49 protein-coding genes (1 of these 49 running past the window's edge) are annotated in these 56,798 nt (G+C 70.6%); 13 read left to right on the top strand and 36 right to left on the bottom strand.

The annotated features are described in order from the left end of the window. The 6 genes from Aut01nite_RS06995 to Aut01nite_RS07020 all read right to left on the bottom strand — a co-directional run. Window positions 1–695: NUDIX hydrolase (locus Aut01nite_RS06995; protein WP_152628885.1), on the bottom strand; the 695-nt coding region annotated here is incomplete at its 3' end. A gap of 165 nt (window positions 696–860) precedes the next feature. Further along, window positions 861–1,508 (bottom strand): adenylate kinase family protein, encoded by a 648-nt coding sequence (locus Aut01nite_RS07000; RefSeq protein WP_043528206.1) that lies wholly within the window; start codon window positions 1,506–1,508, stop codon window positions 861–863. A 14-nt stretch (window positions 1,509–1,522) separates the two neighbouring features. Next, a complete protein-coding gene (locus Aut01nite_RS07005) occupies window positions 1,523–2,095 on the bottom strand; it encodes a hypothetical protein (protein ID WP_043528207.1) in 573 nt (190 codons plus the stop codon). Window positions 2,096–2,198: 103 nt separating this feature from the next. After that, entirely contained in the window at window positions 2,199–2,741 is a 543-nt protein-coding gene (locus Aut01nite_RS07010; protein ID WP_043528209.1) for a type II toxin-antitoxin system PemK/MazF family toxin, read from the bottom strand. A gap of 82 nt (window positions 2,742–2,823) precedes the next feature. Then, entirely contained in the window at window positions 2,824–3,027 is a 204-nt protein-coding gene (locus Aut01nite_RS07015; RefSeq protein ID WP_043528210.1) for a DUF397 domain-containing protein, read from the bottom strand. Continuing rightward, the gene (locus tag Aut01nite_RS07020; protein WP_043528212.1) at window positions 3,020–3,895 is read right to left on the bottom strand and encodes a helix-turn-helix domain-containing protein; all 876 of its coding nucleotides are present in this window, start codon (window positions 3,893–3,895) and stop codon (window positions 3,020–3,022) included. Before Aut01nite_RS07020 ends, Aut01nite_RS07015 begins: the two co-directional genes overlap by 8 nt. Window positions 3,896–4,072: 177 nt before the next feature. Here Aut01nite_RS07020 and Aut01nite_RS07025 point away from each other — a divergent pair, with 177 nt between their 5' ends. Next, window positions 4,073–4,318, top strand: coding sequence for a hypothetical protein (locus tag Aut01nite_RS07025; RefSeq protein ID WP_052164086.1), 246 nt, complete (start codon window positions 4,073–4,075; stop codon window positions 4,316–4,318). A 4-nt stretch (window positions 4,319–4,322) separates the two neighbouring features. Here Aut01nite_RS07025 and Aut01nite_RS07030 read toward each other — a convergent pair whose 3' ends face one another. Then, window positions 4,323–5,138, bottom strand: coding sequence for a hypothetical protein (locus Aut01nite_RS07030; protein WP_152628886.1), 816 nt, complete (start codon window positions 5,136–5,138; stop codon window positions 4,323–4,325). 137 nt (window positions 5,139–5,275) lie between these two features. On the opposite strand from Aut01nite_RS07030, the gene Aut01nite_RS07035 reads away from it, so the two are divergent. After that, window positions 5,276–5,866 (top strand): DNA-3-methyladenine glycosylase, encoded by a 591-nt coding sequence (locus tag Aut01nite_RS07035; RefSeq protein WP_083999433.1) that lies wholly within the window; start codon window positions 5,276–5,278, stop codon window positions 5,864–5,866. Window positions 5,867–5,875: 9 nt separating this feature from the next. On the opposite strand, the gene Aut01nite_RS07040 is transcribed toward Aut01nite_RS07035, so the two are convergent. The 4 genes from Aut01nite_RS07040 to Aut01nite_RS07055 form a co-directional block, all read right to left on the bottom strand. Next, window positions 5,876–8,113: a HelD family protein gene (locus Aut01nite_RS07040; protein WP_043528326.1), complete on the bottom strand. Its 2,238-nt coding sequence runs from the start codon at window positions 8,111–8,113 to the stop codon at window positions 5,876–5,878. Window positions 8,114–8,361: 248 nt separating this feature from the next. Beyond that, the gene (locus Aut01nite_RS07045; RefSeq protein WP_052164092.1) at window positions 8,362–8,772 is read right to left on the bottom strand and encodes an HIT family protein; all 411 of its coding nucleotides are present in this window, start codon (window positions 8,770–8,772) and stop codon (window positions 8,362–8,364) included. A gap of 81 nt (window positions 8,773–8,853) precedes the next feature. Then, entirely contained in the window at window positions 8,854–9,438 is a 585-nt protein-coding gene (locus Aut01nite_RS07050) for a ricin-type beta-trefoil lectin domain protein (RefSeq protein ID WP_083999436.1), read from the bottom strand. A gap of 45 nt (window positions 9,439–9,483) precedes the next feature. Next, on the bottom strand, window positions 9,484–10,653 hold the full coding sequence (locus Aut01nite_RS07055) for an SMI1/KNR4 family protein (RefSeq protein ID WP_043528219.1): 1,170 nt from the start codon (window positions 10,651–10,653) through the stop codon (window positions 9,484–9,486). An 80-nt stretch (window positions 10,654–10,733) separates the two neighbouring features. Here Aut01nite_RS07055 and Aut01nite_RS07060 point away from each other — a divergent pair, with 80 nt between their 5' ends. Then, a complete protein-coding gene (locus Aut01nite_RS07060) occupies window positions 10,734–11,504 on the top strand; it encodes an MBL fold metallo-hydrolase (RefSeq protein ID WP_236642893.1) in 771 nt (256 codons plus the stop codon). A gap of 43 nt (window positions 11,505–11,547) precedes the next feature. Then, window positions 11,548–12,063 (top strand): hypothetical protein, encoded by a 516-nt coding sequence (locus Aut01nite_RS07065; RefSeq protein ID WP_043528222.1) that lies wholly within the window; start codon window positions 11,548–11,550, stop codon window positions 12,061–12,063. 10 nt (window positions 12,064–12,073) lie between these two features. Here Aut01nite_RS07065 and Aut01nite_RS07070 read toward each other — a convergent pair whose 3' ends face one another. Then, window positions 12,074–13,681: an alkaline phosphatase D family protein gene (locus Aut01nite_RS07070; RefSeq protein WP_043528224.1), complete on the bottom strand. Its 1,608-nt coding sequence runs from the start codon at window positions 13,679–13,681 to the stop codon at window positions 12,074–12,076. Window positions 13,682–13,816: 135 nt separating this feature from the next. Here Aut01nite_RS07070 and Aut01nite_RS07075 point away from each other — a divergent pair, with 135 nt between their 5' ends. Next, window positions 13,817–14,839: a hypothetical protein gene (locus Aut01nite_RS07075; RefSeq protein WP_043528226.1), complete on the top strand. Its 1,023-nt coding sequence runs from the start codon at window positions 13,817–13,819 to the stop codon at window positions 14,837–14,839. An 18-nt stretch (window positions 14,840–14,857) separates the two neighbouring features. Then, window positions 14,858–16,246 carry a GGDEF domain-containing protein gene (locus Aut01nite_RS07080; RefSeq protein WP_083999438.1) on the top strand — a complete coding sequence of 463 codons (1,389 nt, stop codon included), beginning with the start codon at window positions 14,858–14,860 and terminating at the stop codon, window positions 16,244–16,246. 62 nt (window positions 16,247–16,308) lie between these two features. Here the strand turns inward: Aut01nite_RS07080 and Aut01nite_RS07085 are convergent, their stop codons facing one another. From Aut01nite_RS07085 to Aut01nite_RS07100, 4 genes are all read right to left on the bottom strand, one after another. Then, the gene (locus Aut01nite_RS07085; RefSeq protein WP_043528227.1) at window positions 16,309–16,722 is read right to left on the bottom strand and encodes a CBS domain-containing protein; all 414 of its coding nucleotides are present in this window, start codon (window positions 16,720–16,722) and stop codon (window positions 16,309–16,311) included. 54 nt (window positions 16,723–16,776) lie between these two features. Then, entirely contained in the window at window positions 16,777–17,622 is an 846-nt protein-coding gene (locus Aut01nite_RS07090) for an NAD(P)H-hydrate dehydratase (protein ID WP_043528229.1), read from the bottom strand. Next, a complete protein-coding gene (locus Aut01nite_RS07095) occupies window positions 17,606–18,310 on the bottom strand; it encodes a histidine phosphatase family protein (RefSeq protein ID WP_043528231.1) in 705 nt (234 codons plus the stop codon). The genes Aut01nite_RS07090 and Aut01nite_RS07095 overlap by 17 nt, the downstream gene beginning before the upstream one ends. A 101-nt stretch (window positions 18,311–18,411) precedes the next feature. Then, window positions 18,412–18,633: a hypothetical protein gene (locus tag Aut01nite_RS07100; protein WP_043528233.1), complete on the bottom strand. Its 222-nt coding sequence runs from the start codon at window positions 18,631–18,633 to the stop codon at window positions 18,412–18,414. Window positions 18,634–18,772: 139 nt separating this feature from the next. Here Aut01nite_RS07100 and Aut01nite_RS07105 point away from each other — a divergent pair, with 139 nt between their 5' ends. Both Aut01nite_RS07105 and Aut01nite_RS07110 read left to right on the top strand, forming a co-directional pair. Beyond that, entirely contained in the window at window positions 18,773–21,082 is a 2,310-nt protein-coding gene (locus tag Aut01nite_RS07105) for a putative bifunctional diguanylate cyclase/phosphodiesterase (protein WP_052164095.1), read from the top strand. Between the two features lie 37 nt (window positions 21,083–21,119). Then, window positions 21,120–23,519 (top strand): EAL domain-containing protein, encoded by a 2,400-nt coding sequence (locus Aut01nite_RS07110; RefSeq protein WP_043528334.1) that lies wholly within the window; start codon window positions 21,120–21,122, stop codon window positions 23,517–23,519. A gap of 313 nt (window positions 23,520–23,832) precedes the next feature. On the opposite strand, the gene pulA is transcribed toward Aut01nite_RS07110, so the two are convergent. Next, the gene (pulA, locus tag Aut01nite_RS07120; RefSeq protein ID WP_043528234.1) at window positions 23,833–29,274 is read right to left on the bottom strand and encodes a pullulanase-type alpha-1,6-glucosidase; all 5,442 of its coding nucleotides are present in this window, start codon (window positions 29,272–29,274) and stop codon (window positions 23,833–23,835) included. A 340-nt stretch (window positions 29,275–29,614) separates the two neighbouring features. Here pulA and Aut01nite_RS07125 point away from each other — a divergent pair, with 340 nt between their 5' ends. Then, the gene (locus tag Aut01nite_RS07125; protein WP_204037465.1) at window positions 29,615–30,649 is read left to right on the top strand and encodes a LacI family DNA-binding transcriptional regulator; all 1,035 of its coding nucleotides are present in this window, start codon (window positions 29,615–29,617) and stop codon (window positions 30,647–30,649) included. Window positions 30,650–30,774: 125 nt separating this feature from the next. On the opposite strand, the gene Aut01nite_RS07130 is transcribed toward Aut01nite_RS07125, so the two are convergent. The 5 genes from Aut01nite_RS07130 to argH all read right to left on the bottom strand — a co-directional run bounded on the left by Aut01nite_RS07130 (window position 30,775) and on the right by argH (window position 38,176). After that, on the bottom strand, window positions 30,775–31,680 hold the full coding sequence (locus Aut01nite_RS07130; protein ID WP_043528236.1) for a sugar ABC transporter permease: 906 nt from the start codon (window positions 31,678–31,680) through the stop codon (window positions 30,775–30,777). Between the two features lies 1 nt (window position 31,681). Continuing rightward, entirely contained in the window at window positions 31,682–32,683 is a 1,002-nt protein-coding gene (locus Aut01nite_RS07135; protein WP_043528238.1) for a carbohydrate ABC transporter permease, read from the bottom strand. Window positions 32,684–32,746: 63 nt separating this feature from the next. Beyond that, window positions 32,747–34,057: an extracellular solute-binding protein gene (locus Aut01nite_RS07140; protein WP_043528239.1), complete on the bottom strand. Its 1,311-nt coding sequence runs from the start codon at window positions 34,055–34,057 to the stop codon at window positions 32,747–32,749. 402 nt (window positions 34,058–34,459) lie between these two features. Next, window positions 34,460–36,649, bottom strand: a complete 2,190-nt coding sequence (locus Aut01nite_RS07145; RefSeq protein ID WP_052164097.1) for a DUF4132 domain-containing protein — start codon at window positions 36,647–36,649, stop codon at window positions 34,460–34,462. A gap of 75 nt (window positions 36,650–36,724) precedes the next feature. Then, window positions 36,725–38,176 carry an argininosuccinate lyase gene (gene argH / locus Aut01nite_RS07150; RefSeq protein ID WP_052164099.1) on the bottom strand — a complete coding sequence of 484 codons (1,452 nt, stop codon included), beginning with the start codon at window positions 38,174–38,176 and terminating at the stop codon, window positions 36,725–36,727. Between the two features lie 153 nt (window positions 38,177–38,329). On the opposite strand from argH, the gene dapE reads away from it, so the two are divergent. Continuing rightward, entirely contained in the window at window positions 38,330–39,388 is a 1,059-nt protein-coding gene (gene dapE / locus Aut01nite_RS07155) for a succinyl-diaminopimelate desuccinylase (protein ID WP_043528242.1), read from the top strand. A gap of 72 nt (window positions 39,389–39,460) precedes the next feature. Here the strand turns inward: dapE and argG are convergent, their stop codons facing one another. The 8 genes from argG to argC are packed head-to-tail and all read right to left on the bottom strand — an operon-like array spanning window position 39,461 to window position 47,271. After that, complete coding sequence (gene argG, locus Aut01nite_RS07160; RefSeq protein WP_043528245.1) at window positions 39,461–40,693, bottom strand: argininosuccinate synthase; 1,233 nt, start codon at window positions 40,691–40,693, stop codon at window positions 39,461–39,463. Continuing rightward, a complete protein-coding gene (locus Aut01nite_RS07165; protein ID WP_043528246.1) occupies window positions 40,690–41,583 on the bottom strand; it encodes a hypothetical protein in 894 nt (297 codons plus the stop codon). Before Aut01nite_RS07165 ends, argG begins: the two co-directional genes overlap by 4 nt. Further along, a complete protein-coding gene (locus tag Aut01nite_RS07170) occupies window positions 41,583–42,080 on the bottom strand; it encodes an arginine repressor (protein WP_043528249.1) in 498 nt (165 codons plus the stop codon). The genes Aut01nite_RS07165 and Aut01nite_RS07170 overlap by 1 nt, the downstream gene beginning before the upstream one ends. Then, on the bottom strand, window positions 42,077–43,012 hold the full coding sequence (argF, locus tag Aut01nite_RS07175) for an ornithine carbamoyltransferase (protein ID WP_043528251.1): 936 nt from the start codon (window positions 43,010–43,012) through the stop codon (window positions 42,077–42,079). Before argF ends, Aut01nite_RS07170 begins: the two co-directional genes overlap by 4 nt. Beyond that, window positions 43,009–44,163, bottom strand: a complete 1,155-nt coding sequence (locus tag Aut01nite_RS07180) for an acetylornithine transaminase (RefSeq protein ID WP_043528252.1) — start codon at window positions 44,161–44,163, stop codon at window positions 43,009–43,011. Before Aut01nite_RS07180 ends, argF begins: the two co-directional genes overlap by 4 nt. After that, on the bottom strand, window positions 44,160–45,104 hold the full coding sequence (argB, locus tag Aut01nite_RS07185; protein ID WP_052164101.1) for an acetylglutamate kinase: 945 nt from the start codon (window positions 45,102–45,104) through the stop codon (window positions 44,160–44,162). Before argB ends, Aut01nite_RS07180 begins: the two co-directional genes overlap by 4 nt. Next, window positions 45,101–46,273 (bottom strand): bifunctional glutamate N-acetyltransferase/amino-acid acetyltransferase ArgJ, encoded by a 1,173-nt coding sequence (gene argJ / locus Aut01nite_RS07190; RefSeq protein WP_043528254.1) that lies wholly within the window; start codon window positions 46,271–46,273, stop codon window positions 45,101–45,103. The genes argB and argJ overlap by 4 nt, the downstream gene beginning before the upstream one ends. Beyond that, window positions 46,270–47,271 carry an N-acetyl-gamma-glutamyl-phosphate reductase gene (gene argC, locus Aut01nite_RS07195; RefSeq protein ID WP_043528255.1) on the bottom strand — a complete coding sequence of 334 codons (1,002 nt, stop codon included), beginning with the start codon at window positions 47,269–47,271 and terminating at the stop codon, window positions 46,270–46,272. Before argC ends, argJ begins: the two co-directional genes overlap by 4 nt. Window positions 47,272–47,916: 645 nt before the next feature. On the opposite strand from argC, the gene Aut01nite_RS07200 reads away from it, so the two are divergent. Next, window positions 47,917–48,393, top strand: a complete 477-nt coding sequence (locus tag Aut01nite_RS07200; RefSeq protein ID WP_043528259.1) for a hypothetical protein — start codon at window positions 47,917–47,919, stop codon at window positions 48,391–48,393. A 339-nt stretch (window positions 48,394–48,732) separates the two neighbouring features. After that, window positions 48,733–49,461, top strand: a complete 729-nt coding sequence (locus Aut01nite_RS07205; protein WP_052164103.1) for a DUF4253 domain-containing protein — start codon at window positions 48,733–48,735, stop codon at window positions 49,459–49,461. 133 nt (window positions 49,462–49,594) lie between these two features. Here the strand turns inward: Aut01nite_RS07205 and Aut01nite_RS07210 are convergent, their stop codons facing one another. From Aut01nite_RS07210 to Aut01nite_RS07220, 3 genes are all read right to left on the bottom strand, one after another. Next, window positions 49,595–51,481, bottom strand: coding sequence for a hypothetical protein (locus tag Aut01nite_RS07210; RefSeq protein WP_152628887.1), 1,887 nt, complete (start codon window positions 51,479–51,481; stop codon window positions 49,595–49,597). Between the two features lie 156 nt (window positions 51,482–51,637). Continuing rightward, on the bottom strand, window positions 51,638–52,141 hold the full coding sequence (locus tag Aut01nite_RS07215) for a hypothetical protein (protein ID WP_043528262.1): 504 nt from the start codon (window positions 52,139–52,141) through the stop codon (window positions 51,638–51,640). 135 nt (window positions 52,142–52,276) lie between these two features. After that, window positions 52,277–52,465, bottom strand: a complete 189-nt coding sequence (locus Aut01nite_RS07220; RefSeq protein ID WP_043528263.1) for a hypothetical protein — start codon at window positions 52,463–52,465, stop codon at window positions 52,277–52,279. Window positions 52,466–52,478: 13 nt separating this feature from the next. Here Aut01nite_RS07220 and Aut01nite_RS07225 point away from each other — a divergent pair, with 13 nt between their 5' ends. Next, window positions 52,479–53,270 (top strand): class I SAM-dependent methyltransferase, encoded by a 792-nt coding sequence (locus tag Aut01nite_RS07225; protein WP_043528343.1) that lies wholly within the window; start codon window positions 52,479–52,481, stop codon window positions 53,268–53,270. Between the two features lie 112 nt (window positions 53,271–53,382). Here Aut01nite_RS07225 and Aut01nite_RS07230 read toward each other — a convergent pair whose 3' ends face one another. The 3 genes from Aut01nite_RS07230 to egtD form a co-directional block, all read right to left on the bottom strand. Beyond that, window positions 53,383–54,930 carry an amidohydrolase family protein gene (locus Aut01nite_RS07230; protein WP_043528265.1) on the bottom strand — a complete coding sequence of 516 codons (1,548 nt, stop codon included), beginning with the start codon at window positions 54,928–54,930 and terminating at the stop codon, window positions 53,383–53,385. Between the two features lie 658 nt (window positions 54,931–55,588). Then, window positions 55,589–56,059 (bottom strand): hypothetical protein, encoded by a 471-nt coding sequence (locus Aut01nite_RS07235; protein ID WP_043528267.1) that lies wholly within the window; start codon window positions 56,057–56,059, stop codon window positions 55,589–55,591. 96 nt (window positions 56,060–56,155) lie between these two features. Next, window positions 56,156–56,798, bottom strand: the 3' portion of a protein-coding gene (gene egtD / locus Aut01nite_RS07240) for an L-histidine N(alpha)-methyltransferase (protein ID WP_043528269.1). It continues 317 nt past the right edge of the window; 643 of the gene's 960 nt are visible here — the last part of the coding sequence; its start codon lies off the right edge, out of view; it ends in the stop codon at window positions 56,156–56,158.

The raw sequence follows: 56,798 nt of genomic DNA on the forward strand, positions 1-56,798 counted from the left end.
CAGGCGACGTGGCGTTCGACGGCCACGATGCGGTCCGCAGTGCCGTGCAGGACGAGCAGACCGCCGTCCGGGATCGTCGACTCCACCCGGGCCGGCACCAGCCGGCGAAACAATTCCGCAATGGCCCGGCGTTCCGCGCAGAAGGCGGCCGGCCGGCCTGTGGCGAACGATTCCCCGGCGACCCGCAGCGCACCGTCCACATCGTCGCCGCAACTCGGATCGCCGGCGCCGTATGCGGAGAGAATCGACTCCGCCGGATACGGTGTCCGGCACATCAGGACGACACAACTGGTGCTGGCCCGGACCCGGCATTCGAATTCCGCGAGAATACGCACGTCGTCGGGACGGCTCAGCGCGTCGGCGGCCCGCCGCGGCGGCAACCAGAGCAGGTCGGCGGACTCATCGACGGCCGGCGCCTCGGCCGCGAAATAGTCGACGTGCTCCGGCCAGCCCGCATGCACATAATTCGTGTCACCGAGCCACCGGCCGAGGCGTACCGATGTCCCGGTCTCCTCGGAAACGGCACGGACCGCGGCCGCCGTCATATGTTCGCCCGGCGCGATCCGCCCTTTCGGAAAGCACCAGCCGCCGTGCCGATGATGCACGACGACGACCTCGCGCGCGTTTTCCGCACCACGCCACAGAACCGCACCGGCGGCCGTGACGGGCGCGGAGAACGACGGCCCGAGAAGCACCGCCCCACGATAGGCCGATGCCCGACTTGATCAGATTGCCCTGTTCGGGGGATCAGTCCTTCAGGTAGGTGAGCAGACCGGCCTCGGGGCGAGCGCGTGGATGCCCGCCTCCACCTCGGCCGGCTCCCGCGCGGATCGTCGAGGGAGAGAGTCAGCCGGGGGATGTCAGCCGCGGTACGGCGGCAGGCCGAGAGTCTTGCGGATGGCCTGCTGCACCTCCTCGACCGGAGGACGGCCGTCCACGTCGTGCACGACCTCCTTGCGCCGGAACAGCTCCAGCACCGGCCGGGTCTTCTCGTGATAGTCGGTCAGCCGGGCCTCGAGCGCCTCCGGGGTGTCGTCAGCCCGGGTGATCAGCTCGTGCCCGCAGATGTCGCAGCGGCCCTCCACCTCGGGACGGTCGGCGATCAGGTTGTAGTCCATGCCGCAGTTCGGGCAGAGACGGCGGCTGAGCACCCGGCGGCGCACCTCGTCGTCCGGCAGCTCCAGGTGGATCACGGCGTCGATGTCGTAGCTCTCCATGAAGAACTCGGCCTGCCGCCCGTTGCGCGGGAAGCCGTCGATGACGAAGCCGTAGTTCCAGTCGTGGATGCCGAGCCGGCGGCGCACCACCTCCTCGACCAGGTCGTCGCCGACCAGATCGCCGGCCGCCATGATCCGCTTGACCTGGGCGCCGATCTTGGTGTGCTGGCGCACGTGCCAGCGGAAGATGTCACCGACGCTGATGTGCGCCAGGTCCAGGTCCTCACGCAGCATCTTGGCCTGGGTGCCCTTGCCGCTGCCCTGCACGCCCATGATCACGTACTTACGCATGTGGCATCTCCTCCTCAGTCGCTCGCGCCCAGGCGCAGCGGGCCGGTGGCCTTGCCGGACAACGTGGTCGGATCGATGCTCCAGGCGCCGGCCACCCGGAACACGTCCCCCTCGGCGACCAGCACGGACGCCTCGGGGTCGAGCTCGGCGGGCAGACCGGCGTCCCGCTCGGCCGGGCCGGGCTCGCCGAACCACGACGTGACCTCACCGGTCTGGCCCACATAGCCGAACGCGCGCAGCAGCTCGCCCCCGGCCGCGCGCCGCCACCGGTGCAGCTCGGTGACCCGGTGGGTGGCGAAGAACTGCACCTCGGTCGCCAGCTCGGCGGAGAGCGCCACCAGATCGGGATCATGGCGCATGAGCCGCTGCCCGGCCGCGAGCACCCAGTCGACGCCGCGGGCGCCGGGCAACGGCGGGGTGATCGCGATCCGGTCGTCGGTGAGATGCGCCAGGTCCAGCCCGTCGCGCCACGGCACGGTGCCGAGATCACGCAGGCCCAGCGCCTTCAGCACGGCGGCGGGGTCGCCGCCCGCGACGGCCAGCCAGGCCTGCTTGCCACCGAAACCGGTCATCACGTCGAGATCCATGGCAACAACGCTAAACCTCCGGTCCCGGTGATTCCCGGGCGGCCGTCAGTGCTGTCGCGACCGCGCCGGCGCGCCGGTCACCACCGGCCGGGGCCACCGGTGCTCACGGCCACCCGTAATCGCGGCGCAGGATCGCGGCGATCCGGTCGAAACGCGGCCGGTCCAGGACCGCGCCCTCGCGGCGGATGCCGTCCTCGTCGATCTCCAGAATCCGGTCCAGGCGGACCCAGCTCGGACGGGCGGCCCGGTCCCAGTCGCCGGGCCCGAGCGCCATCCAGTGGCGCTGCCCGTCGCGGTCGTCCTGGCTGGACAGCATCAGGCCCAGCAGGGTACGGGCGTCGCGCCCGACCACCAGGACGGGCCGGTCCTTGCCCTGGGACGGATCGTCCTCATAGGGCACCCAGGTCCAGACGATCTCGCCGGGGTCGGCGTCACCGTCCAGGCTGGGCGCGTAGGCGAGGTGGCGGCCCTGCCGCGGCACCGTCCGTGTGACAGCGGGCCTCCGGGCGGACGACTCGGGGGCCGCCGGTCTCGGGGTGGCCGGCCCGGGGACGGTCCGGGGGCGGGCCGGGGCCTCGACGGCGACCGGTTGCCGCTCCGGCGCACCGGCGAGCCGCCGGAGGAAGGCTTTCAGCTTTTCGAGCACGGCGTCACCCTACGGCTGTCCCCGCCCACCCGCACAGGTCGAAGATCGCCTGCCGGTCGTGCGGGGCCGCCGCCCGGGTCTCCTAACGGTCGAAGTCACCGCCCCGCACGCCGGCCAGGAACGCGGCCCACTCGGCGCGGCTGAAGACGAGCGTGCCGCCGCCGGGGTCCTTGCTGTCCCGCAGTGCCACGATGCCGGGAAGGTTGCCGGCCACCTCGACACAGTCGCCCCCGTTGCCGCCGCTTCGAGTGCTCTTGTGCCAGACGGCACCGGTCAGGTCAGCCATCGCTCTCCTCGATGATCATGCGGATGAGATCGTCGGATTCGGACTGATTCAGTGCGCTCGCGTCGATTTCAGCCCAGATCGACTCGTACGTCTCCACCTCCGCGAGCTTATCGAGGTAGAGGGCGCCGGTGAGGTTCTCGCAATAGATGGTGGTGGGTTCCGGCGAGGCGGTGCCGACGGCCGGGAACTCCAGGATGGTGAACTGCCCGGAACTGGCCGCCTTGTGCGGGCCGGCGGCGAACGGCAGGACCCGGACGCTGACGTTCGGGCGGGTCGACATGTTCACCAGGTGGGCGAGTTGTTTCTGCATGCCGTAGCCGTCCGGGATCCAGCGGCGCAGCACCCCCTCGTCGATGGCGACGTCCAGGCGGGGCGCCTCGGGCAGGCGGCGGCTCAGCAGCGACTGCCGCTCCAGGCGCACGGCCACCGCGTTGGCGACGGCCTCCTCGTCGTCGCCGTGCCATTTGCGGAACACCGCCTCGGCGTACTCCCTGGTCTGGAGCAGTCCGGGGATCACGCTCGGCGCGAAGGACCGCAGGTGGGAGGCGGCCTGCTCCATGCCGACGTAGAGCTCGAACCAGGCGGGTACGACGTCCCCGTACGCATGCCACCAGCCTTTCGCCTTGGATTCGGCCGCCAGGCCGATGAGCACCTCGGTGATGTGGCCGGGCGCCGAGTAGACGCCGCACATGGCGATCACGTCGTGTTTGCGGACCGGGACCTCGCCGTTCTCGATCCGGTACATCCGGGCGCGGGAGAACTCCAGCTCCTGCGCCGCCGCCATCAGCGATATCCCCGCCTGCTCGCGCAGTTGCCGCAGCAACCGGCCGACCTGCCGTCTCGGCACGGTCGAGCCCGTCTCGGTCATCCTCGTCGTCCCTCGCAGTCCGCCAACTGTCCGGTGTATCGAACGAGACGATCCGATCGCCACGCGCGAGACAGCGAGAATCCGAATCCGGGATTCTCGCCGATCCGGCTTGAGGCCGAGCCTAGGGCACGACACGCTCCACTGTGTAGTCATCGAATCGCACGTGGTGAGGGTGGCATGCTGGTTCCGCGGACCGAACACGTCGGCGAGCGCCCGTCGTGGGACTGCCGGGTCTGCGGGCGGCCGTGGCCGTGCGCCACCGCGAAGGTCGAGCTCTCCGAGCAGTACCAGAACTTCCCGCACGGGCTGTCGGTCTTCCTCGGCTCGTGCCTGCTGGAGGCGATCGACGACTGGGCGGCCGGCGCGGGCGGCCCGCCGGCCGATCTCTACGAGCGGTTCCTCGGCTGGGCGGCGGCGCCCTGACCCGTCAGCCCTCGACGGGCTTGCGCAGCAGGTCGTACAGCTGCTGGTCGCGCACCGCGCTGTGCAGTGTGCCGCCGTCGCTCTCCAGGACCACGAACGGGCAGGCACGCTCCGCTCCGACCAGGGCCTTCTCCAGGACCTTGCGGTGCGAGGCCACCTCGTGGACGGTCAGCGTGTACCGCCCCTCGAGCAGCGGCAGCGTCCTGCCGCCGGACTTGCAGTCACGAATCCGTTTTCCCGCGCCGGCCAGGTTCAGACAGGCCACCAGCTGCGTCCTGGCCGGTTCCGGCGCCCAGGTGCGGCGGTCGGCGGCCGACCCGGCAAAGGCGGCCCGGTTCAGCGTCCGCGTCGTCCTCGACTCCGCACCGGCGGTCCCCTCGCTGATCAGCACCGGGTGCGGGGCGTCACCGCGCGGCTTCGGCGCCGACGGGTAATAGCGGTCGGCGCAGACCCGATCCAGGTCGTTCTCGGTGCGCACCGGCTGCTTCACCGGTTGCGGCCCGGCCACCACCGGCCCGGCGGCGCTCGGCACGGGCGAGACCCGGCTCGCCGGCCGGCTCTCCGGCGGGCCGCCGGTCTCGATGAGCGAGAACACGGCGGCGCCGAGGCATCCCAGGAGGGCGACGGTGACGGCCGACGCGACGATCACGGTGGTGCGGTTTCTCCAGCGGGTACGCCCCGCGCGGCCCACCTCCGTCACCGGCTCGCCCGGCCCGGCCGGCACGGCGCCGAAGTCACGGAGATCCGGCCCGCCCGTCGCGGCCAGCCGTGCGCCGAGCCCGGCCACCGGTTCTTCCGGTGTTTCCCCTGCCTGACCCATAGTCACTCCCCGACCGACCCGAGGCGACGAACTATATCGATGTCCACGAAGATCCGCACTACTCCCCGGTAACATGCTGCCCTGGTCGCCGCCCCGGTCGCCCGGCGTGCTTGGCTGGGCCGGTGACGTACCGGTGGATGGAACTACCCGCGGAGCAGGTCGACGAGGCGGCCCGGGAATTGCTCGGATGGCGGCTGCACGCGAACGGGGTGACCGTGCGCCTCACCGAGGTGGAGGCGTACAGCGGGCTCGGCGCGGACCCGGCGAGCCACGCGCACCGCGGCCGGACCGGCCGGAACGCGGTGATGTTCGGCCCGGCCGGGCGGCTGTACGTCTACCAGATCTACGGCATGCACTTCTGCGCGAACGTGGTCTGCGGCGAGGCCGGGCGGGCGGCCGCCGTGCTGCTGCGGGCCGGGGAGGTCGTGGACGGTGTGGAACTGGCCCGGGAACGCCGCCCGGCGGCCCGCACGGACGCCGGGCTGGCCGCCGGACCGGCCAAGCTGATGCAGGTCCTGGCGCTGAACCGGAGCGCCGACGACACCCCGCTGTTCGAGGACGGCCCGGCCCGGCTGCTCCCGCCGGACGGTCCGGCCGGGCCGGTCTCGGCCGGACCGCGGGTCGGGGTGACCTCGGCCCACGACGTGCCGTGGCGCTTCTGGATCACCGGCGACCCGACGGTCAGCGCCTACCGCCGCCACACCCCCAAACCCCGGCCGCGCGGGTAGGCACGGCGCCTATGACGGCCGAGCCGCACACCCGGAACCGAGCCGGAAGACGGTGAGCGTCCGAGTCGCCCGGGTCAGTGCCACGTAGAGATCGTTGGTGCCACGCGGCGACTCGGTGCGGATGACCTCCGGGTCGACCAGGACCACGGAGTCGAACTCCAGGCCCTTGGCCTGCGTGACGGTGAGCAGCACGGCCGGCTCCTCCAGATCCTGGCCGAGTCCGGGCAGGGCGGCGGCCACCTCGGCCCGGCGGCTCGCCGCGGTGATCACCGCGAGGCTGCCGGGCCCGCCGGCCCGGTCCGCGACCAGGGCCGCCAGGTCGGCCGGGCCACCGGTCCACTCGTCCGGCTCCACGCCTGTGGAACGGACCGGGTGCGGCAGGTCGATCGGCGGTTCGGCGTCGGCGAGCAGGCGGCCGGCGAAGGACATGATCTCGGCGGGGGTCCGGTAACTCACGGTCAGCGCCGCGAGGCGCCAGCGATCGGCGACGTACGGGGACAGCACCTCCCCCCACGACGCCGGCCCGCCGAGCGCACCGGTCTGGGCCAGGTCGCCGACCACGGTCATCGACCGGCTCGGGCACCGGCGCATCAGCATCCGCCACGCCATCGGGCTGAGTTCCTGCGCCTCGTCGACGATCACGTGCCCGAACGCCCACTTCCGGTCCGCCGCCGCGCGCTCGGCGGCCGGCAGCGACTGCCGTTCGGCGTACCGGTCGGCGAGCATCCCGGCCTCCATCACGTCCGCGGCGTTCGGGATCTCGGCCTCGGCGTCGTCCTCCGCCTCGTACGACTTCGAGCCCGCGCTGATGTCCAGCACCCCCTGCGCATACTCCAGCCGTCGCCTCTCGATCCGCGCCGCCCGGGCCCGCGCCGCCCGGTCGTCCTCGCCGAGCAGTTCCACGGCCTCGTCGAGCAGCGGCACATCCGCGGCCGTCCAGCCGTCGCCCATGGGACGGTGCAGCAGCGGGTGCCCGGTCGAGGCGTACAACTCGCTCAGGAACCGCTCCGGAGTGAGCACCGGCCACAGATCGTCGAGGACCGCGAGGACCGCCGGGTCCTCCGCCAGATCCGCGCGGATGTCCGCGCGGTCGGCGTCGTCCAGAACGTTCGGCACGCCCGGCGCGTCGTCCTCGCCGAGCGGGTCGTCCCAGAACGGATCGTCGCCGATCCGGTCCGCGATCTGGGCGGCCAGCACGTCGAGGATGCCGGCCACGAAGATCGGGCGGGCCAGGTTGTGCAGCCGGCCCGAGGCCCGGGCGCGGCGGCGCGCCGGTTCGCAGTCGCCGGCGTCCAGGCGCAGCACATGCCGGTCCACCACGAACTCGATCGGCGTCTCCGGCACCCGCTGCCGATCCCGCAAGCCCTGCTCCAGGACCTCCACCATCTCGGCGCGGCCCTTGACCTCGGCCACCTCCGGCGCCTCCGCGCGCTGGGCCGTCACGCCCGGGAACAGGTCGGCGGGCGTGGCCAGCAGCACCCCGGTCTCGGCCAGCGAGGGCAGCACCTGGGAGATGTAACGCAGGAACGTCGGGTTCGGGCCGACGATCAGCACGCCGCGGGAGCCGAGCTGCTCCCGGTAGGTGTAGAGCAGATAGGCGGCCCGGTGCAGCGCCACCGCGGTCTTGCCGGTGCCCGGGCCGCCCTGCACCACGAGCACGCCACCGGCCGCCGACCGGATCACCCGGTCCTGCTCGGCCTGGATCGTCTCGACGATGTCGCGCATCCGGCCGGTGCGGCGCGCGTCCAGGGCGGCGATCAGCGCGGCCTCCCCGACCAGCGGCCCGCCGCCGGCGGCCGGGTCCGCGTCGAAGACCTCGTCGTCCAGACCGGTGACGGTACGGCCGCGGGTGCGGATGTGACGGCGGCGGGCCATGCCGTACGAGGTGACGGCCGTCGCCACGTAGAACGGCCGGGCCGCCGGGGCCCGCCAGTCGATCAGCACCGGTTCGGCGCCCGCACCGCGGAGACCGAGCCGGCCGATCCGCAGTGGCGTGCCGTCGTGCGGGTCGAGGCGGCCGAAGCACAGACCGGACTCGACGGCCTCGTACCGGGCCAGCCGTTCGGCGTAGTCCCGGGCGGCGAAGTCACGTTGCCGCCGCTCCTGCGGGGTGACGCCGGGCTGTCGCCACTGGTCGGCCAGCCGCTCCCGGATCCGCTCGCGCGTCTCGTCGAGACGGCCGTAGATCATGTCGAGGTGGTCCTGTTCCTCAGCGATGGCATCCGCGGGACTTGACAGACTTGACACCACAGGCCCCCAAGGCTTATTCTAATAGTGGTTTTCTCTGCCACTCACAAGGAGTTTGCACAGGGAGTCCGAGAGTACGCCTTCTTCCCGCATTCCGCTCCCCCTTCCACCGCCTCCCACGGCGACAGGCGATCAGTTCCCGCGGGGGTCGCTTGACGGTCGGCGGCAGGCGATCGAATTCCTGTGGAGGGCGCTTGGCAGCAGGCGATCAAGGTTCCCGCGGGGGCTCGGACGCGGCCGGCAGGAAATCAGTTCAGCAGGGTCCGCAGCGCGGCCGCATCCGCGCGCCAAACCTGCTCCTCCAGCAGCGGCGGGATCAGCCGGCCATCCGGCGGATCGCCCGCATAACGCGCGGTCACATGGGTGTGCAGGTGCGGCTCGTCGTCACCGGCGGTCACGAAATCCAGCCGCGCCGGCCGGAAACAGTCACGAATGGCGCGGCCCACCGTCAGAACCTCGCGGTGGTACAGATCCGCCTCGACCGGGCTCAGGTCGATCGGCTCCACCACGTGCCGGCCCCGCCACACCACCACGGCACAGCCACGGGCGAACGCTCGCCGGGCGAAATAGGCGTCGGTGACCCGCCCCGACCACACCCTCAGCCCGAAACCGGTCTCGTCGCGCCGCTCACCACACCAGGCACAACCGTCCTCCCCCATCCCGGAACCATAAACGATCCTCGATCGCCCGGTGTCCCCGTCGACGGGTTCGCGCCGCCGGCTCCCGGAAGGTGGGACTCCTCACCAGGGGTTGAGGGAGCGCCACTGCTGGTTGGATTTCCCGGTGCACTCCTGGAGGCGTACGGTGCCGTGGCCCGTGGCGCCGTCCACGGAGACCTCGGTGAGACAGCGGCCCTTCCGGTCGCCCGCCTGCAGCGTCGTGGTGTACCACCAGTTCTGGTCACCCTTGTAGGTGCACGTCACGACCCGCACGCTTGCCCCACTGTCGGTCATCACCTTGACCTGGGCCGGCTTCGGTTTCCCGGTGCCCGCCGGCTTCTTCGTGACGGCCGCCGGCTTCTTCGTGACGGCCGGGGCCTTCAGGGCGGCGACCGTGTCCACCGCCTGCACACAGTTCCCGTTCTGGGTGAAGTGGCCGTCACTGGTCTGATAGAAGTCCTGCGCCTTGCTGGCCCGGTCGCATGCCGCGGTGTGCAGGATCGTGCCGACCGGCCCGCCGGTCAGACACCGGTACGGCGTCTGCTCCGTGATGATCCATCCCTGATGCAACGGCGGCGGCCCGGGAACGGCGGCCACGGGCGTCGCCGGAGCCCCGAGCAACCCGGCAGCGGACAGCATCGGCAGCAGCACACCACGCAAGAACATCGCACCACTCTAGGAACAGCGGGGCCGGTTGCGCAGGCGTTCCGCTCAGAACGGCGGCTCATCGGCGACCATCCGGGGAGGCGTCGCAGCCCACGGGCCACTCAGAACATCGGAGCCGGACGGCGCGACAGCACCGCGGGAGAGACACCATGCGATCTCGAACCGGACCCACGGCTCGGTCTCCGACGTTCCCATCTCGTCCAGCAGCGGATGGAGATGAACGAGCCCGCGCCGCCAGACCAGCGCCACACCGTGACAACGAAGCAACGGATCCGGGTCCCGGAGCAGTCGGCGAGCCACCGGATCGAGCGCTTCGGCGGCGACCGGTTCGAGGCCGCCGAGGTTCCAGGCCAGTTCGTAGGCCGCGACCCGGCGGCGTTCCCGGTCAGGATGGGCCAGTTCCGGCAGGATGTCGTCGAGGCCCAGCCGATCGCACCAGGAGAGCGCCCGCAAACCCGGCGGGTCGACGGAACGCGCGTAGGCGGCCAGTTCGATCCGCGCCGCCTCGTCGTTCCACCGTCCGAGCACTTGGAGCAGGTCGGCACGAACCTGCGGATCACGGTCGGATCGGGCGGCCCGGTCGACGGCCGCCCGCACGGCGCCACTCACCACCGGAAGTCGTAGCAGCGTCTCGCCGGCGCGGGCTCGGCGATGAGCGGCGGGATCTTCCGCGAGCACCGTGAGCAGGTCCGGTTCGGGCAACGGGAGGTTCTCGCCGAACCAGCCCACGTCGAATCCGGCCGCGGTCTCGTCGATCCAGCGCTCGTACCAGGCGAGGAAGCCGGAATCCTCCAGGATGTACGGGCCGGCCGGGCCGTCGACGTCGACGTTGAAGAGGCGCCCGCGAGCGGGACCGGACACCACCAGGTGGGTGTAGAGCGAGCAGCCGTGCCCGGCGATCGTGAGGGTCCCCGGCAGGAACGTTCGGCGCGGGCCGGGCGGCTCCTCATGCCGTTGCTCCCAGTCGCCTTGATAGCGGGGACCCGGAAGGTAAGGGCTGGGCCGGTTCAGACCGGCGGGATCCGTGTCGGCGAGCCGGAGCACTCGATCGTTGTCGCCGTCACCGAGGCGCGTGACGAAGAGGCGGTACTCCTCCGGCAGGGTCACCCCGTGATCGGCCTCGAACGCGGCGACCTGGGCCTCGGTCAGCGGCGGGTTCAGGCGGAGACCCGCCGGCAGTTTGGCGGTGATGCGCTCCAGGCGGGGGTCCGGCACGGGGACAGGGTACGGAGCGGTTTGCGGGGTGGGGGTGCGGGTAGGCGCGAGGGATGAGTACCGAGGCGACTGTCACGTTTGTGGGAAATGCGACGACGCTGCTGCGGCTGGGGGTGTTCACGCTGCTCACCGACCCGGCGTTCGGGCCGGCCGGGAGCCGGGTGTACCTCGGGTACGGGGCGTGGAGCAGGAGGTTGCGGGACCCCGCGATGGCGTACCCCCAACTGGCGAAGCCCGACGCCGTCCTGTTGTCGCACCTGCACGGTGACCACTTCGATCGTGCGGCGCGTCGCGCCATCCCAGCGGACATGCCGATCGTGACCACCCCGCAGGCGCAGCGCCGCCTGCGGCGCAAGCGGTTCGAGAAGACGGTCGGCCTGCCGACCTGGGAGGCCGAGGAGTGGCGGCGCGACGGGCAACTGCTGCGGATCACGGCGCTGCCGGGGCGGCACGGGCCGGGGCTGGTGGACCGGCTGCTGCCGGACGTGATGGGGTCGCTGCTCGAGTGGGAGGTCGACGGGCAGCGGATGCTGCGGCTGTACGTCACCGGGGACACGCTGTACCGGCCGAACCTCCGCGAGATCCGGGACCGCTGCGGTGAGATCGACGCGATGCTGATCCACCTGGGCGGGACCCGGCTGCTGGGGCTGTTGCTGACCATGGACGGGCGGCAGGGCGCCGACCTGACCGGGCTGATCCGGCCGCGGTTGACGCTGCCGATCCACTACGACGACTACAAGGTGATGAAGTCACCGCTGAGCGACTATCTCGGCGCCTGCCGGGAGCGGTCGCTGGACGGGGTGCGCCCGATCGGGCGCGGCGAGACCGTCACGCTGGTACCGGTAGCGTGAAACCACCTCCGCTGACGTTCGGCGCCGGTTAGCGTCAGCGGTGATGATCACGCGTCGCGGGCTGTTGTGGCTGAGTCTGGTGTGCGGGGCCGGTGTGCTGTGGTCGGCCGCCCTGATCGTGGCGACGGCCCTCGGGGCCCGCCCGGTGATCACGCCGATCGCGGTGGGGGTCGCCGCGGTCCTGACCGTGCCCGGGTTCGCCGCGGGCATCCTGGCGAACCGGCGCGGGTACCGGACCCAGCAGCCGCGGCGGCTGTGGCGGCTGGCCTCGTGGGTGCCGCCGCACGTGCCGATGTGGGGCGCGGTGCTGGCGGCGCTGGTGTTCGCCGGGTTCTGGCTGGCGCTGATGCTGGCGTTCGTGGCACTCGACGGCACCCCGCAGCAGCGCGACGGACGATACGTGCTGATCGACAACAACCGGGAGACCGTCGTCGACCAGGCGATGTACGAGCGCCAGGTCGATCACGAGACGCAGATCTCGCTGGCGGTGCTGGGGGCGTTCGCGGTCGGGGGCACGTTCCTGTGCGCGGCCCGGGCCCTCGACCACGAGGATCACTGAGCAGGCCGGGTCAGGGCCGGGACTCGCGGCGGAGCTTCGCCGAGCCGCGGCCGACCGACCAGCCCTGCACCCATCGGGCCGCGGTGCCCCGGTCGGTGCGGTCGGCCAGGTGGTACCAGTCCATCCGGCAGCGGGAGCGGGTCACGTCGAGGACCCCGTACCCGTGCCCGTCGGTCTCCACCCAGCGCACGTGCGGGTTGGTGGCCCGGATCAGCGAGGCGGCGAGGCCGCTGAGCGCCGTCGTACCCACGAAGTCGTTGAGGTTGTCGCTGGTCACGGCGGGCACCACGAACTCGGCGGCGGCCGGGTCCGCCGGGCCGGTGTCCCTGGTGGTCAGCTCGTTGGCCCAGGACATGTGGATGTCGCCGGTCAGGAAGACCACGTCCTCGGTACGGGCGGCGCGCAACGCGTCGACCAGCCGCTCCCGGTCCGCGTTGTAGCCGTCCCACTGGTCGAGGTTGAGCACGACGCCGTTGCGCGGCACCCCGATCAGCTCGGCGAGCGGCGGGATCAGCCAGGCCGGCAGGGTGCCCACGTCCAGGCGGGAGATCATCACCGGGTTGCCGACCAGCTTCCAGATCGCGTCCGAGGCGACCAGGCCGCCGGTGAGCCAGGCGAGCTGCTCGGCGCCGGCGATGGTGCGGCCGTCCGCGTCGGCGGCGGTGCCGCTCGCCTGCTGGGATCGGTAGCTGCGCAGGTCGAGCATGGACAGCTCGAACAGGTCGCCGTAGCGCAGCCGCCGGTAGATCCGGCCGTCGCCGCCGAGACGCACCGGCATCCACTCCGCGTACGCCTGCCGGGCCGCCGCCACCCGGGCCGCGAAGTCGCCCTCGGCGCCGGGGGTGTGGTTCTCCGCGCCGCCGCTCCACTGGTCGTTGGCGACCTCGTGATCGTCCCAGGTGATCACCCACGGCACCGAGGCGTGCAGGGCCTGGAGGTCGGGGTCGGTCTTGTAGTGGGCGTGCCGGATCCGGTAGTCGGCGAGGGTGCGGGTCTCGTGGGCCGGACGGGTGGCCCGGACCACCTTCCCGGCCGCGCTGAATCCGCCGGTGCCGTACTCGTACAGGTAGTCGCCGAGGTGCACCACCAGGTTGAGGTCGTCGCGCGCGGCCAGGTGCCGGTAGGCGGCGAAGTAGCCGGCCTCCCAGTTCGCGCAGCTCACCACCCCGGCCCGGAGGCGGGCCACGGTGTCGGCGACGGCCGGGGCGGTCATCGTGCGGCCGGGCGGCGACCAGGCGCCGGCGTGACCGAAGCGGTACCAGTAGGTGGTCGCGGGCCGCAACCCGGCCACGTCGACCTTGACGGTGTGATCGCGTTCCGGGCCGGTGCGCTCGACGCCCGCGGCGACGATCGTGGTGAACCCGGCGTCGGCGGAGACCTGCCAGGTGACGTCGGCCTGCGGTCCGGCGCCCGAGCCGGGCGCCGACTCGGGCGTCGGGGTGACCCGGGTCCACAGCAGAACGCCGCCGGGCAGCGGATCGCCGGACGCGACACCGTGCTGGAAGACGGCTTCGGCCGCGGCGGCGGGCCCGGGAACGGTGGCGGCCGCGACGGCGCCGGCGCCGGCCAGCCCCAGGACGGTACGGCGGCCGACCGCATGACGAGGAAGGACAGTCATACTCCTCTATCTACCAGTGTTCACGCACCCGCTGTGCCCCGCGCGGGATTGGTCGACGAGACTTCACCGGCGCTGTCCCGGCCGCATCCGTGATGTTCACGCGCGCAGCTGGCGGACGGCATCTACCGTGGGCCGGTGGAGATCCGCCTCTGGTCCGTCGTCGCCGAGGCCGGTGCCCTCGCCGTGGCCGGGCCCGGCGCGCGGGTGCACGAGTCCGGGGACACCCGGTTCGCCGCCGGGCCGGACGCGACCGTCGTGATCGTCTCCGGGGTGCGCAACGCTGAGGACGTGACCGTTGCGGGGCCGTTCCCGCGCCTGGTCGAGGGCCGCCTGACCGGCGGCGACGGGCCGGGGCTCCAGGTGTTCACGCGGCTGCCGGAGGGTCTTCTGGTGCTGGGCACCGCCCGGATCACCGAGCGGGGCCGTCGCCGTGGCGTGCTGCACCGCGTCGACCTGCGCCTGGACACGCCGCTTCCGGAGCATCTGCTGACGCTGGCCGGCACGACCGCGGAGCAGCCGGGGACGGACTGGCTGGACCTGCTGCCGGACGATCCGGTCAAGGCGCTGGAGCAGTTCACCGCCGGGTGGTACGCCGACGTTCCGGCCGGGGATCCGGTGCCCGGCACGGGCCAGCCGGAGCCGTTGCGGGCGTTCCACCGGGCGGCGGCCGGGCGGGCCGAGCTGTACGGCGGGGCGCTGCGCGTGCACCGGGAGCCGCGGCCCGGCGGGCCGGACCAGCGGATGATCTTCGGGGAGGGCGGGGACGGGACGTTCCAGCTGCTCATCGATGCGGGGGTGGACGATCCACACGTCTACTACCACGGGCTCAGTGATCAGCCGTTGCGCGAGCGGGAGCGGCTGGCGGCGTACCTGATGCTCTCCGTCCTGGCCCGGGCCGCGATCGACGGCAGCCCCGGCGGGATGGCGTTCGCCGACCGCGCGCAGGCCCGGCGGATCGTCGCGCCGCTGCGCAGGGTGCCGCTGCGGCCGCTGCGCTGGCCGTGCGCGCATTCCCGGCTCTACGCCGGACCGGATCTGATCGCTCTGGTCGGCGCGGACGACGCCGACTGGTTCGAGGTCTACGTCGGCGCCCGCAGCCGGCCGGCGCTGCGCCGGCTGCGAAAACTGGGGCTGGACTGGGCTTCATTCGACGGCTGATCGGCCGATCAGGCGGCCATGACTCGGGTACCGGCACGGCTCCGCCGGATGGCACCGCCGCGGCAACTCGGCGCTCGCATCCGCTGGCTCTTTCTGATCTTCATCCTGTTCAACCTGGTGACCACCGTGCCCCGCACGCTGACCAGTGCGGACGCGCCGCTGGCCTGGCGGGTCGCGGCGGTCGCCGCCGCTCTGGCGCTGGGCTGGTGGTGGCTGCGCGGCTACCGGCGCGGCGCGTTTCCGCTGTGGGCGGCCCCGGTCGAGGCGCTGGCGCTCGGCCTGATCGGGTACGGCTCGCACAACTGGCTGATCACCCTCGGCCTGCTGTTCGTGACGGTCTCGTTCCGTGGCCTCTACGGCACCTGGCGGCACGCGCTGCTGCTCACCGTCTCGCTCTTCGCCACGTCGGTGGCCGCGATCGCCCTGACCGAACCCGGTCAGCTCGCCGTCTTCCTGCAGCAGACCGCGGGCGTGCCGCCGCTGGCGCTGTTCACCGCCGCGGTCGCGGAGACCACACGGCGCCAGGAGCAGGCCGCGGCCCGTGAGCGGGTGTTCGCCCGGCTCGGCTCGACCCTGGTCACCACCTCGGACCGGGAGACGATCTGCCGGCACGCGGCCGAGGCGGCCGAGGAGCTGCTCGGCGGGCTGCCGGGCGGCTGGTCGGCGGTCACCAGCAACACCCCGGGCGGGGAGGCGGTGAGCACGGTCTCCGGTCCGGTTCCGGCGGCTCTGCTGGCCGGTGACATCTCCGCGGTACGGGTGACGCTGACCTTGCGCAGCGACAAGCACCACTACGGCACCCTGATGCTCGGCGGTGACGTGCCGCTCCCCGCCGACGTGATGCCGTCGCTGGAGACCCTGGCCGCGCAGACCGTGCTCGGCCTGCGCAACGCCGAGCACGCCGCCGACCTGCGGCATCAGGCGTTCCACGACAACCTGACCGGGCTGGCGAACCGGCCGCTGCTGCGCGACCACCTGGAGCAGGCCGCGGCCCGGGCCCGGCGGGGCAGCCCGGTCGCGCTGCTGCTGCTCGATCTGGACGGGTTCAAGGCGGTCAACGACACGTACGGGCACGCGGCCGGCGACCAGCTGCTGGTGGCGGTGTCCCAGCGGCTGCGCGACGGCATCCGGGGCGCGGACACCGCGGCCCGGCTCGGCGGTGACGAGTTCGCGGTGCTGCTCGACGGCATGGACGCGCCGCGGGACGCGGTGCTGGTCGCCGAACGGCTGCTCGCCTCGATCCAGGAGCCGCTCGTGGTGGCCGGGGTCGAGCTGACGCCGCGGGGCAGCATCGGAGTGGCGGTGTGGCGCGATCACGCGGACGTGGACGCGCTGATGCACGACGCGGACACCGCGATGTACGCGGCGAAGACGGCCGGGAAGAGCCGGGTCGCGGTCGCGGCATGACGCCAGGCGGGGCGGCGTCTCCGCCGCCCCGCCTCCGTACGCGCTGCTCGCCTCCGTACGCGCTACTCGCTGATGGCGTCGATCAGGTCGCCGACCGGGTTGTCCGGCAGGGCGCGGGCCACGTCGGCGACGGCGACGATGCCGACCAGCTGGTGGCCGTCGATCACCGGCAGGCGGCGGACCTTGTGCTGGGCCATGGTGCGCAGGATCTCGGCGGCGTCGTCGTCGGCGCCGATCGTCACCGGCTTGCCCTGGGCCAGCTCGCCGGCCAGGACCTCACCGGGGTTGCGGCCCTGGGCCACGGCCTTGACCACGATGTCACGGTCGGTGATCATGCCGTGCAGCCGGTTGTCGTCGCCGCAGATCGGCAGCGAACCGACGTTGAGCTCGGCCATCTTCCGCGCGGCGTCGGCCAGGGAGTCCTTCTCCTGGGCACAGGTCACGTCGCGGCTCATGATCTCACGGGCGGTCGTCATGACAGGAGCATCCTTTCTCGTGTCGTAACGGTGTCGTGACATGGCGTACCCGTTTCAGACCGAGGCAATCGTCGATGCCACCTCGTCCACGAGTTCGCGGGCCAGGAAACCGACCCGGCCGTACCGGGGAACCAGCCGCTGACCGCCGACGGAGTGCGCGAACGCGGCCCAGCAGGCGGCCTGTGCCGGATCCGCGCCGCGGGCGAGCAGACCGGCCACGATGCCCGCGCGGACGTCGCCGCTGCCGGAGGTGCCGAGACCGACGTGACCGCTCTCCTCGCGCCAGGACCGCCCGTCCGGGGCGGCGATGTGGCCGTAGAGCGACACCACCGCACCGTGCCGGGCCGCCAGTTCGGCGGCCGCCCCGGCCAGGTCGTCGCCGAGGTCGCGGTCCAGCAGGTGGCCGGCCTCGACCAGGTTGGGGGTGAGCACGGCCCGGGACTGGGTGAGCAGGCCGGGTTCCTTGCTGAGAGCGCCGAGGGCGTACGCGTCCAGCACCACCGCGGTGTCCGCGGCCGCCGCCTCGAACACCGCGCCCATCAGCCGGATGGTGCTGTCGATGTCGTCGAGGCCTGGTCCGAGGGCGATCACGTCGGCCCGGCCGGCCAGTTCCAGGACCTGCTCGCCCGGTTCGCCGTCCGGGCCGAGGCCGAGCACCTTGGCCTCGGGCACGGCGATGCTCAGCGGCACCGCGGACTCCCCGGCGACCACCAGTTGCAGCCGGCCCGCGCCGGCCCGCATCGCGGCCAGGCCGGCCAGCAGCACCGCGCCCGGCGTGCAGCGGGCGCCACCGACCACGAGCGCGGTGCCGCGGGACGTCTTGTCGCCCCCCGGCTCCGGCAGCGGCCAGTCCCGCAGCAGCGCCGGGGTGACCACGCGTTCCTCAGACCGGCTCGGCATTGACGTCCTCCTGCCGGGTGTGCGGGGCGTCCTCGCGGCGCAGGTGGGCGACCGAGTTGAACAGCTCCGGCTCGGTACCGCGCCAGCTACTGATCGAGCAGTTCGCGATCGCGGTCCGGTGGGCGAGCTCCATCAGCTCGGCCTCGCTCAGCTTCTCGGTGAGATAGCGGATCATCAGCACGGTGGCCTCGTGCGCGAAGAGGACCACCCGGGCGCCGGGATGGTCCTCGCGGATCTCGCGCAGCAGGGCGCGCAGCCGCAGCAACACGTCGGCCCAGGACTCGCCGCCCGGCGGCCGGTAGTAGAACTTGCCCAGCCGTTCCCGCCGGCGCGCCTCCTCAGGCAGCCGGGCCTGCACGCCACGGGCCGTGAGCAGGTCGAGGACGCCCAGTTCACGGTCGCGCAGGCGCTCGTCGACGACGACCGGGACGCCGCTGTCGCCGAGCGCGATCTCCGCGGTCTGCCGGGTGCGCAGGTAGGGCGAGACGACCGCCAGGTCCGGCGGGTTCTCCTTGAGGAACCGGCCGACGGCCTCGGCCTGCTCGCGGCCCTCCGGGGCGAGCGGCACGTCCGCGTCGCGTTCCGGGATGTCGATCGACTCCAGGCCGGCGGTCTCGGCCTCCTGGGCGGTCACGTTGCCGGTGCTCAGGCCGTGCCGGACCACGGCGAGCCACTCCAGTCGCTGCATACCGGGCCCTTACCCCGGCACGCGCCGGGCTATCCCGCCCTTGCGCACCGGGGCTTTCTCAGCGCGGCCTTTCTCAGCGCGGCCTTTCGGCGCGGCCTTTCTCAGCGCGGCGCGAACGCCTCCAGCGTGCGGGCCTGGTTGAGCAGGTCGTCCCGGGTGGCGCCGAGCTCCTCGATCGCGGCCCGCAGCGCCTCGGTGCCGCGGACGTCGCCGGCGATCTCGCGGGTGGCGGTGAGCACCTCCATGGTCGCGGCCATCGTGCCGGCGACGTCGGACAGCTTGCGGGACATCTGTTCGCGCAGGAGCAGCAGCAGCGGATCCATCGGGCGGGCGCCTTCCGGTACGGGCGGCCGTGCGGCCACCGTTCGAGGCGTAGCGATCGGCCGGGCTGAGGCGGACTTGAGAACTGCGACGGGCCCGACATTCGCTACATCCGGGCGGCGCGGTCCCGATAAAACGAACATGCAGGTCCGACGCCGACTAGATCCGCCGCTCCTGACCGCGCTCAGCCTCCTCGTCTTCGTGCTGGCATGGTTCGTCACCGGGCTGTGGCACGTCTGGAGCCACCCGGTCCTGCCGTGGCTCACCCTGCCGGCGCTGTCGGTGGTGGCCACCTACGAGTGCGCCCGGACCGCCCGCTGCACCGAGCTTGACATCGACACCCGCAAGTTCTGGGGCCGTCTCGGCGTCGCCTGCGCGATGCTGATCCCGGCCGTGTTCAGCGCCATGTACGACGCGCTGGCCGGCCCGGAGCTGTCCCAGATGGTGTCGGTGCGTACCCAGTTCTGCTTCGGGCTGGCGCTGGCGATGGTGCTGATGGCGCTGCTGCGGCTGCCGACCTGGCAGCGCACCCGCGGCGACTGGCTGCGGTTCGCCCTGGACACCGGCATCATCATGATCACCGCGGGGGTGCTGATCTGGCACTACTCGCTGAGCCGGATCGACTTCTCGGCGTCGCCGAACGCCACCCCGCGCTCGGTCATGGTGATCATCGTGGTCGCCGGGGTCTCGCTGATCACCTTCGTGAAGGTGGCGTTCGCCGGGGCCGGCCGGCTGGACCAGGGCTCCCTCTACATCCTGTCCACCGGGGTCGCGCTGGCCGCGGCGACCGGGGCGGTCGCGCCGTTCATCGTCGACAAGCCGTACCTGCACACCTGCCTCGTCTCGTTCCCGATGTCGGAGATCACCGCGATCCTGGCGGCCCGTCGGCAGCGCCGGCGCCGGCACCTGCCACCGCCGGCCCGGCCGGCGCCGCGGCGGTTCAGCCTGGTCCCGTACCTCTCGGTCGTCCTGCTCTACGCCACGGTGCTGCACTACATGGCGCCCGACGGCGGCGAGAAACTGCTGATGGCGGTCGCCGCCACGGCGGTCACCGTGCTGGTGGTGCTGCGGCAGCTCACCACGCTGCGCGACAACGCCAGCCTGCTGGACACCGTCGACGCCAGCCTGAGACAGCTCGACCACCAGGTGACGCACGACGCGCTCACCGGGATCGGCAACCGGTCGGCGTACTCCGACGAGATCACCGCCCGGCTGGCCGCCGGCGAGCCGTTCGTGGTCGCCCTGCTCGACCTGGACGACTTCAAGGTGATCAACGACCGGTACGGCCACCACACCGGCGACGCGCTGCTCCAGACGATCAGCCGGCGGCTGCGGGACCGGCTGCGCCAGGAGGACACCGTGGCCCGGCTCGGCGGCGACGAGTTCACCCTGCTGCTGCCCGGCCTGACCGAGGCCGCCACCGACGAGCTGCTGCGCGAGCTGCTGGCCGTGGTGCAGGCGCCGGTGCTGGACGGCAGCCTGGAGATGGCGCCGCGGATCAGCGCCGGCGTCACCGCGAGCCGCCCCGACGACACCGCCGGGGAGCTGCTGCGCCGCGCCGACGTGGCGATGTACGCGGCCAAGACGGCGGGCGGCGGCCGCTGGACCTGGTTCGACCCGATCATGGACCAGCTCGCCGCCAGCGACGCCCGGCTCGCCGCCGACCTGCGCCAGGCGATCACCCGTGACGAGCTGTTCCTGCTCTTCCAGCCGATCGTCGCGCTGCCGCACGGCCGGCTCGCCGGGGTGGAGGCGCTGGTCCGCTGGCGGCACCCGGAGCACGGGCTGGTCTCGCCCGCCGTGTTCATCCCGCTCGCCGAGCGCAACGGCCACATCGTCGAACTCGGCCGCTGGGTCCTCGAACAGGCCATCGGGCAGGCGGTCCGCTGGCAGCGCGAGCACGGCGCGGACGCGCCGGCCAAGGTCAGCGTCAACGTGTCGGCCCGCCAACTGGGCGAGCCCGGTTTCCCGGACGAGATGGCGGCGCTGCTGTCCGCGGCCGGGCTGGACCCGGCCCGGCTGGTCGTGGAGGTCACCGAGACCGCGGTGATGGGCACCGGCGTGGCCCTGGAGACGATCCGGGCGCTGGCCGGGCAGGGCCTGAGCATCGCCCTGGACGACTTCGGCACCGGCCAGTCGTCGCTCAGCCTGCTGGTGGAGTGCCCGGTGAGCTGGCTGAAGGTGGACAAGTCGTTCGTCGACGGGGTGACCACCCCGAGCCCGCAGGCGGTGATCGTGGACAGCCTGATCGGCATCACCGAGGGGCTGCGGATGCAGGCGGTCGCCGAGGGTGTGGAGACCGCCGAGCAGGCCGAACGGCTGCATCGGGCCGGGTACCGGTGGGCTCAGGGCTACCACTTCGCCCGTCCGCTGAGCGCATCCGACATCAGCCTGCTGATCACCGCGGCGAAGACGCCGGTTCCTGATTTTTCCTCTCATCACGGCATCTGACCTGCCGAAGTAGGGCAACGTCGGGGTGGGGGTGGCGATGAACGTACGTCAGAAGCTTCTGGGCGGTTATCTGCTGGTGGCTCTGCTGGTCGCGGCGACCGCCACGGTCGCCTGGCACGCCAACGCGGCCTCGGCCGAGAAGGCCGCCACCCAGGAGGCCGTCCGGCTGGCCCAGGGCATCGCCCTCGACGTCACACTGGGGCTGCCGGTCGACACCGCGGACGAGATCGTCTCGCCGCTGTACTACAGCGCGACCGCGCTCAGCAACTATCTCCAGCGGCTGCACGAGATCCAGCACCGCGACGCCGTGGTGGTCGACTACGCGAAGTACATCGTCGGCGACGTGGTCGTGGAGAACGTCGGCCGGTTCTTCGACCACGACCTCGGCAACGAGGTGGGCCGGACGATCGCCGACGGGAGGTCCCGGGTCTTCGTCGAGACCAGCGTCGACTACCCGGACGGCATCAAGCAGGTCGTGGTGCCGATGAACAACAAGGCCGGCAAGACGGTCGGCGCGGTGATCGTCGAATACACCCCGATCTACGACCAGATGATGGCCGCGACCCGCCAGTCCCAGCTGATCACCCTGATCGCCGCCGTGGTCGTCATCGTGCTGGTGATCGGCCTCGGCCTCGGACTGGCCGGCTCGCTCACCCGCCGGATCACCTCGCTCACCACCGCGGTCCGCACCATCCGCAACGGCGATTACTCCCAGCGGGTGCCGTGGGACGGCGGCGACGAGATCGGGCGGCTCGCCCGCGCCTTCAACGCGATGGCCGAACAGCTGGAACGCTCGGCCCGGGAGATCCTCGCCAAGGAGTACACCGACAGCATCCTCGCCAACGCCGGCGAAGGCATCTGCGGCATCGACGCGGAGGGGCGGGTCGCCTTCGCCAACGAGGCCGCCGGGCGGATCACCGGGCTCGGCGTCGGCGGGCTGCTCCAGCGGCAGGCGTCGGTGCTGCTGCCGGAGGCCGGCGCCGGCCTGGTCAGCGGCACCCACGAGGGCCGTCTGCAGCGGCCGGACGGCACCGCGGTCCGGGTCGAATACACGATCAGCGAGATCGAGAAGGTCGGCGCGGTGGTCGTGCTGCGCGACGTGACCCGGCAGCGCGACCTGGAGTTCGACCTGCGCCACCAAGCCCTGCACGACGGCCTGACCGGGCTGCCCAACCGCAAGCTGCTGCTCGACCGCCTCGATCACGCGCTCGCCCGGTCCCGGGCCTCCGGTGAGGAGATCGCCCTGCTCTACCTGGACCTGGACGGGTTCAAGCGGGTCAACGACAGTCTCGGGCACAACGCCGGCGACCTGCTGCTGCGCACCGCCGCCGAACGCCTGACCAGCGCGCTGCGGCCGCACGACACGGTGGCCCGGCTCGGTGGCGACGAGTTCGCCGTGCTGCTGGAGGCCGCCGCCCGGGAGACCGTCGAGGAACTGGCCCGCGCCTGTCTCGACGCGATCGCCCGGCCGTTCGTGGTGCACGGCCGGGAGGCGGTGGTGACGGTCAGCATCGGCGTGGTCCCCGGCGCGGCCCGGTTCACCGACGCCGACGAGGTGGTCCGCAACGCCGACGTGGCCATGTACGCCGCCAAGGACGTCGGCAAGAACCGTTTCATGGTGTTCGAGACCCGGATGCACGAGCAACTGCTGGACCGCCTCGACCAGGAGAACCGCCTGCGCGAGGCGGTCCACCGCGGCGAACTGCGCCTGCACCTGCAACCCGTGGTGGCGCTGCCGGGCGGCCAGGTGTCCGGCGCCGAGGCGCTGGTCCGCTGGCAGGACCCGCAACGCGGCCTGCAGCAGCCGGGCTCGTTCATCCCGCTCGCCGAGGAGACCGGCATGATCATCGAGATCGACCGGTGGATCCTCGTCGAAGCCTGCCGCACGGTCCGCCGCTGGCAGGAGGAGAGCCCGCAGACCGCGCCCGCCTGGGTGAGCGTCAACCTGTCCGCCGCCCACCTGGAACTGCCGGACCTCACCGACCACGTCGCGTACGCCCTGACCACCACCGGCCTGTCGCCGCACTGCCTGACCCTGGAACTCACCGAGACCGTGATGATGCGCGACCTCGCGGTGACCTCGCCCCGCCTCGAGGAGCTGCGGCGGCTCGGTGTGAAGATCGCGATCGACGACTTCGGCACCGGGTACTCGTCGCTGGGCTACCTGCGCGACATCCCGGTCGACGTCCTCAAGATCGATCGCTCGTTCATCAACGGCCTGGTCGGCAACGGCCGCCAGCAGGAACTGGTCAGCGCCATCATGCAGCTCGGGCACACCCTCGGCCTGCGCGTCGTCGCCGAGGGCGTGGAGGACGCCGACCAGCTGGCCCTGCTCACCGTGATGGGCTGCAAGTTCGCGCAGGGGTACCACCTGGGCCGCCCGCAGGCCGCCGACCAGCTCCGGGACAGCCTCGCCGTCCCCGCCTTCAACCGGTGACCGCCGGCCGTGACCGGGCGCCACCACCCGCCGGCCGCGTCCAGGCCGTACGCCGCGCCCACCTCGCGTGGACGGCCACGGGACCTCGCGTGGCCCGTACCCCTCAAGGTTGTCAGCGGTGACGGTGGAGGTCGCGGAGCAGCAGGATCTCGGCGCCGTGATGGATGACCTCGCGGTTGATGTGCAGGATCAGGGAGTGGAAACGGCCACCGCCCACCTCGGCAGGCGGGTGAGCGGTGGCCGTGATCTGGGGTACCGGGCCGGCGCGAGGGTGGAAGGCCCGCGCCGGCCCGGTAGCTCTCAGGACCGCATCTCAGTGCTGGACGAACACCGAGACGGTCCGGGCCGGGACGGTGAGCGTGCCGGTCGCCGCGGCGAACGAGGCGGTACGGGTCACCGGGTCGGCGGAGGACCGCTGGATCGGGTGCAGGGCGACCTTCTTGCCGGCGAGCGCGGGCACCGTCTGAGTGGCGGTGGTCGTGCCGGCGTTGAAGACGACCGTGATCGACTTGTACTGACGGTCCACGCCGCGGGCGTCGATCGTCATGGTGATCACGCCCGGGGTCTCGTTCGCGCCGGAGAGCGGGAACGAGACGCGCTGCTCGACCTGGGCGCCGGACGGGAGCCCGAAGGCCGGCGTGGACTTCCGGATCTTCAGCAGCTCCTGGTAGGTGCTGTTCGCCAGGTTGATAGCCGCGCAGTCCGGGATGAGGGACCTGTCGGCGAGCAACGGCTTGGCGTACGGGTACTTCGCCTCGTTGTCCGCCTTGGGCGGCAGACCGCGGCCGAACCCGTTGCCCTTCGCGCAGTCCCAGATGATCTCGTTGAACCAGTCGCCGGAGTTGAACGAGTTCCGGTCGAGGGACTTCGATCGCAGCCGCTCGCTGCCGGTGGTGACGAAGCCCGCGCCCTGCCCGAGCACCGTGGTGGCCAGCGCCACCGACTGTGCCCGCGCCCGGTCGGCGGCAGTGGTCGCCTGCGGCAGCTTGTACGCCAGCGAGTCGTACAGGATCTCGTTGTCGTGCGCGTCCACGTAGGTGATCACGTCACCGGGGTCGACCGTGTACCCGGCCGGCGCCCCGTTGTAGTCGACCTGCGAGCCCTTGACCCTCGCCCCCGACGAGTCGGTGAACGTGTAGTCGGCGAGGTTGCCGGTCAGACCGACCTTGATCAGGTCCTGGTAGTGCAGCAGGCGCGCCTTCTGCTCCGCCGCGGTGCCGTTGGCCGCGTCGCCGTTGGGGGCGCCGGCCAGACCGGACGCGAAGCCCTGGATGCGCGGGTTGCCGTCGAACGGGCCGCCACCGCGAACGGCGTCGCGGAGCCGGTCGTTGAACGTGCCGATCCCGGTGCCACCCATGTTGAGCTGCGTGGCCTGGATGAAGCGGGCGTCGTTCGCCACCTCGCCGAAGTTCCAGCCCTCGCCGTACACGTAGATGCTCTTGCCGTCGACGCCGTCCCGGGCGACCGTGAGCTTGTCGAGGGCCTTGCGCACCGCCAGGATGTTCGCCTTCGGGTGGTGGCCCATCAGGTCGAAGCGGAAACCGTCGACCTTGTACGCCTTGGCCCACGTCACGATCGAGTCGACGACGAGCTTGCCCATCATCGCGTTCTCCGGCGCGGTGTTGGCGCAGCAGGTGGAGTTGGCGACGGTCCCGTCGGAGAGCAGCCGGTGGTAGTAGCCGGGCACGATCTGGTCGAGCACCGACTTGGCGTCCGTGCCGGCGGCCGAGGTGTGGTTGTAGACGACGTCCATGACGACCCGCAGGCCGGCCTGGTTGACGCCGGCGACCATGCTGCGGAACTCGCGGGTCCGCTGGTCGGGGTCGGCTGCGTAGCCACCCTCCGGAACCGTGTAATGCAGCGGGTCGTAGCCCCAGTTGTACCCGTCCGTCGCGGCGACCTCGGCGATGCAGGCCTGCTGCTCTTCCGAGTCGGCCGGCAGCGACGCCAGGTCGCAGGGCGGTTGCTGCTGGTCGGCGCGCTTCTCCGGGATGGTGGCGAAGTCGTACGCCGGCAGCAGATGCAGGTGGGTGACGCCGGCCTCGGCGATCTCCTTCAGGTGCTTCGTGCCGCTGGAGTCGACGGTGAAGGCGCTGAAGGTGCCCCGCTTGTCCGCGGGCACGGTGCTGTCGGCGATGGAGAAGTCCCGGACCGACAGCTCCGAGATCTGGATCTTCGCGGGGGCGGTGGCGGCCGGCTTCCTCAGGGTGTTCCAGCCGGCCGGCGCGAGTGCCGGGTCGGACAGGCTGACGAACCGGCTGCGGGTGGAGTCGGCGGTGAGCGCGACCGAGTACGGGTCGGTCACCGACGCCGTGACGACCTTCTGCGCGGCGGGTTGCCACGCGGTCACCCGGAACTCGTAGAACTTGCCGGCCCAGTCGCCGCGGCCGGACCAGACGCCGGTGCGGTCGTTGCGGGTCAGCGGGACCAGGGCCGGGGAGGCCTGATCGGCGGTGTCGTAGACCTCGAGCTCGACGCTGCGGGCAGTCGGCGCCCAGACGGCGACGCTCGCCTTCCTTCCGTTGACGACCGGCCCCAGGTTCTCCTTGACGGCCGCGCCGTAGACATCGTCGAGGACGCCGGACAGCTGAACGCCGGAGGCGGAGAGAAGTTTGCCGGCGGCGTCGCGCTCGGTCACCACGACCTGCCCGCGCAAGATCTGTCCGATGTCTCCCGACTTGATGTCGAACGCGCCGTACTGCCACAGGTGCGGGAACTCCTCGCGTTGACGCTCGGTGAGACCATTGCGCCGTGCGGCCAGCGAGATCGTGGAATATGTCCCGGTCAGCTCGCCGTCCGCGACCCCGATGCCGCCGTTCGGCGCGTACACCAGGTGGTAGACCTTGCCGTCCGTGCCCGCACCGACCGGTTGGAGGGTGCTGCCCGTGCCGGTCTTCCAGGCGATCGTGCCCCGGTCCAGCCAGACCGCGGCCGATTTGGTCACGTCCACCACGCCACCGCCGGCGGCGGTCTTCACCAGCGGCAGCAGGCGGGCCTCCTGACCGGCGAGCAGCCAGACCTCACGGCCCGCCTTGGCGAAGTCGAGGGACTGGTCGGTGGGCAGGTCCTTCTCGTCGCCCTTGTGGATGATGTAGCTCAGCGAGGTCGCACCGGCCGCGAGCGGCACCTCGAAGACCGCGCCGTAGGCGTCGACCCGGGACGGGAGCAGCGGGGTGGACCAGTCGGTCGGGCTCGCCGCGCCGGCCCAGACGTGCAGGCCCCAGCCGTCGTAGTTCCCGTCGGCCCGCTTCCAGTGCAGGATCGCCCTGTTCGGGTCCTGCGCCGGGTCGGGCCGGCCGGTGGCCGCCTGCCGCGAGGTGTAGAAGGCGGCGTCGCCCTGCTTGATCCAGATCTCCGGGTTGGCGCCGATGTCGATGGTCCGGTCGGCGTCGACGTCCTTGGTGCCGTCGTCGTCGACCACGACGAAGCCGACGCTCTTCGCACCCGGCTTGAGCTTCACGTAGGCGAAGCGGCCGTACGAGTCCTCCCCGGTGAACGGCTGCCCGTCCGGCCAGGTGGTGGACATCGACGGGTCGATGTCGCCCCACACGTACAGGTTCTGGTCGTCGTAGCCGCCCGCGGGCCGCTGGTAGTGCACGACCGCGTAACCGGCGGTGGACTGGGCGACCGGGGTGCCGACGGTGATGTTCGTGGTCGAGGACGCGAGGCGTCCCCTGCTGTCGCGGACCACGGCCTTGTACCGCACCGGGGTGTTCCCGGCGAGCCCGGTCAGGTCGTGGTAGGCCCGGTACGGCGCCTTGTCGGCGGTGCCGAGCAGCTTCCACGGGCCGTTGCCGGCCTGGACCGCGAAGGTCACGGTGGACAGCGGGTCACCGGTGACGTCGGCGACGATCTCGGTGCGGGTGGCGACCGATGCGGCGGCCTTCGGGCTGCTGATGGTCACGGTCGGAGCGTTCGACGGTACGGCCACCGCGCCGCCCGCCTTGAAGACGACCGAGGACAGCGCCGGCACGGTGATGGTGATCCGGCCCTCGGCGTCCGAGGTGACCGCGCCCGCGCCGCCGTAGATCCCGGCGAACGTGGTGTTCGGGGTGGCGGTGGCGAAGCTGACGGTCTGCGCCGTGGTGGCGTTGTTGACCGCGACCACGTACTCCTTGCGGGTGTGGTCCCGGGCGATCCGGGACGCCGCGAAGACGCCCTGGCCCTCGGCCGCGTACCGGGTCTGCTGGATACCGGTGACCAGGGCCGGGTTGGCCTTGCGCAGCTTCGCCAGCGCGGAGATCGTCTGGTAGACGGGGTGCGTGGTGTTGTAGTTGTCGGTCGCGTGGGTGCGGTCGGTGCCGATCAGGTCGTCGTCCAGGTAGTCCGCCGACCTGCTGGCGAACATGTCCTGGCGGGCGTCCTTGTCGCCGCCCGGCCCGGTGAAGCCCTGCTCGTCACCGGAGTAGACGACCGGCTGGCCCCGGGTCAGGAACATCAGCTCGTGGGCGAGCTGGTCGCGCCTGAGCTGGGTGTCGGCGGTCGCCGCGGCGGCGATGAACGAGCCGATCCGGCCCATGTCGTGGTTGCCGAGGAAGGTCGGCAGCCGGTCGGCGCCGGTGTCCCGGGCGGTGTAGAGGTCGTCCTTGGCGTACAGGCCGCTCAGGGCGTCCGCGCCGCTGTTGCCGGTGACGAAGCCGCGCGCGGTCTCCTGGAACGAGAAGTCCAGGGTGGCCTGGAGGTTGCCCTCGCGCACGTAGGTCGACTGGATCTCCTGGTCGGCGCTGTAGACCTCGCCGAACATGAAGAAGTCCTTCTTGCCGGCCCTCGCCGCGGCCTTCTGCACGCCGGGCGCCCACTGCTGCCAGAACTCCAGGTTGGAGTGCTTGACGGTGTCGAGGCGGTACCCGTCGATGCCGGTGTCCCGGACCCAGTCGCCGTAGATCTTCGTCATGCCGGCGACGACCTCGGGACGCTCGGTGAAGAGGTCGTCGAGGCCCTGGAAGTCGCCGTACTCGCTGTTCTCGCCGGCGAAGGTCGAGTCACCGCGGTTGTGGTACATGTTCACGTCGTTGAGCCACGAGGGCTTCTTGACTGTCGCATCCGCTTTCGAGCCGAAGATCGGGGTGTACGGGTACGACGTCGCGTCCGTCTTCGGGAACTCGCCGGAGGTCGCGTAGTTACGGTCCTCGAACGGCTGCCCGTCGGTGTCGGTGTACGGCGAGTCCGCCTTGTCGACGTACGTGTACTTGTTCTCCGCGTACTTGATGACGTCGGCGGTGTGGTTGACGATGATGTCCAGGTAGATCTTCATGCCCCGCCGGTGGGCGAGGTCGACCAGCCTCTTCAGGTCGGCGTTCGTGCCGAAGTGCGGGTCCACCTGAGTGAAGTCGGTGATCCAGTACCCGTGGTAACCGGCTGACACGTCGCTGCCGACGCCCTGCACGGGACGGTTCTTGAAGACCGGGGCGAGCCAGATCGCGGTGGTGCCGAGGCCCTGGATGTAGTCCAGGCGGTCCATCACGCCCTTGAGGTCGCCACCGTGGTAGAAGCCCTTGTCGGCGGGGTCGTGACCGGTGGAGAGACGGTCGCCGGAGAGGCCGCCCCTGTCGTTCCTCGGGTCGCCGTTGGCGAACCGGTCCGGGAGCACGAAGTAGAACTGCTCCCCCGACGTCGGGTCGTTGTCCGAGCCCCACTCGGTGACGACGGCATCACTGGGAACGGAGGGTGCCGCGGCCGAGGCGGAGGCCGGCACGGCGATCAGTGGAAGGAAGAGGCTGAGCAGCGCTGCGCCCAGTCTCAGACGGCGGTACAAGGGTCTTCTCGGTGCCACAGCGCACCCTTCCGATTCGGTGGTATCGGATTGACTGTTATATATTTCTGCACGCTGCCCCGGCGCGGAACCCATCGGAAGCACTCCCGTAGGGTGAGCCCCGGCAGGCTCGACGACGCGCCGCCGGCAACACGGCCGAAAAGCCGTTCGAGGCCCGTTCCATCGAACGATCGGCCTGTATCGTTCCTGTTGCCGGGACGTTAGCAAGGTCTTGCATGGAATGGAAGACCTTTCAGGTCCATGCCGACCACACAACAGACGACTAGAGTGAGACCATGCGTGCGCGAATGGCCGATATCGCCAAACAGGCTCAGGTCAGTGAATGGCCGATATCGCCAAACAGGCTCAGGTCAGTGAGGCGACGGTGTCGCGTGTCATTAACGACCGCCCCGGCGTCTCCGCTGAAACCCGCCAGGCGGTCCTGACCGCCCTCGATGTGCTCGGTTACGAACGACCGGAACGCCTGCGGAAAAGAAGCGCCGGACTCGTCGGTCTCGTGGTGCCCGAGCTGGAGAACCCGATCTTCCCGGCGTTCGCCCAGGTGATCGAGTCGACGCTGGCCCAGCACGGCTACACCCCGGTGCTGTGCACCCAGTCCCCCGGCGGCGTCACCGAGGACGAGTACGTGGAGATGCTCCTGGACCGCCAGGTCTCCGGCATCGTCTTCATCTCCTCACTGTCCGCCGACACCACCTCCGACCGCTCCCGCTATCAGCGCCTGCTCGACCGGCCGCTGCCGATCGTCCTGGTCAACGGCTATGCCAAGGAGCTGGAGGCGCCGTTCGTCTCCTGTGACGACCGGGTCGCCGGCGACCTCGCCGTCACCCACCTGGTCGCGCTCGGGCACAAGCGGATCGGCCTGATCTCCGGCCCCAACCGGTTCATCAACACCCAGCGCAAGCTGCAGGGCTACCGCACGGCCATGAAACGCGAGCTCAACGCCTCGGACGCGGAACTGGACGAGATGACCTCGCTGACCCTGTTCGGCGTGGAGGGCGGCGAGGTGGCGGCGGAGCGCCTGCTGGCCAAGGGCGTGACCGGCCTGATCTGCGCCTCCGACATGATGGCGCTGGGCGCGATCCGGGCCGCCCGGCGGCGGGGGCTGCGGGTGCCCGAGGAGGTCTCGGTGATCGGCTTCGACGACTCGACGCTGATCCCGTTCACCGACCCGCCGCTGACCACGCTGCGGCAGCCGGTGGCGGCGATGGCGGTGGCCGCGGTGCGATCGCTGGTCGACGAGATCAACGGGCACGGCGCGCCGCATTCGGAATACCTGTTCCATCCCGAGCTGGTGGTGCGCAACTCGACGGCGATCGCCCCGGCCCGCTCGGCGGTCGCGGTCGCCGCACCCGCCTGACGAAATTGCGCGGATGGCGGCCCGGCTGCTGCCCGCGCATCGTGAGAGCGTTCTCACGAAATGTCGAAACACCGTCAGGCGCCCACCGGAATCGGTGAGCGCCTGACGGGAATCGCTGGGAGGAATCAGCCCTTCGTGCCGCCGGCGGTAAGGCCGGAGACGAGATGCTTCTGCGCGAAGAGGAATACGATTCCGGCCGGGATGGTGACCAGTACCGCGGCCGCGGTGAGGTATTCCCACTGCGCGTTGAACTGCGGCACGAACTGCTGCAGGCCGTAGGACAGCGTGTATTTGTCGTCGGTCTGGATGAATGCCGACGCGTACGCGACCTCACCCCAGGCGGTCAGGAAGGCGTAGAAACCGGTGACCGCGATGGCCGGGCGAGCCAGCGGCAGGATCACCCGCCAGAAGATCCGGAACGGACCGCATCCGTCCAGCGCCGCCGCCTCGTCGAGCGAGGTGGGGATCGAGTCGAAGTACCCCTTGAGCATCCAGGCGCAGAACGGCACCGCGATGGTCAGGTACGCGATGACCAGCGCCGGCAGCGTGTTGATCAGACCCAGGTTCGCCATGATCGTGTAGATCGGGACGATCAGGATGGACACCGGGAACATCTGGGTGACCAGGAAGACCAGCATCAGCGACCGGCGGCCCGGGAAGTTGAACCGGGACAGCGCGTAACCGGTGGTGGCCGAGAAGAAGATGCCGATCAGCATGGTCAGCGCCGCGACGATGACCGAGTTCAGGAACCAGCTCGGGAAGTTCGTCTCGAACAGCACGTACTCGTAGTTCGCGACCGTCGGGTCCTTGATCAGGGTGATCTCGGTGCTGTTGACCGCGTACCCGGGCTTGAACGACGAGAGCACCACCCAGGCGATCGGACCGATCGCGATCAGCGAGGCGACGATCAGCGTGGCGTGCAGGCCGATCGACGCGCCGATGCCGCGCCGGCCGCGCCGCGGCTTGTTGACGCGGGCCGGTGTCTCGTTCGTCGGCGCCGCGACCGGCGGAGTGGTCGTCATCTGAGCCATGTCACCAAACCTCGCCTTGCTTGCGCAGCGCCCGGCGGTAGAACACCGAGAAGATGAGCAGGATCGAGAGAATCAGCACGCCGTACGTGGAGGCGAGCGAGTAGTTCCGGATGCCCTCGAAAGCGGCCCGGAAGGCGCCGGTCACCAGGATCTCGGTCTCCCCCGACGGCGCGCCCTCGGTCGTCAGGAAGATGATCGGGAACATGTTGAACGTCCAGATCGTGCCGAGCAGGATCACCGTCATGCTGACCGGGCGCAGACCCGGCAGGGTGATGTTCCTGAACCGCTGCCACGGCGTCGCGCCGTCGATCTCGGCCGACTCGTAGAGCTCCTCGGGGATGCTCTGCAGGCCACCGAGCAGCGCCACCATCATGAACGGCACGCCCAGCCAGATGTTGGTGACCACCGCGACGAACAGCGAGGTCCACTTGTCGCCGAACCAGGCGACCGAGTCGACGCCGATCGAGTTGAGCACCGAGTTGATCAGGCCGAGCTGTTCGTTGAAGAGGAACTTCCAGGCGAAGGCGCTGATGAACGCCGGCACCGCCCACGGCAGGACGAGCAGGACCCGGTAGAAGCCGCGGAACCGCATCTCCCGGTGGATCATGACGGCCAGGCCCAGGCCGAGGCCGTAGTGGAAGGTGACACCCGCGATGGTCCAGACCACCGTGGTGCCGGCCCACTGCCAGAACTCGCCGACCTTGCCGGTGAGGATGTTGATGTAGTTGTCGAGGCCCACGAACGACCAGGCGTTCGGGTTCTCCTTGCAGACCTCGCCACCGGTGATCGACTTGGTGCAGATCTCGGCGATGGTGTTCGCCTCGTTCTGGTTGGTGAAGGTGATCCAGATGCCGTTCACCAGCGGGTAGAAGATCAGGACCGCCAGGACGGCCACGACCGGCACGACCATCGCCCAGGCCGTCCAGTGCTTGTCCCAGCTCCGCCGCAGCTTGGTCGACAGTCCGGCGCTCCTCGGCGCCGCGTCGGCGGTCACAGTGCTCATCAGCTGTGCTCCAGGGAGGAAAGGCGCCGGCCCTCGTCCGGGGCCGGCGCCTAGGTCAGTGCGTCAGTTGGTGGCGTACGAGGTGACGACCTCGGCCTTGTACTTCTGGGCGACGGCGTCGAGCGCGGCCTTCGGGTCCTTGTTCTGCACCAGGACCTCGGTGGCGAGCTGGTCGAGCGGGCCGAAGAACTGGCCACCCTCCGGGATCCACGGGCGGCTCACGGCCGACTCGGTGACCGGCTTGAAGGCGGAGACGACGGCGTTGTTCTTGACCGAACCGATCTCGTAGGCCGACTTGCGGGTGGGCAGCAGGCCCAGCTTGTCGGCGAGGACCGCCTGCGACTCGGCGGAGTTCATGAACTTGATGAACTCGACCGCGGCGGCGGCCTTCTCCTGCGGGACACCCGAGTAGACGACGTAGTTGTGGCCGCCGATCGGGGAACCGGCCTTGGCCGAGCCGGCCGGGACCGGCGCGATGCCGAGGTTCTCCACGCCACCGAAGGCCGGGGCGGACTTGACGTTGCCGACCTCCCACGGGCCGTTGATGATGAACGCGACCTTCTTCTCCTTGAAGAGGGTCATCATCGTGTCGTACGCGCCGGTCGCCGGCGGCTTCGGAGCGGCGCCGCTGTCGATCAGGTCCTTCGCGGCCTTCAGGCCCGCGACGTTCTGCTCGGAGTCGACGACGATCTTCTTGGCCGCCGTGTCGACCAGGTCGCCGCCCTCGCCGTACAGGAACGGCAGGGTGAAGTAGCCGGCCGGGTTGATGTAGAGGCCGGTGGCGCCGGTCTTCTGCTTGACGGCCTGGGCGGCGGTCTTCAGCTCGGCCCAGGTCTTCGGCACCTGCACGCCGGCCTTCTGCACCAGCTCCTTGTTGTAGAGCAGGGCGAGGCTGTCGGTGACCTGCGGGACGCCGTAGGTCTTGCCGTCGAACTTGTTCGAGGCCAGGGCGGCCGCGTTGTAGTCCGACTCGTCGGCGAGCAGCTCGGAGCCGTCGAGGGAGTAGAGGTAGCCCAGCGACGCGAACTCGGGAACCCAGGCGACCTCGGCGCGCAGGATGTCCGGGGCGCCGGTCTTGGCCTGCGCCGCGGTCTTGAACTTGTTCTGCGCGTCAGCGAACGGCACCGACTGGTAGTTGATTTTGACGTTCGGGTACTTCGCGTTGAACTGCTTGATCAGTTCCTGGAAGACCGGACCCTCGTTCTTGGCGTCCGAGGTGTCCCACCAGGTGAGCTCGGCGGACAGGGAGGCCGGGTCGACAGCCGCCGCCTTGCTCTCACTGGCGGCCGGCTTCGAGTCGCTGCCACAGGCGGCGACGGAGAAGGCGAGAGCCACGGAGGAGAAAGCGGCCAGTCCCTTAGTTATGCGACGCATGTTGCGCTCCTTGAAGACCTGCTTGGTGACGACCGGACGGTAGCAAGAAGTTTCGGGCTTAGAAACCCCTTGCGAATCCACTTGCAACATCGCCGTCGCCAAGAAACGCCACGATTCCGGCATCGCGGGCGCATCGGCGGCCCTAGCTGCCGTTCCGTTACCAACGGGGTCGCGTTCCGGAACAACACCGTCATGGAACCGGCTTGCATAGCTTGCAGGGACGGATGCGCGAAGGCGCTCGAGAGAGCGTTCAGCGATGCAACTTCTTGCATCAACGACTGAAAATGCCTGCCGGATCCGAACGAGTCGGACCGCTCCCACGAGAGAAGTGCGTCAAACAAGTAAAAAGGCGGTGACGGGCATACTGCCCGTCACCGCCTCGGCGCCCCTGGGGCTGCCGGGTCACCTGCTCCCGGTCACCTGCTCCAGATCGCGGACCATCTCGGAGAACACGACCGGATCGACGTCACCCAACGTGGCGAACTGGCGCTCGAGCCAGATCGGGCCGAGGGTCTGCTCCGGATAGAAGTCCACGTCGCTGAGATCGACACCCGGAATCAACTCCATGTCCAGCATGTCCGTCAGGTTCGCGACGACACTGCGCACCGTGCGGCCCTCCATGGCGTTGTGCACCCAGCCCTTCCTCACCAAGCTCGCCAACGCGCGGGACGGGATCCGCCGGCCCTCGAACCGGGTGAGTTTCTTCTCCGGCGCCTCGGCCTCGGTCACGGTGGCGATCTCTCGGCCCAGCTGCGTGAACGGCTGCAGGATCCCGTAGTCGGCGAAGATCTCCGACCACTGCGCCAGGGTCTCCCCCAGCTGAACCGGATGAACCACACCGACCACCTCGTCCTCGGCGATCGTGGTCACCTCGTCGTGCACGTCGGCGAACGTGCCGTCCTCGGCCACCCGGAAAGCGCCGGTCAGCATGCCCTTCGCGTCGTAACGCCCCCAGAGCAGCCGGCGGACCGGATGCCGCAGCAGCGGGTGCCCGACGAGGAAACGGCGGAACTCCTCCTCCGTCCAGCGGCGGCCGGCCACCATGGCCCGCTCCAGGCGGCTGACCTGACCGACGACGACGGTCCGCACATCCTTCTTCAGCTGGGTGAACCGCTGGTAGGCGGCGGGCGCCAGCTCCGCGTCGTCCCGCACGCCCGGACGGGGCAGACTTTTGAGAACACTGCCGTCGCCGTCCACCACGCACAGTTGCAAGTCCTCGTCGAACCGCACCGCGAAGCTCCGCGGCCCGTAATCGAGGGTCAGGCTGCCGTCACGATCCAGCCCGAGGTCCGGAACCAGACGGTCGGCGAGCTGATCGGTCGTCAGACCACGCCTTTCGGCGAGCCGGCCGAGCCGATCCCGGGCGGCCGAGCGGAGACCGTCATATCGCGACATCTCAGCGATGTGGTTGATCTGCAGCAGGGCGACCTCGGTGCCGATCCGCTCCAGCACGCTCAGACCGCTGAGGGCGCGCTGGTGCCCGCTCTGCCCCGGCCACGCCATGATGTGCGGGGTCAGCCGCCGCACCACCTCGTCGTCGCCGACCAGGCCGAGCGTGTCGAGCACCCAGCCCTGCCTGCCGTTGCGCCCGGCGGCCACCCACGCCTCGAACAGCCCCCAGGCGAACCGGGCCAGGTCGGCCGGCTCACACGCCTGGAGGACGATGTCCAGCCCCGGATAGGGCAGATGGGGATCGTGCAGCGCGAACACCGTCGCCAGGTCCCGCAGCGAGGCGGTCGGCAGGACGAACGCCGGTGCACCGGCGTCCAGGGAGGACCGCCGCAGACGGACCGGGGGCAGCGTGGCGGGGTCGAACCACTTGGGGATGGGAGGGAGTTTCGCGGGCAGGACAGCCCACGGATCGGTGCCGATCAGCGTCTCGACGGCCGCAGCGGCCTCGGCACCGTAGGACTCACCGGCGGCCCGGACCGCCTCGGTGTGCCCGGCGGCGATCAGGTTCAGAAGGGCGAGCCGCGCGCTGCGCCGGACACGATCGATGTCACCGAAAGCGCGGGGCAGGAGAGTCCGCACGGCGAACTCGCCATGCCGATCCAGCCAGGCGTGCGCCGCCGCGGCGGTGCCCGGCTCGCGCAGGTGCGACTCCATCCGCCACGTGATCGTGGCGGATCGGAAGGGCAGCAGCAGCCCCTCGGACGTCACCCGCTCGCGACCGGCCAGGCGCAACACGGTGATCAGCGCATCCGTCCCGAAGCGAGCGACGATCCGCCGCATCCAGGAGCGCCACTCCGGTGTGCTCTCCGGACGCCAGTCAGCAAGCAGGGGCCGGGCCATCTCCTCCGGCCCGGCGGCGAAGAACTCAGCCGCCTCACGGGCGAAGACCGGCTCACCCCGGCGCAGCCGGCCGGCGGTGGCCGCCCAATCGCCCTCGCCGGACAGCTCGAACGGGGCCGACAGCCACTCCTCACGCTCGCCGGGCGCCCACACCATGCTCTCCGCCTCGGGTGCCGTCAGCTCAAGGACGGACGGTGCGCTGCTCCCCCGCCGCCGGCGCCACGGCGGGGTGGCGAGCAGCGGCGGCAGCGCCTCCGGCGGGGCGGTCGCGAGCGAGGCATCGGGTGTCTCCCATGTCATGGCGGCACGATATCGATCACCTATGACAAAAACGGGAGCGGCCTCGACCGCTCCCGTCTCCCGTCCTGCCTCAGATCAGCGCGGGACGACCTTCTCCACCGCCCACTGTCGCCAGTTGTCCAGCTTGTGCTGCACGGTGGCGAGCTGGTCGGCCACCGGGCCGGGACCGGTCGAGCCCGGCGTCTTGCGCGCCGCCAGCGCCGACGACACCGACAGCACCTCGCGCACCGACGGGTCCAGGTGCTCGCTGACCGTCTTCAGGTCGTCGTCGGTGAGATCCTCCAGCTCGGACCCGCGGGCCGAGCAGAGCGCCACCAGCTTGCCGGTGATCTCGTGCGCGTCCCGGAACGGGACGCCCTTGCGGACCAGCCAGTCGGCGACCTCGGTGGCCAGCGAGAACCCCACCGGGGCGGACGCGGCGAGCCGGTCCACCCGGACGGTCATCGTGGAGATCATCCCGGCCAGCGCGGGCAGCAGGAGCTCCAGGGTGTCGACCGCGTCGAAGGCCGGCTCCTTGTCCTCCTGCATGTCCCGGTCGTACGTCAGGGGCAGTCCCTTGAGCATGGTCAGCACCGCGACCAGACCGCCGACCAGCCGCCCGCTCTTGCCCCGGGCCAGCTCGGCGATGTCCGCGTTCTTCTTCTGCGGCATGATCGAGGAACCGGTGGCGAAGGCGTCGTCCAGCTCGACCCAGCCGAACTCGGTGGAGGTCCAGAGCACCACCTCCTCGCCGAGGCGGGACAGGTGCACGCCGATCAGCGCGGTCACGAAGAGGAACTCGGCGACGAAGTCACGGTCGGCGACGGCGTCCATCGAATTCGGCGCGGGGGCGGTGAAGCCCAGCTCCTTGGCGACGGCGGCCGGGTCCAGCGGCAGCGACGAGCCGGCCAGCGCGCCCGAGCCGAGCGGGCTGATCGCGGTCCGCGCGTCCCAGTCGCGCAGCCGCTCCAGGTCGCGCAGCAGCGGCTGGACGTGCGCCAGCAGCCAGTGACCGAAGCTCACCGGCTGGGCGTGCTGGAGGTGGGTCATGCCGGGTGCGGCGGTGTCCACGTTGCGGGCCGCCTGCTCGGTCAGCGCGTCCGCCAGCTCGATCAGCGCGACGGCCACCCCACGGGCGTGATCGCGCAGGTAGAGCCGCAGGTCGGTGGCGACCTGGTCGTTGCGGGACCGGCCGGCGCGCAGCTTGCCGCCGAGCGCACCGAGACGCTCCAGCAGGCCCCGCTCCAGGGCGGTGTGCACGTCCTCGTCCTCGACGGTGGGACGGAAGTCGCCGGCGGCGCAGGCCGACTCCAGGTCGTCCAGGGCGGCCAGCATGCGGCCCAGCTCATCGGCGTCGAGCAGGCCCGCGTTGGCCAGGACCCGGGCGTGCGCGCGGGAGGCGAGCAGATCGTAGGGCGCGAGGCGCCAGTCGAACTGCACGCTGACGCTCAGCCGGGCCAGCGCCTCGGCCGGGCCGCCCGCGAACCGCGCACCCCAGAGCCGCGTCGGCTCGTCGCTCTCCGGCACACCTTCTCCTCGGTCGATCACGTTTCGTTACCTTCCTGACCCTATCGCTGCTGCCGGGGCCCCGGATCGCGGCCCGGCCCCGTCGCGGTGGATGAGACGGGGCAGGCGGGGTCGCGGTCGTCCACCGTTTCCGCCGTACGCATAAAAATGCTCTTGATCTGATAAGTTTGCACCATGACCCGCCTCGATCTCACCGGTGATGTTGTCGAACTCACTCGGACCATCTGCGACATCCCGTCCGTCAGCGGCGACGAGAAGGCTCTGGCCGACGCCGTCGAAACCGCCCTGCGCGCCTACGGCCACCTCGAGGTCCTGCGCGACGGGGACGCCGTCGTGGCCCGGACGAACACGGGACGCGGGACCCGGGTCGTGATCGCCGGGCACCTCGACACCGTGCCGATCAAGGACAACCTGCCGGTGGTCGTCGACGGTGACATCATGCGCGGCCGCGGCACCGTCGACATGAAAGCCGGTGTCGCGGTGGCGCTGCACCTGGCCGCGACGCTGAGCGAGCCGCGGCACGACGTGACCTACGTGTTCTACGACCACGAGGAGGTCGCGGCCCGGCTCAACGGGCTCGGCCGTCTGGTGCGCAACCACCCGGAGTGGCTGGCCGGCGACTTCGCGATCCTCGGCGAGCCGTCCGACGGCACCGTCGAGGGCGGCTGCCAGGGCACCATGCGGGTCAAGATCACGGTGCCCGGGGTGGCGGCGCACGCGGCCCGCTCGTGGAAGGGCAGCAATGCCATCCACAGCGCGGGCGCGGTGCTCGACGTGCTCCGTGCCTATGTGCCGCGCCGACCCGTCGTCGAGGGCCTGGAATATCACGAGGGCCTCAACGCGGTGAAGATCGAGGGCGGCATCGCCGGGAACGTGATCCCCGACCTGTGCACCGTCCACGTCAACCACCGCTTCGCCCCCGACCGGGACGTGGCGGCGGCCGAGGCGCACCTGCGTGAGGTGTTCGCGGGTTTCGAGCTGGAGGTCGTCGACGCGGCGCCGGGCGCCCGGCCGGGTCTGGAGCAGCCGGCCGCCAAGGAGTTCGTCGACCTGGTCGGCCGCCCGCCGGCGCCGAAACTGGGGTGGACCGATGTGTCCCGGTTCGCCGGCCTGGGCATCCCGGCGGTCAACTTCGGGCCGGGCGACCCGCTGCTGGCACACACCGACGGTGAGTTCGTGCCGATCCCGGAGATCCGCCAAGCCCTGCACGTGCTCACCACCTGGCTCAGCTGACACCCGGGTCATCCCAGCGCAGCGTGGCGACCCGCGGTCCGAACCGCGCCGCTGGTCGCCACGCTGGGGGTTCTACTCGGCCGGGTCGGCGGCGGCGCGGGCGATCGCGCCCGGCACCGAGTACATGTGGGCGAACGCGCGGGCCTGCTCGCCGGTCCACAGCGACGATCCATGGCCGTAGACGACGCCCGAGCGGGTCGCCGCGTCCAGCAGGCTGTGCGGGCTCTTGCTGCCGAGCAGCACGATGTTGCCCTTGTGCAGCCGGACCCGCACGGTGCCGGTGACCCGGGTCTGGCTGGAGTCCAGGAAGGCCCGGAAATCGTCCATGATCGGGTCGAAGTACACGGCCTCGTGCAGCAGGTCGCCATAGGTGTTGCCGAGCGTCGCCTTGGTGGCCTGCTGCCGGTTCGACAGGACCAGTTTCTCCAGCTCACGGTGCGCGGCGATGAGGATCAGCATGCCCGGCGCCTCGAATCCGACCCGGGCCAGGTTGCCGACCATGGTGGAGCCCATGTGGATGCCCCGGCCGACGCCGTGCTCGCCGCCGAGCACGTTGAGCGCCGACAGGATGTCGTAGTTGTTCTCGTTCGGCAGCGGCGCGCCGTCGACGGTGACCGCCGAGACGACCTCGCCCTTCTCGAAGCCGATCAACAGCTCGACGCCCTTCTCCGGGGCCTCGTCGATCGACTTCGTGTAGGTCCAGGCGGACTCCGGCAGATAGTCCCAGGAGCCGTAGGTCTCCTCGCCGCCGATCGACGTGCCGATCAGGCCCTCGTTGATCGAGTAGAGCTTGACCTTCTCGCTGACCTCGTAACCCCGGGACCGCAGGAACTCGGTCTCCCCCTCGCGGGTGAGCCGCTCGTCCCGGATCGGGGTGACGATCTCCAGGTGGGGGGCCAGCGCCCGGATCACCGCGTCGTACCGCACATGGTCGGCGCCGGCGCCGGTCGAGCCGTGCGCCACCGCGTCCGCGCCGACCTCGAGGGCGACCTGCACGACCTTCTCCGCCTGGATCAGCCGCTCCGCCCCGACACAGGACGGGTAGGCGCCGTTGCGCAGATAGTTCGCCTTGATCGCGTAGGTGACGACCCGCTCGTAGAGCTCGGCGCGGGCGTCCACCACGTGGTGCTCGACGGCGCCCAGCTCCTCGGCGCGCGCCTTGACCACCTCCGCCTCACCGCTGTGCAGGCCGCCGGTGTCGATGTTGGCGGTGACCACGTCCCAGCCCTTCTCGCGGAAGTCCACGAGGGCGTACGACGTGTCCAGACCACCGGAGAAGGCGAGGACGATCTTGCGCTTGGTCATCGGGGCAGTTCCTTTTCGAGAATCGGCACATATGTCTTACCGTCCCGGCGGACGTGGCCGGGCGGCAGGACATAGAACTCACAGCGGCCCGCTTCGATGTCCTTCTGCATCGCCCGCTGGCGGCTGTAGTCGAACGGATCGAGCAGGAAGGTCGGCTCGGGAACCTCTCCCCCGGCCGGGAGCGTCAGGTCGCTCTGGTAGACGAACGAACCCGGCGAGGTGTGGAACGGCACTGTCGCGACCAGGACCTTCAGCGCGCCGAACTCGGTGTGCACCTTGAGGGCGCTGTTGTCGTACTGGGTGACGCCGTCGAGTTTCTGCGCGCGGTAGGCGGACAGCGCGAGCGCCTTGGCCGCCTTGCCCAGCCCGACCGCCGGCATCAGCGACCACAGCGACCAGCCGACCCAGCGGCCCGGCTCGGCGGACGGAGCCGCGCAGTAACCGCCGACCGGGACGGGACCGCGGTAGCCGCTGTCCCGCATGTCCTGCTGGACCTTGCGCAGCAACTGCTTCACGTCGGTGTCGAACCGGAACGTGGACCGCTCGACCATGTCCGCGAACTCGGCCTGCGGCAGGCCGGCGATCAGGGCCGCGGCCGGCATCAGGATCAGGTCGACCATCACCCACTGCGGCATCGGGATGCCCCGGTCACCGAACGCGATGCCGTTGATGACGTTGAAGAAGTTCAGGAAGTCCCGGATCGACCACTCCTTCTCGGCCGTCTCGGTGAAGTCGAGCCAGCTGAGCTTGTGGCCGTACGGCGTCTCGTTGAGGTGCGGCCGCAACGTCTCGTTGGAGGCGAGAAAGAACTCCACCCCGTGCCCGACCAGGCTGTCGGTGTGGTCGGCGAAGTCGGGGAAGCGGGCCTCCACGGCTGGCTTGAACGTCATCAACGACTCTCCTCCGAGTCCGACCTGCTCCAGTTGCTGAGTTTCTCCGCCAGCAGCGCACCCGACACCGGGCTCGCGTCCCGGGCCACCACGAAGATGGTGTCGTCGCCGGCGATGGTCCCGACCACCTCCGGCAGCCCGGAGCGGTCCAGGGCGCTGGCGAGGTACTGTGCGGCGCCCGGCGGGGTGCGCAGCACCGCGATGTTGCCGCTCGAGTCCACCCCGGTGAGCAGCTCGCGCAGCAGGCGGATCAGGCGGGCCGGGCCGTGCTCGGTGCTCTCCCGCAACGGCTTGTGACCGTCCTCGGGGATGTAGTAGATGCCGCTGACCTTGACGGCGTTCAGCTCCTCCAGGTCACGGGAGAGCGTGGCCTGGGTGACGTGAACACCCTCGTGGGCGAGGATGGTGGACAACTCGGTCTGCGACTTGACCCGCTTGGTCCGGATCAGGTCGACGAGCCGGGCATGCCGCCCCGCACGGGTCAGTGGCGTGCTCATGACCGGCCGTTGGCAGCCAGCAGCCAGGCGAGCAGCGCCTTCTGGGCGTGCAGCCGGTTCTCCGCCTGGTCGAAGACGGCGCTCTGCGGCCCGTCGATCACCTCGTCGGTGATCTCCTCGTTGCGGTGCGCGGGCAGGCAGTGCAGCACGATCGCCTCCGGGTCGGCGGCGGCGAGCAGCTCCTTGTTCACCTGGTACGGCCAGAAGGGGGTGAGCCGGTCCTTGCCGTCGGCCTCCTGGCCCATCGACGTCCAGGTGTCGGTGGCGATCACGTGCGCCCCGTCGGCCGCCTCCCGCGGGTCGCGCAGCACCTCCACCGAACCGCCGGTCCACGCCGCGATCTCACCGGCCCGGGCGACCACGGCCGGCGACGGGTCGAACCCGGACGGGCCGGCGACCCGCACGTTCATCCCGGCCAGAGCGCCCGCGATCAGGTAGGAGTGGGCCATGTTGTTCGCCGCGTCACCGACGTAGGCGAGGGTCCGCCCGGCCGTCGACCCGAACCGCTCCCGGATGGTCAGCAGGTCGGCGAGCAGCTGGCAGGGGTGGTAACCGTCGCTGAGCGCGTTGATCACCGGCACGTCGACGCCGGAGGCCAGCTCGGCCAGCCGCTCGTCGCCGTGGGTGCGGTAGACCATCGCCGACACGTACCGCGCGACCACCCGGCCGGCGTCGGCGAGCGTCTCGCCGCGTCCGAAGTGGGTGTTCTGCGTGTCCACGATGATCGGCTGGCCGCCCAGCTCGGCGATGCCGGCCTCGAACGAGAGCCGGGTGCGCAGGCTGGCCTTGTCGAAGAACACCGCGACGCTGCGCGGGCCGGCGAGCGGGTGGTGGCCGAACCGGTCCGCCTTCATCTCCGCGGCCAGGTCGAGGATCTGCGACTGCTCCTCGGGCGTCAGGTCGTCGTCACGCAGGAAATGGCGGGTGGTCACCGGATACCGTCCAGGGCAGCGATCAGGGCGTCCGCCTGATCGGAGGAGATGATCAGGGGCGGGGCGAGCCGGATCACGTCCGGCTTGGCGGGGTTGACCAGGAAACCGGCGTCCCGCAGCTTCGCGGCCACGTCAGTGGAGACCGGCTCGGTGAGCACGATGCCGAGCAGCAGGCCGGCGCCCCGGACGTGGGACACCAGCGGGTGACCGAGCGCCTCGATGCCGTGCCGCAGCTGCTCCCCGACCCGCTTGACGTGGTCGAGCAAGCCCTCGCCGGCGATCGTGCGGATCACCGCGAGGCCGGCCGCGCAGGAGACCGGGTTGCCGCCGAACGTGGTGCCGTGCGAACCCGGCTGGAAGAGGTCGGCGGCGCGCCCGAAGGCGATGCAGGCGCCCAGCGGCAGACCGCCGCCCAGCCCCTTGGCCAGGGTGACGACGTCCGGCTCGACGCCCTCGCTCTGGTGGTGGAACCAGTGCCCGGTCCGGCCGATGCCGGTCTGCACCTCGTCGAGTGCCAGCAGGGCGCCGGCCCGCTCGGTGATCTCCCGTGCCGCCGTCAGATATCCGGGCGGCGGGACCACCACGCCGTTCTCCCCCTGGATCGGCTCCAGGATCACCATCGCGGTCTCGCTGGTGACGGCCGCCTCCAGAGCGGCGACGTCACCGAACGGGACGTGGGTGACCGACGGCGGCAGCGGCCGGAACGGGTCGGCCTTCGACGGCTGACCGGTCAGCGCGAGCGCCCCCATGGTCCGGCCGTGGAAGGCGCCGTCGGTCGCGACGACATGAGTCCGCCCGGTCAGCCGGGACAGCTTGAACGCCGCCTCGTTGGCCTCCGCGCCGGAGTTGGTGAACAGCACCCGCCCGGACCGGCCCGCCAGCACGAGCAGCAGGTCGGCGAGCGCGACCGGAGGCTCGGAGATGTACAGGTTGGAGACGTGACCCAGCTGCTGGATCTGCTGCGTGACGGCGGCGACCACGGCCGGGTGGGCGTGACCCAGGGCGTTGACGGCGATGCCGCCGAGAAAGTCGACGAACTCCCTGCCGTCCTCCGCGGTCAGCACCGCGCCCTCGCCCTTGACCAGGCCGATCGCCGGCGTGCCGTAGTTGTTCATCATGGTCTGCTGCCAGCGCTCGACCAGGGTGCTCATGCCGGCACCTCCGCTTCGCTCCGGCCCCGGCCGGATCCCGGCGCTGAACCTGTTGATTCGCTCGCAACCTCGCGAATGGACGGGACCACCATCGTTCCGAATCCTTCTTCCGTGAAGACTTCGAGCAGAGTCGAGTGGGCGACCCGGCCGTCCACGACGTGTGCCGCCGGCACCCCGCCGCGGACCGCGCGCAGGCACGCCTCCATCTTCGGCGCCATCCCCGACTCCAGGGAGGGCAGCAGTCTCTCCAGGGCGTCGGCATCGATCTCGCTGGTCAGCGACGAGGTGTCCGGCCAGTTCGTGTAGAGGCCCGGCACGTCGGTGAGGACCACCAGCTTGCGGGCACCGAGCGCGACCGCGAGCGCGGAGGCGGCGGTGTCCGCGTTCACGTTGTGCAGGACGCCGTCGGCGTCCGGGGCGACCGTCGCGATCACCGGGATGCGGCCGGCCGCGATCAGGTCGTCGACGGCCGAGGTGTGCACCTCGTCGACGTCACCGACCTGGCCGATGTCGACCGGCTCACCGTCGACGATCGCCTGCCGGCGGACCGCGGTGAACAGGCCCGCGTCCTCCCCGGAGAGACCCACCGCGAACGGCCCGTGCTGGTTGATCAGACCGACCAGCTCCCGGCCCACCTGACCGACCAGCACCATCCGGACGACCTCCATCGCCTCCGGGGTGGTGACCCGCAGGCCGCCGCGGAACTCGCTCTCGATGCCGAGCCGGGTCAGCATCCGGCTGATCTGCGGGCCGCCGCCGTGCACGACGACCGGCTTGATGCCGACCAGGCGCAGGAACACCATGTCGGCGGCGAACGCCTCCTGCAGCTTCGGGTCGATCATGGCGTTGCCGCCGTACTTGATCACGACGGTGGTGCCGTGGAAACGCTCCAGCCAGGGCAGCGCCTCGATGAGGATGCCGGCCTTCTCCAGCGGGTTCATGACGAATACGCCGAGTTCTCGTGCACGTAGGCGTGCGAGAGGTCGGTGGTCCAGATGGTCGCGCCCATCTCGCCCTCGTGCAGATGGATGGTGACCTTGACGTCCCGGCCGGAGAGGTCGACCTTGCCACGGTCCTCGGCGGCGGCGCCGTTGCGGCAGATCCAGACGCCGTTGATCGCGACGTCGATGCGATCCGGCTCGAAGGCCGCGCTGGTGGTGCCGATCGCGGCCAGGATGCGTCCCCAGTTCGGATCGTTGCCGAAGAACGCCGTCTTCACCAGGTTGTTGCCGGCGACCGTGCGGCCCACCTCCACCGCGTCGGCCTCGCTGGCCGCGCCCTGCACCTCGATGGCGATGTGCTTGGTGGCGCCCTCGGCGTCGGCGATCAACTGCTGGGCCAGGTCGTGGCAGACCTCGGTGACCGCGGCGGTCAGCTCCTCCAGCGAGGGCTGCCGGTCGGAGGCGCCGCTGGCCAGCAGCAGCACCGTGTCGTTCGTCGACATGCAGCCGTCGGCGTCGATCCGGTCGAAGGTGAACCGGGTGGCGGCGCGCAGCGCGGCGTCGAGCACCTCGTTGTCGGCGGAGGCGTCGGTGGTGATCACGACAAGCATGGTGGCCAGCGCCGGGGCGAGCATGCCGGCGCCCTTGGCGATGCCGCCGACCGACCAGCCGTCCCGCTGGGCCACCGCGTTCTTCGCCACCGTGTCCGTGGTCATGATCGCCTCGGCGGCCCTGGTCCCGCCGTCGGCGGCGAGCGCCTTGGCGGCCGCGCTGACACCCGGCAGCAGCTTGTCCATCGGCAGCAGCTCGCCGATCAGGCCGGTCGAGCAGACCGCCACGTCACCGGCGCCGATCATCATCGGCTTGGCGCCGCCGCGCAGCACGCTCGCGGTGTGCTCGGCGGTGGCGTGCGTGTCCCGGAAGCCCTGCGAGCCGGTGCACGCGTTGGCGCCGCCGGAGTTGAGGATCACGGCGCGGACGATGCCGCCCCTGAGCACCTGCTGGCTCCACAGCACCGGCGCGGCCTTGACCCGGTTGCCGGTGAAGACGCCGGCGGCCGTGTAGTCCGGGCCGTCGTTGACGACCAGGGCGACGTCGGCGTTTCCGCCGCTCTTGAGCCCGGCGGCGACGCCGGAGGCCCGAAAGCCCTTGGGATGGGTGACGGTCACGGGGCCACTCCGAAGACGCTCAAGCCCGTGGTCTCGGGCAGACCGAACATGATGTTGGCGTTCTGCACGGCCTGGCCCGCGGCGCCCTTGCCGAGGTTGTCCAGCGCGCTCACGACGATGATGCGGCCCGAGTCGATGTCGACGGTGGCCTGCAGGTGGCACGAGTTGGAACCGGCGGTGGCGGCCGTGTGCGGCCAGACGCCCTCGGGCAGCACGTGCACGAACGGGGCGTCCGCATAGGCCGCCTGCAGCGCCTCGCGCGGATCACCGCCGTTGCGCCGGCGGGCCGTGACGGTCGCCAGGATGCCGCGCGGCATCGGCGCCAGGATCGGCGTCATCGACAGCGAGCCCGCGCCGGTGGCCTGCTTGATCTCGGCGACGTGCTGGTGGGCGCCGACCTTGTAGGGCGACAGGTCGCCCATGATCTCGCTGGCCAGCAGGTGCACCTTGGCGTTGCGGCCGGCGCCGGACGTGCCGGAGCTGGCGACCACCACGATGTCCTCCGGGTCGGCGACGCCGGAGGCGATCAGCGGCGCGAGCGCCAGGATGATCGTCGCGGCATAGCACCCCGTGTTGGCGACCCGGTCGGCCCCGGCGATCGCCTCCCGCGCGCCGGGCAGCTCGGGCAGACCATAGGTCCAGGTGCCGGCGTGGCCGCCACCGTAATAACGGGTCCACTGCTCGGCGCTCTCCAGCCGGAAGTCGGCGCCCAGATCGACCACCTTGACCCCGGGCTCCAACTGGGCCGCGACGGCCGCGGACTGCCCGTGCGGCAGAGCGAGGAAGACCAGGTCGGCGCCGCGCAGCGTCTCCGCGTCGGTGGCGCCGAGGACCAGGTCGAGCCCGGCCAGCTGCGGATGCACCGCGCTCACCGGCGAACCCGCCTGGCTGTGCGCGGTCGCCGCGACGAGGTCGAACTCGGGGTGCCCGGCGATCAGGCGCAGCAACTCACCGCCCGCATAACCACTGGCTCCCGCAACCGCGACCCGGACGCCCATCGAGACCCTCCGCCTCTCTGCATGAATATGCAGTCAACCGTAACTTCTCGCAGTCATTCCGACAAGCGACGACACCCGCGTCCCGCATGGTGAGCGTCACGGTCACGACCCTTCCGCGGAGAAGACCCTTTCATCGGTACGCCGTACACCGTGCCCAGAAGCAGAATCAGCCGTCCCCGCTCCCCCGCGCGAGACAGGCGGTGCGAACCACCGCACCGCGACCGCCGGGCGAATGCGGTGGTCACGGAAGACGACGGCAGCCCCACCCCGCGGACGGGACTCTGTTGGCGAATCCGCGCCGTCGTCGTTGGCGGCGGGGCGGACGAGACTGACGGCCCGCCCGGTCGCCTCCCGCGGCCGCTCGGGAACCGCAAGGTTCACCATGACGCCGCGTTACGCGGTTACGGGCCCAGCGCGCGTCATCGGCGGCAGATGAGGGCGCCGGCTTGCGGTGTCGGCGACTGACCCGAGCTTGCCAGGAGGGCGGCGGAGTCTGCTCCGCGGCGATGAACGGAAGCCGTTCACGGGGTCTACTTTGCGAGCAGAACCGTCGAGGTCTCTGGCGAGAACGCCCTCCCACGTTGTCCTGACGGTGCCGCCCTGAACAATGGGCGGCGGCCCCGCCGTACAAGGAAAGGTTTGATCATGGGTTGGAACACCTCGGTGCTCTTCCGTCGGGACGTGACGGCGGACGAGGCTGTGGACGACCTCGCCATCACAGATTTCAGTGGCGAACTGGTCGGAGCCGACCAGGCTACAAGCGCCCTCAAGCCGGACGCCCTCTATGCCGCCGAGTCGGGTGGCTGGGTGCAGGTCTGGAACCCGATGATGGATGTGGTCATGGGCTGGGAGCCGACCGACCCGGCCGACGCTTTGGTGGTCTTCTTCAGCAGCGTCTCGAGCACATACGGCTTCACGCTGTTCACGAACGGCGAACGAACCCGGCATTACGTCTACGCCGATGGTGTGGCCGTCGAGGACGAAGGAACGCCACTGCTGGTCGAGGCCGAGATCGCCCTGCCGTCCTGGGGCCCAGACGAGGACTTCCTCTGGTCGATCATCACGGCAGTCACCGGTCTCCAGTACGACGAAAAGCTGCAGTACCGCGTTTACCCGGTGTGACGGGCATGGTCATAGCGCATCACCGACGGCCTGAGCGCGTGCACTGTCATCGGCACAAGCGTGCACGCGATCCTGGCTCGATGGACACGCACCGTCACGACGGTCTGGCGGCAGCACACATGCTCAGCGGCATGAGAGTGCCTTCTGCCCCATCGGCTGGGCTATAGCCGTCCCAGCGACGGGTGGCTAGAGTCCGTGACTATCCCTGCGCCAGCAGAGTCGCCTTCTCGGCGGCGTCTACCAGCGCAGCGGCCAGAGGTCGAATGACGGATGCTCCCACAATCCGCGGGCGACTGGATCGATCTTGATCGAAAGGTGCCCTTGGGTCACCATGATCGGATGCGCGACACGCCACCGACCCAGCCGTTGTTCGTCACGCCGACCGGGGCAGAGGTCATCGGGTTCCAGGCTGAAGGCGACGAGGCTCTGCGGTGGTGGGAACAGCTGCGGCTGGCCCATCCGGAGAGCGGGCTCTGGCCGCTGCTGATGGATGCCGACACCCCCGAGCAACTGACCGCGTCGTACCCCTCCAACGGACAGGTCTGGTCGGCAGCCGACGCGCAGGCGCTGAACGGCGCCGCGCTTCTGGCCGAACGCGGCGAGCGGTACCTGAGCACCAGTTCCCCGAGCTACGCCGCGGAGCTGCGCGCCGAACTGGCCGGCGAACGAGTATGGCCCGAGAAACCAGAACGACCCGGGTTCGGGCTTCCCTACGGCTGGGACGGGGAGCCGGCCGAAGTCACCGTCGCCCTGGTGCCCGCCACCGCACCGTGGCTGGTGCCGGTGACCCTGCAGCACAGCGTCTTCTGGGACCCGGACCCGGCCGAGCATTCCGCGATCATGCGCTACTGGTACGAACGGTACGGAGCCGAACCGGTCGCCTGGACCGACACGACCCTCGAATACGCCGTCGCCCGCCCGCCGGCCACCCCGCCCCACGCTCTGGCTCTGGCCTGGGAATACCGGCAGTACAACGACGGCGAGTACGACTACTATCGCGCGGACACCCTCACCGAGCTGGCCGCCGGCCTGATGAACGCCCCGGTCTGGCGCGTGTGGTGGGACTGACCTGAGCATCCGGACCACCGTTGTGCCGGTCGGCGGTCTTCCAACAGTGCCAACCCCCGATCAGCGGCAGATCAGGAAGCGGCCAGCAGTAGGCCGACGCTGCCGCGAAACAGCGGCAGACCGAGCTCCGCTCTCACAACTTGCCGGCGTTGTCCGCCCGTTCCGCGTCCAACACCCGCTCCCAGGTGGCGGTTCCGACGATGCCGCGCAGCAGCAGCGCCGGGAGACTCCGGGCCTTCTCCACGACCGCCGGCCCGAACGCTTTCAGGTCTTGATAGGAGCTGCCGCGGAAACTCACGTAGGTAAAGCCGGCTACCAGCCACGGCACCGCGCCGAGAACGGCCGGGAACAGCCCGGTCGAGACGCTGAGAGCGACCAGCGGGACGGCGCCGGCGATGACCGTCACGGCGCTCACCCAGCCGATCCGGATCTGCTGCAGGATCAGGGCGAAGACGACACAGGAGCTGACCGCGGCCAGGTGGATCACTGGGCTCCGGCCAGCCGGATCGGTCAGTTCCACGCCGAGCACGGCTGCCGATGCTGCCGCGGCCAGCTGCGCGAGGTTCCACGGTGCCTGCGGTCGCGGGCGCCGCGGATTGTCGAGCAGGAGCCGTCGGGCGCCGCCGTAGCCGGGATCCCGCGCCGCATCGTTCGAAGGCGCGGCCGTGTCGTATCGGGGATTTCTCACCGGTACGAATCGGAGCAGCTCGGCCAGGTGCGGCTTGCGCCGCAGATCCGGCCGGAACGACCATGTCCCGTCGGCCTCGACCCGCCCGTACGAGCTGGCGTCGAGAACCCAGGTGAGCAGCACGAACATGATGCCGAACGCGAGCAGGAACCCCATCCCCGCCAGACCCGGCCGGGACAGCGGTGACACGCCGCTGCCGGCGATGCCCACGGCACCCCGGATCGCGTAGCCAGCGCCGACCAGGAGCCAGATCGCGACGGTGCTGACGGTGAGCCCGCCCCGGGTCCGGGAACGCAGCAACTCATAGATCACCGCGACGCCGAAGACGGCGCCGATCATCACGGCGGCCTGCCCAGGGAACCCGGCGATCGCGGCGAGCAGCATCGCCCCGATCAGTCGGATGCCCCCGACTAGCAGGCTGACCAGTATGTTCTGTCGTGACTCGGCCGAGTCACGCGGGACCGGGAGCCGGGCCCGGGCGCGGGCCTCACTGTGGTTCCAGTCGTCGACGACGCCCCGGACGTCGTTCCACTGGTACCGCGCCATGTAGATCAGGTACTCCAGGATGATCCAGGCGAGGAGGAACCGGCGCCACTGTGTCCAGTCGCCGGCCGCGGCGGCGTACGCCAGGTAGGTGAGCGGCGCGATCGTCCACTTGATCAGGTCCTCCGGGCGGGGCAGGACGAGGTACGAGGCGAGGCTCCGGGGCCGTTTCGTCGGGGACTCCGCCACGCCGGCGGCGCCCGAGCCGGCGTGGGCGCGGGGCATTCCGCCGTAGCCGGGTCCGCGGACGAACCGTTGCGCCACCGACGTGAACAAGCGCGGGCCGTGGAAGACAGCCTCGACGGTCTGGCTCAGCAGGATCACGACCACCGTGCCGTAGACCACCGCCATGGCGACCTGGTACGGCGGCGCGATCGCCATGCCGATGTAGATGGCCATGCCGCCGAAAACGACCATGATGGCCGCCAGGATGACATTAAAAAGCAGCCGGTTCGCTAGACCGCCACGGCGCAGGCTGATGTACTCCGTCGTCAGGCCGATGTAGCTGACCGGCCGCAGGTCCCCGAGGGCCGACATCGGCTTGTCGGCATAACGGCCGATCTCGACCTCGAGTCCGCGCAGGTAGTAGCTGCGGATCGTGGAGACGGAACCGATGCTCTGGATGAAGGCGATGAGCCCCAGCGGCAAGATGGGGAGGGCGGCGAGGATCGGGTCGGGTACGTCGGTGCAGTCCTCCCCGTTCCGCATGCCGAAGCCGCACTCCTGGGTCAGGGCACCCGCCATCAACGCGATCAGCGCGATGGCCACCCCGTACAATCCGGCTTGCATGTTGATGACGGTTCGTTCGTCGTCGCGAGCCATCTCGTAGTCGAGAAGAAGCGACTCTAGCCGCAGGGTCTCCTGCGTGACGTGCTCAAGCTGATCATGGCTGTCCTTGGCGCGCTCCGCGCGGCGGATGAGATTCCGCGGGCCGTGTCGCATCGCTCAGCCCACCCCGCGGGTCAGCGGCCGGAAGATCAGCGGCGCGAACGCCGCGCTGAGGAGTAGTTGTAGCCGGGGCCACCAGGGCTGAGCACCTCGATGCACCCATTGATGAAACCTGCCGCCGAGGCGCCACGCCAGCACACCGTCCGTCCCAGGCTGATCCCCGATCACGGTGACCGGCCGGGGAAGGCCCGCGACGTGATCGAGCCGCCACGGTTTGCCGGCCTTGGTCACGACGGTGACCCGGCCGGCGTGCCGGTCCGCGACCGGTGGCAGGATGCGGTGAGAGTTCGAGGCGAAGACGATGCGGTGGATCGACGGTGATTCCGTGTCGACCAGATCGACGAAGGCCATGGCCCGGGACGGGAACACCGCATCTGGCTCCGACCAGTCCAGGATAAGTGGTTCGACGTCGACCACCAGGGTTCTGCTTCGTGTGGCCGAGGTCATGACGAAGAGATCAGCCAGGCTGTCGGAACGGATCCGTGGGGCGCGAACCATCATGAATTCTCGACTCCTGACGCCTCGGCGAGGACACCGATGATAGAACAGGGACGCATATGTAACGGCTGGTCGGCATCGAGGCATCGGGGCCGACCGAGGTTCGGCTCGCCGGGTCAGCGGGCGATGCGGCCACGATCAGAGTTCGTGCTCGCGCAGCCAGGTCAGACTCGCGTCCGCGACGTCACGCCAGCCGCTGTCGATGGTCAGCGAGTGCGCCCGCTCCGGGAAGTTCAGGATGTCGGTGACAGCTGCGTGACTTTGCGGCAGATCAGTGAAGGTAGTGGCCTGCCCGACAATGCAGTTGTTGAGCGTTCCGCCCGTCATTACGGTGGGCATCGTGACGGCGGATCTGTTCGACGCGGCAGCGATGTACGACGACGACTACCTGCATTTCTTCGCCTCGCCGGAGGGCGACAATGGGCCCACGCACGGTCCTGTGGTGGGAACGGCGTACGCCGCCACGTCTGACGCCACTGACCTCGTCTGGCGGCTGCTGGATCTGCAACCCGGGATGAGCGTGCTTGATCTGGCCTGTGGCCACGGTGCGATGGCCAACAGCCTGGCGGCCCGCGGCTGTAAGGTCACCGGCCTCGACTCGTCGGCGGTCTTCCTCGACCGGGCTCGCACCGACGCCGCGGCGATGGCCGTGGACGTCGAGTACGTCTCGGGCGACATGCGACGACTTCCGGCCTGGACCGGCCGCTTCGACCGTCTGATCAACTGGACGACAGCCTTCGGATACTTCGACGACCTCACCAACCGCAAAGTCTTGGATGAGATGGCGCGGGTCATACGGCCCGGCGGGCGGATGGCCATGGATGTGGACAATCTACCGAGGTTCCTGGCGTCGTATACGCCATCGCGGATCACCGCCGCCCGGGACAACGGTGACATGCTTGTCGACCGCAACCACTTCGACCCGCTGACCGGGCGGTTCGAGATCGAACGCACGGTGGTTCGCGACGGTCGAGCCCGTGAATTGACTTTCCTCAAGCGATTGTTCGGCTTTCCGGAACTGCGCGACTGGTGCACGGCTGCGGGGTTCACCACCGTGGCCGGGTACGGCGAAGACGGGGAGCCCCTGAATGTCCGACACCATCGGATGATCCTGATCGCGGAGCTTCGATAACACCTCACCAGCCGCATCTCCGCGCGCTGATCTCGGCACGAGCGTGCGTCCGCCGGCACCCGACCGAACCGACAGTGAGTGTCAGTGGGCGAACCGGTACGGACAGAGGTGGTCAGGCTGGGATGCCGGACCGGACCGTGCCGTGACAAGGGCAGCCTCGGAAGGCAACCGGCACCGCGGTGGCCTGCTTCGGCCGTTCGGCCGCGGCCTCGATGTCGGCGAGCGTTCGCCGGCGCTGGGACGGGCCGATGTGGCTGCCGCGGACGAAGACGCTGTCGATGCGTGTCGTGTTGCGGATGTCATGCAGCGGGTCGGCGTCGAGCAGAACCAGGTCGGCGAACGCCCCGCGAGTGATCACGCCTTGGTCGTAACGGCCCAGGTAGCGCGCCGGGTTCAGCGTTGCGGCGGCGAGGGCATCGATGGGTTTCAGGCCCGCCCGTACGAATAGCGCCAGCTCGTCGTGGAGGCTGAAGCCGGGCATCAGGTACGTGGTGCCGAGGTCGGTTCCGGTCATCAGCGGCACGCCGGCTTCGGCTAGGTCGGCGGTCAGCTCAAGGCGGCGCTGGAAGAGCTCTTGCGACTTGGTCACGTCGGCCGGGGTACGGCCGGGAAGGTACAGGTTGTCCAGGGCCCAGTCCCAGTATCCGATCATGTCGGCGCTGAAGTACCGATAGCGGGAGTCTCGGCGGCGGATCTGCTCAGGCATGTCATTGGTTTCGTGCAGCACTAGCGTCGGCGTGAAGTACGTGCCGTTGCGAGCGATCCGGTGGAATACCCGCATGGCCTTGCGCCGGTCGTAGCTGCGGGCCGCGGCGTACTCGTACGGGCGCATCGTGGTGAACCAGCCGTTGTAGTCGCCTGGACCGATCGAAACCGCGGTGACGGCCCGGCGCAGCCGGTCCTCCTCGCTCGACGTGGCGTACCACACCTCGAACAGGTGCTCGACCGTCCGCATGCCACGATCGCTGGCGTCGGTCAGCGCTACGAAGTCGGGCACGTGGCCGAGGAACGGTAGCCCGAGCTTGGCGGATTCGTCGGCGACGGCGAGGAACGACTCGCGGCTCAGCCGCGTGTAAGTCTTGATGAAGGCGGCTCCGGCGGCATGTTCCTGCTGTACAGCAGATCGGGCCTGCGCGGGGTTCGCGACCGAGACGTGTACCGACCCGTCGGCGTCCAGCCCGTCCCACAGCGAGGGCGCGCCGTCGATGATCCGGCTGCCGATCGACCACTGTGGGCCGAGGCGGGTGCCGGCGACGATCTGCCGCTGCCAGGTTGAGGCCTGAGCGCTGCCCGACATCTGCCGGGTGGTGGTGACACCGTTGACCACATACAGCTCAGGATCGGTGTCGTCGATGCCTACGGCATGCGTGTGCATGTCGGCGAGGCCGGGGATGAGGTATTTTCCAGTGCCGTCGAGGACGGTGGCGTCGTGCGGGACCGGCACCCGCGGAGCGGGTCCGGCGTCGAGGATGCGGTCACCGCGGATGAGTACGGTGCATCCGCGCCGGCTGCCGCCGACCGCGTCGATCACGGTCACGCCCCGGATCGCGATCAATCTCTGAGCCGCCGCCCCCGAGCTCGCCTCGGCCGGCGAGGACAGTTCGAGGGCGGCACCCGCGACGCCGAGGGCCGTGCTGGTGAGGATGGTTCGTCGTTGCATGAGCCGCTCCCTATCCGCGTGCACTGCTGTCAGGGATGAGCCTGCCCGCCCGGACTTGCCGAATCAGTGGTGCTGCGTCCCGTGCCCGTGGGAGGGCTAGCACCACCCCGTCTGGCCGGACCCCTCTGGAGCCGTGACGACGCCGAACCAAGCACTGTCGTTCGCCGACCCTGCCTGGATCGACTACGCCTCGCGCGGCGCGTTGACGTCGCCGGCGTCGGCCATGGGCGCCAGCACCGCGAGCGCGTTCGGCGCGGCGCGCATCGTCTCGATGCAGCGTTCCAGCCGCCCCGGTACAGCGCCGCCCGCAGATCAGCCGGCAGGAGGCCGCTGCGCAGGGCGTCGGCCGCGGTGCTGAGCAGTTGAGCGTCACCGCGGCCGTTCTTCGGGGAAGCCGCCCGCAGGCGTTCGAGCAGCTCCTCCGGTTCACGGGGCAGGCCGGCCATCCACTTCGCGGTCGGCTGCGCAGGGTTCCCGCTCCTGCTCGGTGGCGTGGAAGTCCACGCCGGGTTTCCCGGGGGTGACCGCGACCCTCGCCACGGCCCGGCGGACGCGCGACGGCCCGGTGAGCCGCCGACCTCGCGCGGGGGAGCGGGGACGGGCCGTCTGCGGTCGGGGGCGGCTCACGGCGTACCGGAGCAGGGGGTTGATCTCGGGGTTATCGCGCGGCCCAGGCGTTCCAGGCGGCGAGCCAGTCGTCCTGAGCCGCGGCGATGGCTTTGATCCTGGCGTAGTCGACCGGGCGCAGACCGCGCTGGCGCAGCCAGGCCACCTGGGCGGTCCGGCTCGGCACCCGCGACGCGAGCCCGGTGGTGAACAGCAGCGTCTCGGCGATCGCCCGCTGCCGCAGAACCGGATCGGCACGGAACCACTCCGCCTCCCGGTCCAGGCGGGTCAGCTGGTCGAGCATGGTCTGGACGGCACGGCGCGCGTCCTCCTCCGGCTCCTCGGCCAGATCCATCTGCCGGCGGACCGCGGCCGCCCACAGCTCGCCCCAGGCACGCGGCAGCTGTGGGCGCGAACCACCCTCAGCCCACCACTCGGTGTGCTCCCGGGACGACCGCAACACGGTTTCCACCAGCAACACGTGCGGCTCACGGTCCGCGGGAGCCGTCTGGTCGGTCCCCATGCGGCACCTCCGTCGGTCGACGCCTCGCACCGCAAGAAAAGCACGAAACGTCAACCATCTACCCGTCGTGGGCCGCGGTGACGCAGCCGGACCCGATCAGGCGGCCTCGGCGAGGGTGACCGCGAAGCGGTCCGCGGGGTCGGTCCACCAGTGGCGGGCGGTGAAACCGGCGGCGCTCAGCTCGGCGGCGAGGGCGGGGCGGCGGAACTTGGCGGAGATCTCGGTGCGCAGTTCGGAGCCTTGCGGAAAGTGCAGGTCAAGGCCCGGGTCGGGGATGCGGACCCGCTGGTCCCGGAGGGAGCGCAGGCGCATCTCGATCCATTCGTCGTCCGGGTTCCAGAGAGCGACGTGCCGGAACGCGGACGGGTCGAAGTCGGCGCCCAGCTCGCGGTTGATCACGTGCAGGACGTTGCGGTTGAACTCGGCGGTCACACCGGCGGCGTCGTCGTAGGCGGGCACCAGCACGGCCGGGTCGGTGACCAGGGCGGCGCCGAGCAGCAGCCATTCGCCCTCGTGCAGGACGTCGCGCAGAGCGGTGAGGAAGGCGGCGCGCTCGGCCGGGACCAGGTTGCCGAGGGTGCCGCCGAGGAACGCCACCACCCGGCTGTCGCCGTCGGGCAGGTGGTGCAGATGGCGGGTCATGTCGCCGACGACGCCGTGCACGCTGAGGCCGGGATAGGCCCCGGTCAGCGCGGTCACGGCGGCGGCCAGCGCGGACTCGGAGACGTCGAGGGGGACG

The sequence above is a fragment of the Actinoplanes utahensis genome, from assembly GCF_016862455.1.
In the GTDB taxonomy this organism is placed as follows: Bacteria; Actinomycetota; Actinomycetes; order Mycobacteriales; family Micromonosporaceae; genus Actinoplanes; species Actinoplanes utahensis.

What these genes read in the sequence shown, in the direction of transcription:
- Aut01nite_RS07215 (WP_043528262.1), bottom strand. Translation starts at nt 52,141, where the DNA reads ATGATGGTTCGCGCCCCACGGATCCGTTCCGACAGCCTGGCTGATCTC.
- argG (WP_043528245.1), bottom strand. Translation starts at nt 40,693, where the DNA reads ATGACCAAGCGCAAGATCGTCCTCGCCTTCTCCGGTGGTCTGGACACG.
- Aut01nite_RS07050 (WP_083999436.1), bottom strand. Translation starts at nt 9,438, where the DNA reads ATGTTCTTGCGTGGTGTGCTGCTGCCGATGCTGTCCGCTGCCGGGTTG.
- Aut01nite_RS07230 (WP_043528265.1), bottom strand. Translation starts at nt 54,930, where the DNA reads ATGCAACGACGAACCATCCTCACCAGCACGGCCCTCGGCGTCGCGGGT.
- argB (WP_052164101.1), bottom strand. Translation starts at nt 45,104, where the DNA reads ATGAACCCGCTGGAGAAGGCCGGCATCCTCATCGAGGCGCTGCCCTGG.
- Aut01nite_RS07095 (WP_043528231.1), bottom strand. Translation starts at nt 18,310, where the DNA reads ATGCAGCGACTGGAGTGGCTCGCCGTGGTCCGGCACGGCCTGAGCACC.
- Aut01nite_RS07210 (WP_152628887.1), bottom strand. Translation starts at nt 51,481, where the DNA reads ATGCAAGCCGGATTGTACGGGGTGGCCATCGCGCTGATCGCGTTGATG.
- Aut01nite_RS07090 (WP_043528229.1), bottom strand. Translation starts at nt 17,622, where the DNA reads ATGCCGAGCCGGTCTGAGGAACGCGTGGTCACCCCGGCGCTGCTGCGG.
- Aut01nite_RS07110 (WP_043528334.1), top strand. Translation starts at nt 21,120, where the DNA reads ATGAACGTACGTCAGAAGCTTCTGGGCGGTTATCTGCTGGTGGCTCTG.
- Aut01nite_RS07045 (WP_052164092.1), bottom strand. Translation starts at nt 8,772, where the DNA reads ATGGGGGAGGACGGTTGTGCCTGGTGTGGTGAGCGGCGCGACGAGACC.
- Aut01nite_RS07085 (WP_043528227.1), bottom strand. Translation starts at nt 16,722, where the DNA reads ATGACGACCGCCCGTGAGATCATGAGCCGCGACGTGACCTGTGCCCAG.
- Aut01nite_RS07135 (WP_043528238.1), bottom strand. Translation starts at nt 32,683, where the DNA reads ATGAGCACTGTGACCGCCGACGCGGCGCCGAGGAGCGCCGGACTGTCG.
- Aut01nite_RS07140 (WP_043528239.1), bottom strand. Translation starts at nt 34,057, where the DNA reads ATGCGTCGCATAACTAAGGGACTGGCCGCTTTCTCCTCCGTGGCTCTC.
- Aut01nite_RS07165 (WP_043528246.1), bottom strand. Translation starts at nt 41,583, where the DNA reads ATGACGTTCAAGCCAGCCGTGGAGGCCCGCTTCCCCGACTTCGCCGAC.
- Aut01nite_RS07105 (WP_052164095.1), top strand. Translation starts at nt 18,773, where the DNA reads ATGCAGGTCCGACGCCGACTAGATCCGCCGCTCCTGACCGCGCTCAGC.
- Aut01nite_RS07030 (WP_152628886.1), bottom strand. Translation starts at nt 5,138, where the DNA reads ATGGGTCAGGCAGGGGAAACACCGGAAGAACCGGTGGCCGGGCTCGGC.
- Aut01nite_RS07130 (WP_043528236.1), bottom strand. Translation starts at nt 31,680, where the DNA reads ATGGCTCAGATGACGACCACTCCGCCGGTCGCGGCGCCGACGAACGAG.
- dapE (WP_043528242.1), top strand. Translation starts at nt 38,330, where the DNA reads ATGACCCGCCTCGATCTCACCGGTGATGTTGTCGAACTCACTCGGACC.
- Aut01nite_RS07025 (WP_052164086.1), top strand. Translation starts at nt 4,073, where the DNA reads ATGCTGGTTCCGCGGACCGAACACGTCGGCGAGCGCCCGTCGTGGGAC.
- Aut01nite_RS07220 (WP_043528263.1), bottom strand. Translation starts at nt 52,465, where the DNA reads ATGACGGGCGGAACGCTCAACAACTGCATTGTCGGGCAGGCCACTACC.
- Aut01nite_RS07070 (WP_043528224.1), bottom strand. Translation starts at nt 13,681, where the DNA reads ATGACTGTCCTTCCTCGTCATGCGGTCGGCCGCCGTACCGTCCTGGGG.
- Aut01nite_RS07065 (WP_043528222.1), top strand. Translation starts at nt 11,548, where the DNA reads ATGATCACGCGTCGCGGGCTGTTGTGGCTGAGTCTGGTGTGCGGGGCC.
- Aut01nite_RS07145 (WP_052164097.1), bottom strand. Translation starts at nt 36,649, where the DNA reads ATGACATGGGAGACACCCGATGCCTCGCTCGCGACCGCCCCGCCGGAG.
- Aut01nite_RS07235 (WP_043528267.1), bottom strand. Translation starts at nt 56,059, where the DNA reads ATGGGGACCGACCAGACGGCTCCCGCGGACCGTGAGCCGCACGTGTTG.
- Aut01nite_RS07080 (WP_083999438.1), top strand. Translation starts at nt 14,858, where the DNA reads ATGACTCGGGTACCGGCACGGCTCCGCCGGATGGCACCGCCGCGGCAA.
- Aut01nite_RS07125 (WP_204037465.1), top strand. Translation starts at nt 29,615, where the DNA reads ATGGCCGATATCGCCAAACAGGCTCAGGTCAGTGAGGCGACGGTGTCG.
- Aut01nite_RS07200 (WP_043528259.1), top strand. Translation starts at nt 47,917, where the DNA reads ATGGGTTGGAACACCTCGGTGCTCTTCCGTCGGGACGTGACGGCGGAC.
- Aut01nite_RS07000 (WP_043528206.1), bottom strand. Translation starts at nt 1,508, where the DNA reads ATGCGTAAGTACGTGATCATGGGCGTGCAGGGCAGCGGCAAGGGCACC.
- argC (WP_043528255.1), bottom strand. Translation starts at nt 47,271, where the DNA reads ATGGGCGTCCGGGTCGCGGTTGCGGGAGCCAGTGGTTATGCGGGCGGT.
- Aut01nite_RS07100 (WP_043528233.1), bottom strand. Translation starts at nt 18,633, where the DNA reads ATGGATCCGCTGCTGCTGCTCCTGCGCGAACAGATGTCCCGCAAGCTG.
- Aut01nite_RS07035 (WP_083999433.1), top strand. Translation starts at nt 5,276, where the DNA reads ATGGAACTACCCGCGGAGCAGGTCGACGAGGCGGCCCGGGAATTGCTC.
- Aut01nite_RS07180 (WP_043528252.1), bottom strand. Translation starts at nt 44,163, where the DNA reads ATGAGCACCCTGGTCGAGCGCTGGCAGCAGACCATGATGAACAACTAC.
- Aut01nite_RS07170 (WP_043528249.1), bottom strand. Translation starts at nt 42,080, where the DNA reads ATGAGCACGCCACTGACCCGTGCGGGGCGGCATGCCCGGCTCGTCGAC.
- Aut01nite_RS07205 (WP_052164103.1), top strand. Translation starts at nt 48,733, where the DNA reads ATGCGCGACACGCCACCGACCCAGCCGTTGTTCGTCACGCCGACCGGG.
- Aut01nite_RS07020 (WP_043528212.1), bottom strand. Translation starts at nt 3,895, where the DNA reads ATGACCGAGACGGGCTCGACCGTGCCGAGACGGCAGGTCGGCCGGTTG.
- Aut01nite_RS07015 (WP_043528210.1), bottom strand. Translation starts at nt 3,027, where the DNA reads ATGGCTGACCTGACCGGTGCCGTCTGGCACAAGAGCACTCGAAGCGGC.
- Aut01nite_RS07005 (WP_043528207.1), bottom strand. Translation starts at nt 2,095, where the DNA reads ATGGATCTCGACGTGATGACCGGTTTCGGTGGCAAGCAGGCCTGGCTG.